Source organism: Vibrio sp. Vb1337, assembly GCF_033338715.1.
GTDB classification, from domain to species: Bacteria; Pseudomonadota; Gammaproteobacteria; order Enterobacterales; family Vibrionaceae; genus Vibrio; species Vibrio alginolyticus.
The window spans coordinates 119128-176798 of the sequence record NZ_JAWOTD010000011.1; the positions used below are offsets into that span (position 1 = coordinate 119128).

The 57671-nt window shown below is 45.5% G+C and carries 56 protein-coding genes (1 of these 56 running past the window's edge); 11 read left to right on the forward strand and 45 right to left on the reverse strand.

Annotated elements, in window-relative coordinates:
• The 4 genes from R7E42_RS14275 to fabB form a co-directional block, all read right to left on the reverse strand.
• Positions 1–2873: FimV/HubP family polar landmark protein (locus tag R7E42_RS14275; RefSeq protein ID WP_318072772.1), on the reverse strand; the 2873-nt coding region annotated here is incomplete at its 3' end.
• 197 nt (positions 2874–3070) lie between these two features.
• The gene (locus tag R7E42_RS14280) at positions 3071–4084 is read right to left on the reverse strand and encodes an aspartate-semialdehyde dehydrogenase (RefSeq protein WP_005380562.1); all 1014 of its coding nucleotides are present in this window, start codon (positions 4082–4084) and stop codon (positions 3071–3073) included.
• On the reverse strand, positions 4081–5214 hold the full coding sequence (locus tag R7E42_RS14285) for a 4-phosphoerythronate dehydrogenase (protein WP_005380560.1): 1134 nt from the start codon (positions 5212–5214) through the stop codon (positions 4081–4083). The genes R7E42_RS14280 and R7E42_RS14285 overlap by 4 nt, the downstream gene beginning before the upstream one ends.
• Before the next feature lie 340 nt (positions 5215–5554).
• Complete coding sequence (fabB, locus tag R7E42_RS14290) at positions 5555–6766, reverse strand: beta-ketoacyl-ACP synthase I (protein ID WP_005389435.1); 1212 nt, start codon at positions 6764–6766, stop codon at positions 5555–5557.
• 128 nt (positions 6767–6894) lie between these two features.
• Between fabB and mnmC the strand changes: the two genes are divergently transcribed.
• Positions 6895–8913 carry a bifunctional tRNA (5-methylaminomethyl-2-thiouridine)(34)-methyltransferase MnmD/FAD-dependent 5-carboxymethylaminomethyl-2-thiouridine(34) oxidoreductase MnmC gene (mnmC, locus tag R7E42_RS14295; RefSeq protein ID WP_274342318.1) on the forward strand — a complete coding sequence of 673 codons (2019 nt, stop codon included), beginning with the start codon at positions 6895–6897 and terminating at the stop codon, positions 8911–8913.
• 76 nt (positions 8914–8989) lie between these two features.
• On the opposite strand, the gene R7E42_RS14300 is transcribed toward mnmC, so the two are convergent.
• From R7E42_RS14300 to R7E42_RS14310, 3 genes are all read right to left on the reverse strand, one after another.
• Entirely contained in the window at positions 8990–9514 is a 525-nt protein-coding gene (locus R7E42_RS14300) for an NADPH-dependent FMN reductase (RefSeq protein ID WP_274342319.1), read from the reverse strand.
• A 146-nt stretch (positions 9515–9660) separates the two neighbouring features.
• Positions 9661–9924: a YfcL family protein gene (locus R7E42_RS14305; RefSeq protein WP_017635933.1), complete on the reverse strand. Its 264-nt coding sequence runs from the start codon at positions 9922–9924 to the stop codon at positions 9661–9663.
• Between the two features lie 25 nt (positions 9925–9949).
• The gene (locus R7E42_RS14310; RefSeq protein WP_053349556.1) at positions 9950–10480 is read right to left on the reverse strand and encodes an elongation factor P hydroxylase; all 531 of its coding nucleotides are present in this window, start codon (positions 10478–10480) and stop codon (positions 9950–9952) included.
• Between the two features lie 332 nt (positions 10481–10812).
• On the opposite strand from R7E42_RS14310, the gene R7E42_RS14315 reads away from it, so the two are divergent.
• Positions 10813–11436, forward strand: coding sequence for a trimeric intracellular cation channel family protein (locus R7E42_RS14315; protein ID WP_005380544.1), 624 nt, complete (start codon positions 10813–10815; stop codon positions 11434–11436).
• A 223-nt stretch (positions 11437–11659) separates the two neighbouring features.
• On the opposite strand, the gene aroC is transcribed toward R7E42_RS14315, so the two are convergent.
• Both aroC and prmB read right to left on the reverse strand, forming a co-directional pair.
• Positions 11660–12745, reverse strand: coding sequence for a chorismate synthase (gene aroC / locus R7E42_RS14320; protein ID WP_031780893.1), 1086 nt, complete (start codon positions 12743–12745; stop codon positions 11660–11662).
• Positions 12746–12925: 180 nt separating this feature from the next.
• Complete coding sequence (gene prmB, locus R7E42_RS14325; RefSeq protein ID WP_005380541.1) at positions 12926–13858, reverse strand: 50S ribosomal protein L3 N(5)-glutamine methyltransferase; 933 nt, start codon at positions 13856–13858, stop codon at positions 12926–12928.
• A gap of 62 nt (positions 13859–13920) precedes the next feature.
• Here prmB and smrB point away from each other — a divergent pair, with 62 nt between their 5' ends.
• Complete coding sequence (smrB, locus tag R7E42_RS14330) at positions 13921–14451, forward strand: endonuclease SmrB (protein ID WP_005380539.1); 531 nt, start codon at positions 13921–13923, stop codon at positions 14449–14451.
• Positions 14452–14547: 96 nt separating this feature from the next.
• Here smrB and sixA read toward each other — a convergent pair whose 3' ends face one another.
• A complete protein-coding gene (gene sixA / locus R7E42_RS14335; protein WP_005380537.1) occupies positions 14548–15012 on the reverse strand; it encodes a phosphohistidine phosphatase SixA in 465 nt (154 codons plus the stop codon).
• A 376-nt stretch (positions 15013–15388) separates the two neighbouring features.
• Here sixA and R7E42_RS14340 point away from each other — a divergent pair, with 376 nt between their 5' ends.
• Together R7E42_RS14340 and R7E42_RS14345 are read left to right on the forward strand one after the other, a co-directional pair.
• Positions 15389–18166, forward strand: a complete 2778-nt coding sequence (locus R7E42_RS14340; RefSeq protein WP_274342320.1) for an insulinase family protein — start codon at positions 15389–15391, stop codon at positions 18164–18166.
• Positions 18167–18333: 167 nt separating this feature from the next.
• Entirely contained in the window at positions 18334–18588 is a 255-nt protein-coding gene (locus R7E42_RS14345; RefSeq protein ID WP_005384444.1) for a hypothetical protein, read from the forward strand.
• A 62-nt stretch (positions 18589–18650) separates the two neighbouring features.
• Here R7E42_RS14345 and fadJ read toward each other — a convergent pair whose 3' ends face one another.
• Positions 18651–20762: a fatty acid oxidation complex subunit alpha FadJ gene (gene fadJ, locus R7E42_RS14350; RefSeq protein WP_005380532.1), complete on the reverse strand. Its 2112-nt coding sequence runs from the start codon at positions 20760–20762 to the stop codon at positions 18651–18653.
• Positions 20762–22069 carry an acetyl-CoA C-acyltransferase FadI gene (gene fadI / locus R7E42_RS14355; RefSeq protein WP_005384447.1) on the reverse strand — a complete coding sequence of 436 codons (1308 nt, stop codon included), beginning with the start codon at positions 22067–22069 and terminating at the stop codon, positions 20762–20764. The genes fadJ and fadI overlap by 1 nt, the downstream gene beginning before the upstream one ends.
• Before the next feature lie 720 nt (positions 22070–22789).
• On the opposite strand from fadI, the gene R7E42_RS14360 reads away from it, so the two are divergent.
• The 4 genes from R7E42_RS14360 (at position 22790) to R7E42_RS14375 (ending at position 27290) form a co-directional block, all read left to right on the forward strand.
• Positions 22790–23365 carry a sigma-70 family RNA polymerase sigma factor gene (locus R7E42_RS14360; RefSeq protein ID WP_005380528.1) on the forward strand — a complete coding sequence of 192 codons (576 nt, stop codon included), beginning with the start codon at positions 22790–22792 and terminating at the stop codon, positions 23363–23365.
• Entirely contained in the window at positions 23358–24089 is a 732-nt protein-coding gene (locus R7E42_RS14365) for a DUF3379 domain-containing protein (RefSeq protein WP_025767180.1), read from the forward strand. Before R7E42_RS14360 ends, R7E42_RS14365 begins: the two co-directional genes overlap by 8 nt.
• Positions 24090–24386: 297 nt before the next feature.
• Positions 24387–25664, forward strand: coding sequence for an outer membrane protein transport protein (locus R7E42_RS14370; protein ID WP_213963847.1), 1278 nt, complete (start codon positions 24387–24389; stop codon positions 25662–25664).
• A gap of 309 nt (positions 25665–25973) precedes the next feature.
• The gene (locus R7E42_RS14375) at positions 25974–27290 is read left to right on the forward strand and encodes an outer membrane protein transport protein (RefSeq protein ID WP_054576273.1); all 1317 of its coding nucleotides are present in this window, start codon (positions 25974–25976) and stop codon (positions 27288–27290) included.
• Positions 27291–27364: 74 nt separating this feature from the next.
• On the opposite strand, the gene R7E42_RS14380 is transcribed toward R7E42_RS14375, so the two are convergent.
• The 31 genes from R7E42_RS14380 to R7E42_RS14530 form a co-directional block, all read right to left on the reverse strand.
• Positions 27365–28138 (reverse strand): VacJ family lipoprotein, encoded by a 774-nt coding sequence (locus R7E42_RS14380; protein ID WP_005380523.1) that lies wholly within the window; start codon positions 28136–28138, stop codon positions 27365–27367.
• Positions 28139–28354: 216 nt separating this feature from the next.
• Positions 28355–29569, reverse strand: a complete 1215-nt coding sequence (gene ccmI, locus R7E42_RS14385; protein ID WP_258483206.1) for a c-type cytochrome biogenesis protein CcmI — start codon at positions 29567–29569, stop codon at positions 28355–28357.
• Positions 29569–30054: a cytochrome c-type biogenesis protein gene (locus R7E42_RS14390; RefSeq protein WP_005380519.1), complete on the reverse strand. Its 486-nt coding sequence runs from the start codon at positions 30052–30054 to the stop codon at positions 29569–29571. The genes ccmI and R7E42_RS14390 overlap by 1 nt, the downstream gene beginning before the upstream one ends.
• Positions 30051–30605, reverse strand: coding sequence for a DsbE family thiol:disulfide interchange protein (locus R7E42_RS14395; RefSeq protein WP_005380518.1), 555 nt, complete (start codon positions 30603–30605; stop codon positions 30051–30053). Before R7E42_RS14395 ends, R7E42_RS14390 begins: the two co-directional genes overlap by 4 nt.
• Before the next feature lies 1 nt (position 30606).
• Positions 30607–32583, reverse strand: coding sequence for a heme lyase CcmF/NrfE family subunit (locus R7E42_RS14400; protein WP_017635943.1), 1977 nt, complete (start codon positions 32581–32583; stop codon positions 30607–30609).
• Positions 32580–33065, reverse strand: coding sequence for a cytochrome c maturation protein CcmE (gene ccmE / locus R7E42_RS14405; RefSeq protein ID WP_005380516.1), 486 nt, complete (start codon positions 33063–33065; stop codon positions 32580–32582). Before ccmE ends, R7E42_RS14400 begins: the two co-directional genes overlap by 4 nt.
• Positions 33062–33268 carry a heme exporter protein CcmD gene (ccmD, locus tag R7E42_RS14410; RefSeq protein ID WP_005380515.1) on the reverse strand — a complete coding sequence of 69 codons (207 nt, stop codon included), beginning with the start codon at positions 33266–33268 and terminating at the stop codon, positions 33062–33064. Before ccmD ends, ccmE begins: the two co-directional genes overlap by 4 nt.
• Before the next feature lie 11 nt (positions 33269–33279).
• Positions 33280–34023 carry a heme ABC transporter permease gene (locus R7E42_RS14415; RefSeq protein WP_005380513.1) on the reverse strand — a complete coding sequence of 248 codons (744 nt, stop codon included), beginning with the start codon at positions 34021–34023 and terminating at the stop codon, positions 33280–33282.
• 109 nt (positions 34024–34132) lie between these two features.
• On the reverse strand, positions 34133–34801 hold the full coding sequence (gene ccmB / locus R7E42_RS14420; RefSeq protein WP_005380512.1) for a heme exporter protein CcmB: 669 nt from the start codon (positions 34799–34801) through the stop codon (positions 34133–34135).
• A 1-nt stretch (position 34802) separates the two neighbouring features.
• Positions 34803–35420, reverse strand: coding sequence for a cytochrome c biogenesis heme-transporting ATPase CcmA (ccmA, locus tag R7E42_RS14425; RefSeq protein WP_005380511.1), 618 nt, complete (start codon positions 35418–35420; stop codon positions 34803–34805).
• A gap of 289 nt (positions 35421–35709) precedes the next feature.
• On the reverse strand, positions 35710–36204 hold the full coding sequence (locus R7E42_RS14430; RefSeq protein WP_031777229.1) for a DUF2802 domain-containing protein: 495 nt from the start codon (positions 36202–36204) through the stop codon (positions 35710–35712).
• Positions 36205–36217: 13 nt separating this feature from the next.
• Positions 36218–36712, reverse strand: coding sequence for a chemotaxis protein CheW (locus R7E42_RS14435; RefSeq protein ID WP_005380507.1), 495 nt, complete (start codon positions 36710–36712; stop codon positions 36218–36220).
• A gap of 35 nt (positions 36713–36747) precedes the next feature.
• Positions 36748–37824, reverse strand: coding sequence for a chemotaxis protein CheW (locus R7E42_RS14440; protein WP_318072773.1), 1077 nt, complete (start codon positions 37822–37824; stop codon positions 36748–36750).
• Complete coding sequence (locus R7E42_RS14445) at positions 37814–38593, reverse strand: ParA family protein (protein ID WP_005380505.1); 780 nt, start codon at positions 38591–38593, stop codon at positions 37814–37816. The genes R7E42_RS14440 and R7E42_RS14445 overlap by 11 nt, the downstream gene beginning before the upstream one ends.
• Before the next feature lie 8 nt (positions 38594–38601).
• A complete protein-coding gene (locus R7E42_RS14450) occupies positions 38602–39714 on the reverse strand; it encodes a protein-glutamate methylesterase/protein-glutamine glutaminase (protein WP_025767174.1) in 1113 nt (370 codons plus the stop codon).
• A 29-nt stretch (positions 39715–39743) separates the two neighbouring features.
• A complete protein-coding gene (locus tag R7E42_RS14455) occupies positions 39744–41984 on the reverse strand; it encodes a chemotaxis protein CheA (RefSeq protein WP_017635948.1) in 2241 nt (746 codons plus the stop codon).
• A gap of 9 nt (positions 41985–41993) precedes the next feature.
• Positions 41994–42734, reverse strand: coding sequence for a protein phosphatase CheZ (locus tag R7E42_RS14460; protein ID WP_005380502.1), 741 nt, complete (start codon positions 42732–42734; stop codon positions 41994–41996).
• A gap of 118 nt (positions 42735–42852) precedes the next feature.
• Positions 42853–43221 (reverse strand): chemotaxis response regulator CheY, encoded by a 369-nt coding sequence (gene cheY, locus R7E42_RS14465; protein WP_017635949.1) that lies wholly within the window; start codon positions 43219–43221, stop codon positions 42853–42855.
• Positions 43222–43266: 45 nt separating this feature from the next.
• Positions 43267–44001, reverse strand: a complete 735-nt coding sequence (locus R7E42_RS14470; RefSeq protein WP_005380499.1) for an RNA polymerase sigma factor FliA — start codon at positions 43999–44001, stop codon at positions 43267–43269.
• Positions 43994–44881 carry a MinD/ParA family protein gene (locus R7E42_RS14475; RefSeq protein ID WP_005380498.1) on the reverse strand — a complete coding sequence of 296 codons (888 nt, stop codon included), beginning with the start codon at positions 44879–44881 and terminating at the stop codon, positions 43994–43996. Before R7E42_RS14475 ends, R7E42_RS14470 begins: the two co-directional genes overlap by 8 nt.
• 14 nt (positions 44882–44895) lie before the next feature.
• Positions 44896–46413: a flagellar biosynthesis protein FlhF gene (flhF, locus tag R7E42_RS14480; protein ID WP_033907111.1), complete on the reverse strand. Its 1518-nt coding sequence runs from the start codon at positions 46411–46413 to the stop codon at positions 44896–44898.
• 28 nt (positions 46414–46441) lie between these two features.
• Entirely contained in the window at positions 46442–48541 is a 2100-nt protein-coding gene (gene flhA / locus R7E42_RS14485; protein ID WP_025998722.1) for a flagellar biosynthesis protein FlhA, read from the reverse strand.
• A gap of 210 nt (positions 48542–48751) precedes the next feature.
• Positions 48752–49882, reverse strand: a complete 1131-nt coding sequence (gene flhB / locus R7E42_RS14490) for a flagellar biosynthesis protein FlhB (RefSeq protein ID WP_258457593.1) — start codon at positions 49880–49882, stop codon at positions 48752–48754.
• 3 nt (positions 49883–49885) lie between these two features.
• Positions 49886–50668 (reverse strand): flagellar biosynthetic protein FliR, encoded by a 783-nt coding sequence (gene fliR, locus R7E42_RS14495; RefSeq protein ID WP_005384463.1) that lies wholly within the window; start codon positions 50666–50668, stop codon positions 49886–49888.
• Between the two features lie 8 nt (positions 50669–50676).
• Complete coding sequence (fliQ, locus tag R7E42_RS14500; RefSeq protein WP_005380488.1) at positions 50677–50946, reverse strand: flagellar biosynthesis protein FliQ; 270 nt, start codon at positions 50944–50946, stop codon at positions 50677–50679.
• A 24-nt stretch (positions 50947–50970) separates the two neighbouring features.
• Complete coding sequence (gene fliP / locus R7E42_RS14505; RefSeq protein WP_136977001.1) at positions 50971–51840, reverse strand: flagellar type III secretion system pore protein FliP; 870 nt, start codon at positions 51838–51840, stop codon at positions 50971–50973.
• The gene (fliO, locus tag R7E42_RS14510; RefSeq protein ID WP_005380480.1) at positions 51827–52240 is read right to left on the reverse strand and encodes a flagellar biosynthetic protein FliO; all 414 of its coding nucleotides are present in this window, start codon (positions 52238–52240) and stop codon (positions 51827–51829) included. Before fliO ends, fliP begins: the two co-directional genes overlap by 14 nt.
• A gap of 1 nt (position 52241) precedes the next feature.
• Positions 52242–52652, reverse strand: coding sequence for a flagellar motor switch protein FliN (gene fliN, locus R7E42_RS14515; RefSeq protein ID WP_005380479.1), 411 nt, complete (start codon positions 52650–52652; stop codon positions 52242–52244).
• Between the two features lie 58 nt (positions 52653–52710).
• Entirely contained in the window at positions 52711–53757 is a 1047-nt protein-coding gene (fliM, locus tag R7E42_RS14520; protein ID WP_005380478.1) for a flagellar motor switch protein FliM, read from the reverse strand.
• Positions 53758–53764: 7 nt separating this feature from the next.
• On the reverse strand, positions 53765–54268 hold the full coding sequence (fliL, locus tag R7E42_RS14525) for a flagellar basal body-associated protein FliL (protein WP_005380477.1): 504 nt from the start codon (positions 54266–54268) through the stop codon (positions 53765–53767).
• A gap of 85 nt (positions 54269–54353) precedes the next feature.
• The gene (locus R7E42_RS14530; RefSeq protein WP_213904022.1) at positions 54354–56207 is read right to left on the reverse strand and encodes a flagellar hook-length control protein FliK; all 1854 of its coding nucleotides are present in this window, start codon (positions 56205–56207) and stop codon (positions 54354–54356) included.
• A gap of 97 nt (positions 56208–56304) precedes the next feature.
• Between R7E42_RS14530 and R7E42_RS14535 the strand changes: the two genes are divergently transcribed.
• Entirely contained in the window at positions 56305–56448 is a 144-nt protein-coding gene (locus R7E42_RS14535) for a hypothetical protein (protein WP_170897464.1), read from the forward strand.
• A 39-nt stretch (positions 56449–56487) separates the two neighbouring features.
• Positions 56488–56802, forward strand: coding sequence for an NIPSNAP family protein (locus tag R7E42_RS14540; RefSeq protein ID WP_005380475.1), 315 nt, complete (start codon positions 56488–56490; stop codon positions 56800–56802).
• Between the two features lie 40 nt (positions 56803–56842).
• Here the strand turns inward: R7E42_RS14540 and fliJ are convergent, their stop codons facing one another.
• Together fliJ and fliI are read right to left on the reverse strand one after the other, a co-directional pair.
• Positions 56843–57286, reverse strand: a complete 444-nt coding sequence (fliJ, locus tag R7E42_RS14545; protein ID WP_005380474.1) for a flagellar export protein FliJ — start codon at positions 57284–57286, stop codon at positions 56843–56845.
• A gap of 6 nt (positions 57287–57292) precedes the next feature.
• A protein-coding gene (fliI, locus tag R7E42_RS14550) for a flagellar protein export ATPase FliI (RefSeq protein ID WP_213904024.1) crosses the window boundary here: on the reverse strand, positions 57293–57671 show its 3' portion. It continues 941 nt past the right edge of the window; the window shows 379 of its 1320 coding nt (coding positions 942–1320); the start codon falls outside the window, past its right edge — the gene reads right to left on this strand; its stop codon occupies positions 57293–57295.

Below are 57671 nucleotides of genomic sequence, written 5' to 3' on the forward strand. Positions count from 1 at the left end.
ACTTGTTCTGACTCAACGGACTCGGACGTTTCTAACGCAGGTTCGCCAGCCATAGATGCTAGAGCATCTTCTTCACTAAACTCAGGAAGATCCAGCTCGTCAAAATTGAATTCATCTTCTGATTCAGTTGGTAAGCCTGCTTCAACTTGTTCTGACTCAACGGACTCGGACGTTTCTAACGCAGGTTCGCCAGCCATAGATGCTAGAGCATCTTCTTCACTGAATTCTGGCAAATCTAGCTCATCAAAATTGAATTCTTCTTCTGAATCGTTGGTCGACTCAGTTTCCGGCTCCAATTCAGGCTCATCCAGTAGCCAATCTTCTTCTTGTGGAACACCGAATTCATTCTCTATTGTATTTGGTGTCGGCGTGAAGGCTGGAATGTCTTCCTCTTGCTCAACGTGAGGCTGTACCTCAGCACCGGACTCCACGGATGGTTCTTGTGTTGAATCAGTATCGGTAGCCTCTTGTTGTAGTGATGAAGCTTCCTCTATCTCCGTTTGTGTTTTTTCAACTTGCTGCGGTAAATCGTCTTCACTATCAAATAGAGCGTCAAGTTCAGCAGAAAAATCCGCTTTTTCTTGTTCTGTTGGCAGAAGTTCTTCACTGTCTGACTCAAATAGGTCGTCTAGCTCGCTCATTAAAGGATCATTCTCTGGTGAGAGGTCCTCTAAATCACCAAGAAATTCATCGCTGCTAAATGGCTCTGAAGCAGCCTCTGGCTCGGTTAATGGTTGCTCTTTTGCAGCTTGTTGCGTGTCTGGTTGGCTTTCACTTAATAAAGCGTCGATGTCCAACCCAGACTCAATGTCCTGATCTTCATGAGTTTGTTCTGACTCAACTACGGAAGATGGCTTTTCGTCGGCGTCTGGCTCACCAAAACCAAGTGATTTCAGTAACTCTTCCTCTTCCGATTTATTCAGCTCTGGGCTCTCGTCCTCTCGAATCAGATCATCAAACGGATCTAAATCAGCTTCAGTCTCTTCATCAAGTTCAGAGGTAACATCATCAATGAGTTCATCCAGTAAGTCTGTGCTATCTGCGTCTAACTCTTCGATCGAGTCATCACCTTCAAAACCAGAGATTGCTTCTAGCTCGTTTAGTGGATCAAACTCGTCTGTGTCATCTTCATCAAAATCAATGAGTTCATCGAGTAGCTCTGTACTGTTTTCATCTAGAACAGGACCTTCATTGGCGTCAGCTTCTCGAACTTCCGATTCGCTAGCCGGTTGTTCATACTGGGCCAATAGCTTATCGATATCGTCGTCAGATGCCTCTCCTACACTAAAGTCATCATCCGACACAGGCTGTTTTAACTCAGGCTCATCAGTATCTAAATCGAAGTCATCGTTACCAAGTTCAGCAAACAAGTCATCAAGCATATCCTGGTCGACAGTGTCACTTGGTAACTCTTCTGACGGCTCATCGGCTGCAAGTAACTCGGCAAATGCGTCGTCTGAAAGCGAGTCTGATTTCTCATTCGTATCATCCGAAAGATCGAAGCCAGACTCATCGTCATCGAGCACTTCTAGTTCTGGAGCAACCTCATCTAAGGCTCGCTCCATTTCTTCTAAACCAAGCGCTTTTTCTTCGCCGTTGACTTGGATACCATTGTTCGATGATTCAAACTCATCCAGACCAACATCTAGGTCGCCGTCATCGCCAATATCTGCAAATGGGTCATCGTCCCCTTCCAGATTGAAATCAAGTTCTTCATCGTCGAGGTTAGCAAAGACGTCTTCTTCTAAATCTGACTTCTCTTCTTGTAAAGACTGTGTGTTGATATCTTCATCTGCAAACAATTCATCATCAAGCGTGAGCTCTTCATCAAGCTCATCCGCCGCCGCTAAACCGATTGGCGCCGCAAGAGGATCAACGTTTTGCTGTTCCTGTGCAGCCGCATCTTCCTCTTTCGCTTTAGAGCGTCGACCAAGAAGCATAACAACTAGCAACGCAATCAAAGCACCAGGAATTAATGCCGCAAGACCAACAAGCCAACCATTCGACAAAATTTTGTCCATGGTGCTTGGTTGCATGCGTTGTTGTTCAGCAAGGCGCTGGCGTTCTTCAGCAAGCAGCTTCTCGACTTCTGAGCGAATGCGTTCTTCGTCATTCAGCTCGCTTTTCAAAGTTTCGACTTCGCTTTGCACTTCTGACAGCATCAATCGAAGACGATGGTTCTTCTCTTCTAATGAGTCTAATTCACTTTGTGAGCCTTGAAGTTTGTCCTTTAGCGCACTGACCTGCTTTTCACCCTGCGGAGAGGTAGTTACTGGTGGCGCAGGGATGACGGGTATTGTTTTCGGAGTTGGTTTTGGCTCCGTTGCTGCCACTGTCTCTGGCTTAGCCGCAGGCTTGGGTTCTACTTTAATTTGTGGCTTTGGTTGCTCGGTGACTCGTTGTGCTGGCGTCGCTCTATTTGTCGGCTTCGGCTGTTTTAACTTAGCTTCATGCGCCTTCATAATCGCAACAGCTTGCGCTGTGGTCGCGCTTTGCACTTGCTCTAGAGAAGGTACTCGTAGCCGACTCCCTGGGATCAATTCATGAATGTTTTGGTTCTCAAACGCTTGAGGGTTAATTCGGTAAATGGCAAGAAGCGTTTGTTGAACGGTAACACCGCGTGAAGGTCGTAATTCTGAAGCGATCGACCATAGTGTTTGATTTTCACCAGTCGGACCAAAGAAACGTGACGGTTGAGTATTCGCAGGAGGAGCAGGTAATGCTCGCTCAATATCTTCAGCATAGCTCGGAGATGATTGCACTTCACCAGACGGTCCAACAAGACGAATTCCTTCGGCTTGAACCACTGATGATGTCTGAGTCGCGCTCATCAACACAAGGGCTGCTAACAAACGCTTATAATTTTGACGCATAGAAGGCTCAGTTTTGTGCTAGATACAATTTGAAATGGTGATCGGTTAAATATATCGGATATCGCATGCAAAACTATAGCGTTGAGAATAAAAAATGTGTGGCTCTCGCCATATTCGTACTAATCTCACACTATTTTGTTTCGTTCGTACAAAAAAGCCTCGCACTGTGCGAGGCTTTGAAATGAACTGTAAGCGACTTAGTAGTAATCGCGGATCAGAACTTCTGCGATTTGCACCGCGTTAGTTGCCGCGCCTTTACGCACGTTATCAGCAACAACCCACAGGTTTACGCCGCTATGATGGCTGATATCGTTACGGATACGGCCAACCATTACATGGTCTTTACCGCCCGCATCGCGAACTTGTGTAGGGAAGTCTTCACCGTGGAACACTTCGATACCGTCAGTTTGTTCAAGCAAGTTAACGACTTCTTGTGCATCGATAGGTGAACGAGTCTCAATGTGAAGTGCTTCTGCGTGACCGTAGAATACAGGAACACGTACACACGTTGGATTGACTGTGATTGATGGATCGTTAAAGATCTTCTGTGTTTCCCACACCATTTTCATTTCTTCTTTGGTGTAGCCGTTTTCCATCATTTGATCGATTTGTGGAATACAGTTAAACGCGATCTGTTGAGAGAATTGCTTCTTGTCTGCAGGCAGACCGTTTAGCAGCTTCGCCGTTTGACCTGCTAGCTCATCGATACCCGCTTTGCCTGCACCAGACACCGATTGGTAAGTTGATACGTTAATACGCTCAATACCCACCGCATCGTGAATTGGTTTTAGTGCCACCAGCATTTGGATGGTTGAACAGTTCGGGTTCGCAATGATGTTACGGTTACGAAACTCTGCAATCGCTTCTGGGTTTACTTCTGGCACAACAAGAGGAATGTCGTACTCGTAACGGAAGTGTGATGTATTGTCGATAACAATCACGCCTTCATCAGCGGCAATTGGAGCCCACTTGGCTGATAGCTCACCACCAGCAGAAAACAGTGCGATATGCGCTTGAGACCAATCGAACTCTTCTACGTTTTGAACGCGTACCGTTTTACCGTTGAAGCGGTAAGTCTTGCCTTCGCTGCGCTCACTCGCGAGTAGGAAGATTTCGCCTACTGGGAATTTGCGCTCTTGAAGCACATCCAAAATTGTTTCACCGACCGCACCGGTCGCACCTAAAATGGCAACATTATATTGCTGGCTCATTGACTTACCTCAATCTGAAAACCTAGTTCTGCTAATGGAGCAAGGTTACATGTTTTGTTACCCACTAGCGTGACAGCGCTGTATTCACGGCGATCCCAGTAGTTTTTACGCATCAGGTCAAAAGCGCCTGGCTTACTGATTTCACGGCGGAAAAGAGCGTCATCTCTACGCACATCATAGATTAACTGCGTGATGTTATGCAGTGTTGCTTCGTCCCAAGCTCTGTCCAATACCATAGTAGGAACAGGCGCGGTTGGCAGTAAATCGCTGGCATGCGCACGTAATTCGTTATTTAAGAACTCACAGTAGCTGTTGAAAATCATCGTTGTACCGCGAGCTTTCCCTTCCAAGCCGTAGCCTGCAACGTGAGGGGTTGCGAATGCTAGCAGAGGCAGAAGCTCCATATCAACCTCTGGTTCAAATTCAAATACGTCGAGTGCCGCTGTAAAGCCATCATTTTTCAAAAGACGTTGCTTCAAAGCAGCGTTGTCAACGATGGGACCTCGAGCCGCGTTAATCAAAATTTGATCGCTGCGGAGACCATTTAATACCTTCTCATCAATCAAATGATGCGTTGGGTATGGGCCATCTTTGGTGATTGGCGTATGTAGTGTAATGATGTCTGAGCTTTCAATCAGTTCTGTCAACGGAGTAAAGCTACGAGGATCACCAGCCTCTTGTTTGAATGGGTCATTGATGAGAACTTTAATACCCATGCCTTTCAAACATTTCTCTAGGTAGCTACCTACTTGGCCTGCACCAATAATACCTACCGTCTTGTCAAATACCGAGAAACCTTGTTGCTGAGCGAGCACCATCATCACGCTGAACGCGTATTCCGCTACACCCACTTTGTTACACCCTGGCGCAGCAGTGAAGAAAATGCCTTTCTCTTTTAAGAGTGCTTGGTCAACATGATCCATGCCTGCCGTGGCCGTACCAACAAACTTCAGCTTGTTTGCTTTGCTGATCAGGTCAGCATTCACTTTGGTGACTGAGCGAATCATTAGGGCATCAACATCCACTAAATCATCGGCGGTCAGTGTACGACCTGGTTTTAGAATTACGTTACCGAGTTGGCTGAATAGCTCTTCAGCATACGGCATATTTTCATCAACAATAATTTTCATAGCGCCAGCGTTCTAACATCCATTTGTAAGAGTTCGTTTATTCGCAAGATGCGAAACTAAAGCGATTGTGCCCTTTTCCCGAAAAATCTCAAGATATAACACCAATAAACCTCAAGGAGGTAACTTCTATAGAATCAATTGACGGGAAGCCTAGAGAAAAGCAGAAACAGAGAAAAGAAAAAGCCCGGCTAAATAGCCGGGCAAAGTTCCAGAACAAAAGGATCCTATCCCGCTCTCCATGGGATAGAGTCTGCGTCTGTTCGATCAGTGTGACTGATCAAGCTCTGGAAACTGGATTGTTGGCGTTTACAGTACTCTCGCAAGGCGCCAACAAATTCAGTTAACCTTGGTACTTTTTAATAACCAAAGTTGCGTTTGTGCCGCCAAAGCCAAAGCTGTTTGACATTACGGTCGTTAGCTCTGCATCACGTGCTTCTGTCACGATGTCCAGACCTTGTGCTGCTTCGTCCAAGTTTGAAATATTGATGCTTGGAGCAATGAAGTTTTTGTCTAGCATAAGTGTTGAGTAAATCGCTTCGTGCACGCCCGCTGCGCCGAGTGCGTGACCAGTCATTGCTTTTGTTGCAGAGATTGCAGGGCTGTTCTCACCAAACAATTGTTGGATAGCACCAAGCTCTTTCACGTCACCAACTGGTGTCGATGTACCGTGCGTGTTGATGTAATCCACACCATCAACGTTTTGCATCGCCATCTTCATACAACGAATTGCGCCTTCACCTGATGGCGCTACCATGTCGTAGCCATCTGATGTCGCACCGTAACCTACGATTTCACCGTAGATTTTCGCACCACGTGCCAGTGCGTGCTCTAGTTCTTCAATAACCAGCATGCCGCCGCCGCCCGAGATAACAAAACCGTCACGGTCTGCATCGTATGTACGAGATGCTTTGTCTGGCGTGTCATTGTATTTGGTTGACAGTGCGCCCATCGCATCAAACATCATAGTTTGAGACCAATCTAGCTCTTCGCCGCCACCAGCAAAAACAATATCTTGTTTGCCTAGTTGAATAAGCTCCATAGCATGGCCGATACAGTGTGCAGATGTTGCACATGCAGAGCTCATTGAGTAGTTCACGCCACGAATCTTAAATGGCGTAGCAAGACAAGCAGAAACAGTAGAAGACATTGTACGAGGAACCATGTAAGGACCAACTCGCTTTACGCCTTTGGCGCGCATCGTGTCTGTCGCTACCGTTTGATTGTATGCAGAAGCACCGCCAGAACCTGCAACGATACCGGTACGATCGTTTGAAACCTGCTCTTCTGTAAGACCAGCGTCTGCGATTGCCTGCTCCATTGATAGGTATGCATAAGCAGCCGCATCACCCATAAAGCGCATCTGCTTACGGTCGATGTGTTCCGCCGGGTTGATTTTTAGATCACCCCATACTTGCGAACGAAGACCGTGTTCTTTGAACTGCTCAGATGCAGTGATGCCAGATTTGCCCGCTTTAAGAGACGCTAGAACTTCTTCGACGTTGTTACCGATACTTGAAACAATACCCATACCGGTGATTACGACTCGTTTCATTATGACATTCCTATAATTCAAAAATCCGCTAGATGATAACTAAGATAGTCAACAAAAGTGGTCAGCTTTCCCATAAATTCGTACAATCGCCCCATTCTTACCGCGCCAAATCACAAATTTGCACCATTATGACTTCAATAAAAAACGCAGAACTTGGTTGGAACGAAGCTGGTACTCCGGTTTCAGACCAATTTGATGATGTTTACTTCTCTAACGTAAACGGTCTTGAAGAGACACGCTACGTTTTCTTAAAACAAAATCATCTCCCAGAAAGATGGCAGGAATTTGACCAAAGACGTTTTGTCATTGGTGAAACAGGATTTGGCACGGGATTAAACTTCTTAGCAGTATTCCAGTGGTTTAGTGAGTTTCGTCGTCAGCATCCGGACGCAACATTGAAAGAGCTGCATTTTATTAGCTTTGAAAAATACCCATTAAGCAAAGCCGATTTAAAGAAGGCGCATGAAGCTTGGCCTGAGCTAGCTGAATACGCGGAAAAGTTACAAAAGCACTACCCTGCCGCTGTGCCGGAGTGTCATCGCATTGTTTTAGAAGACGGCGCAATCACACTCGACCTTTGGTTTGGTGACATTAAAGACTGCATGCCGCAAGTCCCATACAACGAACAAGGTTTGATTGATGCTTGGTTCTTAGATGGATTCGCGCCAAGCAAAAACCCAGAAATGTGGAACCAAGGCCTGTTCAACAACATGGCAAAGCTAGCCAAGCAAGATTGTACAGTTGCCACGTTTACCGCAGCAGGCTTTGTACGTCGTGGTTTGAACGAAGCTGGCTTTACAATGAAAAAGGTGAAAGGTTTCGGCACTAAGCGAGAAATGATCGCCGGCTCTATGGAGCAACGTGAAAAGCAATCGAACCATCTCCCTTGGTTCAATCGCTCAGCATCTAGCAATCTTGATTCGATTGCCATCATTGGTGGTGGTATAGCTAGCGCGGCGTTAGCGAAAACGTTAGTTCGTCGTGGCCAAAACGTCACCCTTTACTGTAAAGACAAACAACCAGCCAAAGGAGCTTCAGGCAATCGACAAGGAGCCGTTTATCCACTGCTTAATGGCCCGCACACGGGCGTTTCGCGTGTGTTTGCTCCTGCATTTTTGTTCGCACGTCAGTTTGTTGAACAAGCAGCACAAGAGATCGATTTTGATCATGACTGGTGTGGCGTAACTCAGTTGATGTGGGATGACAAATCCACAGACAAACTGGAGAAAATGCTTGCGGGTAACTTCACTCCAGAGCTCATTCAAAAGCTGTCCGCCGAGGAAACTGCGAACACTATCGGGTTACCTATTGATATGGCGTCTGTGCACTACCCAATGGGAGGGTGGCTGTGCCCTGCCGAGTTAACTCGCGGGTTAATTAAACAATTGGAGAAGACGTCGTTACTCTCAACGAAGTTTGAACATCTTGTTGAGGCATTAGATTGGGATGAAAAGCGTCAGCTCTGGCTACTAACGGCGAGTGGTCAAACATTTGAGCACTCAACGGTTGTAATTGCGAACGGCCATGAGTTCCAGACATTGAGTCAAACCGCTTCCCTACCAATGGGACAAGTGAAAGGACAAGTCAGTCATGCGCCAGCAACCGAAACGCTGAGTCAGCTGAAAACGGTGTTGTGTTACGACGGTTACATGACACCTGTTAACCCAAGTAATCAACACTTGTGTATCGGTGCAAGCTACGACCGCAGTCACCTTGACTACGAATTTGATGAAAACGCCCAAAAAGATAATGCGGAAAAGCTAGTGAAATGTGTACCGAATCAAACATGGGCAAAAGAGGTAGATATCACTGGTAATCAATCTCGCCAAGGTATTCGTTGTGTTAGCCGAGATCACTTACCATTTGTCGGAAATGTGGGTGACTTTGAGACGATCAAAACGCAATACGCCAACTTACAAAATCAAAAAGAAGAAGAGGTAGAAACCATTCATCAGTACCCTAACCTATTCTGCTTCTTAGGTTTAGGATCTCGTGGACTGAGCTCTGCACCATTATTAGCTGAAGTGTTGGCCTCCCAGATCTGTGGGGACCCGCTGCCATTACCTGTTGATGTATTGACCGAACTTCACCCAAGTCGAATGTGGGTTCGTAAACTAAGAAAAGGCAAAGCCATTACCGAGCTGTAAGAGTATTCTCTCGTTTTAATTCCCGACACAGATACGTGTCGGGAATCGCTAACTCACTAAGTTGCTCGTACTGAGATTACTTCAGCAGTGCAACTGCCTGTTTCACTTGCTCTGACACTTCTGGGTTTACAACCTTACCCGATTCCACGTCAAAATTTTCGTAGAAGCTCGGCACAGATAACGATGCCTTTACATCCGCGCCAAAAAATTGAGCAGAACCTGTCGCCGCCGCAAGAACACTTTGTGCACCACCGGGACCTGGGGAAGTTGCTAAATAAACGACAGGTTTGTTTTGAAATACATTACGCTCAATGCGCGTCGCCCAATCGAACAAGTTTTTATAGGCCGCTGGGTACGAACCGTTATGCTCTGCGAAGGAAACAACGAGAGCGTCAGCCTCCGCCAAGTCACGTAAAAACGCGACAGCCCCTTCAGCTTGACCAATTTCTTTCTCTTTGTCCTCGCTAAACATTGGCGCTTGATAATCGTTTAAGTCTAGAACATTCACTTGAGCGCCTTCGACTTGGTTTGCTGCGTATGTAGCAAGTAGTTTGTTGATTGAGGTAGAGCTGGTAGATGCACCAAATGCGACAATTTTCATGGTTGTAATCCTTTGTTCACGTTTTATGCTGATCAGAATAAAAGTTGAACAGTTTCGCTACAACCACAAAAATTTTATGAAGAGGTTCGAATTTTTCGAAGTAGTAAATGACTAGGATTAAATAAAGGGAGAACGCTGCTTAGGGACTAAGCCTGAGCCTGGAGCTCTTGCCACAAATCACTGACAATCACGCGATCGGCCGGGCTTAACTCGGTACGCGCATTTTCTAAGCTGCTCTCAATGCGTGACTTCAGCTCAGTAATATCGCTAATCCCTTCTTCTTCACAAGACGCCGCGGATAAAGAGATGTGACCACGTAAATAACCACCAGCAAACAATTCATCGTCAGATGCTGTTTCAATTCGAGCATCAATCAGTTCCAGTAGTTTTTCTTCAAATTCAATAATCATGGTGTATCTCTGAGGTTATTAATGGTTATTTAACGCAAAAGTCCGACGCTTCCAGTGGCTTAGTTTGATAAAATGCGCGCAGGGCATCAGAAAGCATTTTCACTCGCAAAGGCAAGCCTACGTCCAAAATACCCAGCACTTCTTTATGTACTTTTTGCATAAAGCCGAGCCTATCTGGTTCAAAATCGCCGTGTAGATTGTCACAACTCACCGTAAAAGGGAAGCCAGCGCTTTGTGCCAGAATCCATTCATAAGCTTGAGGTCGCACTTCAACTTTCTCAAACTCCGCTTGAACTTCTGCTGTTCGCCCATCGGGTTCATACCAATAGCCAAAATCTTCCAGCAAACGACGCTCTGGACCAGCCACACACCAATGCGAAATCTCGTGTAAAGCAGAGGCGTAAAAACCCCGAGCAAAAATAATCCGATGATGAGGGTGTTCATCATCAGCAGGAAGATAAATAGGCTCATCACCACCTAACTCTAATTTCGTATTAAATTGTTCTAAAAAGGTGTCATTAAAAATGGTGATTAAGTCTTGGTATTCGTGGGTCATCGTCGAGTTTGTACTTCAGTTTGACATGCGCTGCATATTGTCGCTGTTTTTAGCTATGAGGTAAAGGCAACCCCACATTTTTGGTTATTAGTTGAATTTATCTGAACATCGCTTTCTCCATACAATTTCTCATTCGTCAGCGTACTTATTTACCACTACACTCTCGCCTTATTTTGATGCCGTTCAAACCGCTATTTTGAAGCCGTTTGATTACAAGCATGTTGCTGGTTTTAATCACTTTTTAAGAGAGATAGAACCGTTTGTAAGTGTTGTTACTTCGCCTACGCTGATTCTCGTAGAACGTAGTGACTTTTTACGTTGAGTGTTTCCCTATGTTGCTAAGTGTGTTGTATATCATTGGTATCACGGCTGAAGCCATGACAGGTGCGTTAAGTGCTGGTAGAAGAAAGATGGACTGGTTTGGTGTTATGTTGGTGGCCAGCGCAACGGCCATTGGTGGTGGCACCGTACGTGACATTCTATTAGGCCACTACCCTCTTGGTTGGGTAAAAAACCCAGAGTTCCTTGCAATTACGTGTGTTGCAGGTGTGCTAACAACAGGTTTAGCGAAATGGGTGATTAAGCTAAAAGGCCTGTTCATTCGCCTTGATGCGTTAGGTCTAATCGTATTCAGCATCATCGGAACAAAAATTGCGATGGGCATGGGCTTGCACCCTGGTATTTGTATGGTTTCAGCGTTAGTAACTGGTGTATTCGGTGGGCTACTTCGCGACTTAATCTGTCGCCAAACACCATTGGTACTGCATGAAGAGCTTTACGCTTCTGTCGCTCTTATCGCATCAGGAATGTACTTAGCGCTATTAGAATTCAATGTTCCCGATGTCACTGCCACTATTATTACACTGGTTACTGGTTACATGTTGCGTATGGCTGCGGTACGCTTTAAGTGGCGTCTGCCTTCTTTCCATTTGGAAACCGAAGGCTCGATTCATTAAGCAAAAACTACTTAAACAAAAAAGGTTGCCTGATAAAATTGTGCCACCCGCGATTCAGTGAGTGGCATAATTTTATATTCAGTCATCCTGAACAGCGACGAAGGAGCATGATTCAGGATCTATTATCCGAGCACTCTGTTGTCAGAGATGTTTCTTTCTCTTTTCATCGTGCTGAAATTAGATTCCTAGTCTCGCTATAGCTCGCTGGAATGACACAAAGCTCTTAAATCTTCGGTGTTTCAGTTGTTACGCCATGGTTTTGACCACGGTGGCGTAGTAAATGATCCATCACCACAATTGCCAGCATCGCTTCTGCGATAGGCACAGCACGAATACCCACACATGGGTCATGACGACCTTTGGTGATCAACTGAGTTGGTTCACCTTCTTTTGTGATGGTCTCACCCGGCACAGTGATACTTGATGTTGGCTTAAGCGCAATGTTTGCGACAATGTCTTGACCAGTCGAGATACCACCAAGAATGCCACCCGCATGATTACTACCAAAACCTTCAGGAGCAAGCGTATCACGGTGCTGACTGCCTTTTTGGTTTACCACCTCGAAACCGTCTCCGATTTCCACGCCTTTCACCGCGTTGATGCTCATTAGTGCGTGCGCGATGTCTGCATCCAAACGGTCAAATACGGGTTCCCCAAGACCAACAGGCACGTTAGTTGCCACAACCTGGATTTTTGCGCCAATAGAGTCGCCTTCTTTTTTCAGGTCACGGATAAGTTGGTCAAATGCTTCTACTTTGTCAGCATCAGGGCAGAAGAATGCATTGTTCTCGATTTCGTTCCAATCTACCTTGTCGATAGATACATCACCCATTTGTGACAAGTAAGCACGAATCTCAACACCAAACTCATCTTTTAAGTATTTCTTCGCGATTGCACCAGCCGCCACACGCATTGCGGTTTCACGAGCTGAAGAACGGCCGCCACCGCGATAGTCGCGGATGCCATATTTTTGGTGGTAAGTGTAATCAGCATGACCCGGTCTGAACTTATCTTTGATGTCAGAGTAGTCTTTTGAGCGTTGATCGGTGTTTTCAATTAGCAAACCGATCGATGTGCCCGTGGTTTTGCCTTCAAAAACGCCAGAAAGAATTTTAACTTCATCCGGTTCACGACGTTGTGTAGTGTAACGTGATGTGCCTGGACGACGGCGGTCGAGATCGATTTGTAGATCTGCTTCTGTAATTTCCAACCCCGGAGGACACCCGTCTACGATACATCCCAGTGCGATACCGTGACTTTCCCCGAATGTCGTCACTCGGAAATGTTGTCCGATACTGTTTCCTGCCATTACTTCCTCAAGTTTTTATCGCCACGCTCTCTCAAAACAGAGCATAGCTGCTTTCCAATTCTTCGTGGATTCATAGTGGCTTTATTACGTTTTGATGTAAAGAGTTAATATCGGCGAGGTATGCATAAAAAAAACACCGAGCATAAAGCTCGGTGTTTTGATGTTTAGTGCAAGACTCTATTAGTCTTTGTACAGTTTAAACTCTTCTGCACACTCAACCAGCTGGTCACGCGTTAGCATAAATACGCCATGACCGCCGTTCTCGAACTCAATCCAAGTAAATGGAATCTCTGGGTACTGTTCCATCATATGAATCATTGAGTTGCCGACTTCACAAATAAGAATGCCGTTATCTGTTAGATAATCTGGCGCGTTAGCAAGAATACGACGCACTAGTTTTAGACCATCCGTACCCGCAGCTAGCCCAAGCTCAGGCTCATGCGTGAACTCATCTGGCAGGCTGTTCATGTCTTCTTCATCCACATATGGTGGGTTAGACACGATTAGATTGTATTTCTCTTTTGGAAGATCACGGAACAAATCAGAGCGAATTGGGAACACTTGCTGCTCCATGCCATGATCTTGTACGTTTTGCTCAGCCACTTGTAGAGCATCTGTAGAGATGTCGATCGCATCCACTTCTGCTTCAGGGAAAGCGTGCGCACAAGCAATCGCGATACAACCAGAACCCGTACATAGGTCCATGATGCGCGTAGGCTCTTCCACCAACCAAGGTTGGAATTCCGCTTGAATCAACTCACCGATTGGAGAGCGTGGCACAAGTACACGCTCATCAACGAAGAACTCAAGACCGCAGAACCATGCTTTGTTGGTTAGGTATGCTGTTGGCGTACGCTCGTTGATGCGTTTTACTACGCGCTCAACAATACGCAGACGCTCGCTTGTCGTTAGGCGAGAGTTCAATACGTGCGGAGGCACATCAATCGGCAAGTATAAGGTTGGCAGGATAAGCTGAACAGCTTCATCCCACGCATTATCAGTACCATGACCGTAAAACAGGTTCGCTGCATTAAAGCGGCTTACCGTCCAACGAATCATATCTTGAAGGGTATGCAGTTCCGATACCGCTTCTTCTACAAAAATCTTATCCAAAATTGCCTCCGAAAAGCGCTACAATACTGCCAATAAAGTTTATTAATGAAATTGTTTACCTAATGAGCAAAAAAGACACCGAGAACGATGACGATTTCGCCTTGTTTCAGGAAGCAGTACAGGGCGTAAAAAAGTTGCGACAGGATACCATAATCCAGCAACCAAAAAAAAATACTAAGCAAAAAGAAATCAAGCGCTCCAACCGTGAAGCGAGTGACTCTGAATTTTACTTTTCAGACGAGTTTGTCCCTCTATTAAACGATGAAGGTCCAACTCGTTATGCACGTGACGACGTCTCCACTTATGAAGTCAAACGTCTACGTCGTGGCGTGTATGTACCGGACGTGTTCCTCGATATGCACGGCATGACACAGCAAGAAGCAAAACGCGAGCTTGGTGCGATGATAGCCTATTGCATCAAAAACGAGATTCATTGTGCGTGTGTGCAACATGGTATTGGGAAACACATCCTGAAACAGAAAGCCCCACTTTGGTTAGCACAGCATCCTGACGTTATGGCTTTTCACCAAGCGCCACTAGAATTTGGTGGTGATGGTGCGTTGTTAGTGTTGCTTTCTATTCCTGAAAAGTAACAGGCTTGCTGTAGACACGACGAAACGAAAAGGCAGGGATCTCCTGCCTTTCTTATTCTGTCTCTAATTTGCAAACGCTTATTTTGGTTTAGACACTTATGGCGTAATATGCCAAAGCACTTCACCATTTTGTGTTTGTAAATCATATTCAATGCACACTAGGCCTGATGTAGGAAACATCGGTGGTGTCATGTCTTTTACAAACTCTGAAGTCAGATAACCGACCAAAGGCAAATGCGATACGAACAAAAGCGAGTCCAATTGTTCGACTTCGATTAACGCACTTGCGAAATCGAAGACATGCTCGGACTGGCCATAAGGTGTAATATCTTCACAAGTTTCAATGCTTTTTGCAGAGAAATACGCACTGATCTCTTGCCAAGTTTGTTGAGCTCTAATGTACGGACTCACCAACACTTTATCGAATTGCGCAAAACCCTGTTCTTTACAGGCTCTCGCAACCGCTTCTGATTCGACTCTGCCTCTTGGGGTCAATTGTCGTGCTGCGTCTGAATCTGCAAAATGCTCGGCTTCACCGTGACGCATGATGAATATTTTCATGTTATTTCCTAGGGATAGCTAACGCTACCAAAAGGTTGACTGCTATCTTTATTAGATAGACGGGGCTAACTTTAACAATGACGAAACAAAAATACTGATATAATTATCTGTTCATTATACCAATTCGCTTGTTAAAGATAGCGACTTTCTTAACAATCTATTAAAAGAATGTACTCAGTTCATCACACTATTTAACTGTGCAATGAGTTCAGAGCATTCACTCAAACAGTTCTTACCCATACGCAAACGCGATGGGCCTGTGCAGAAGTCTACGAATAACAAAAATACGGCAAGCAGTATTTGTCGAAACGCAAACTTTGCGCCCCCCCCGCGAGGGGAGCCTAAATTACTGTAATGCGAAATCTGGAGACGCATCGTGCATCTAAGTCCTAACGATTCAAATCAATACCGCTACATTACCTTGAGCAATGATCTGCGTGTACTGCTGATTCATTCCGATACAGCTCAACAGTCGGCAGCTGCTCTGGCAGTGAACGTTGGACACTTCGACGACCCAAACGATCGCCAAGGTCTGGCACACTATTTAGAACACATGCTTTTTTTGGGTACGGAAAAATACCCTAAAGTGGGCGAGTTTCAAAGCTATATTAGCCAACACGGTGGAACAAACAACGCTTGGACTGGTACAGAGCACACTTGTTTCTTTTTCAATATAGCTCCAAATGCCTTTGAAAGTGCCTTAGATCGATTTAGCCAATTCTTTACCGCACCTTTGTTTAACGAAGAAGCATTAGAAAAAGAGCGACAGGCTGTCGACTCCGAATACAAGCTCAAACTTAATGATGATTCTCGTCGCCTGTATCAAGTTAACAAAGAAGTCATCAATCCAGAGCACCCGTTTTCAAAATTCTCTGTCGGAAACTTAGATACTCTTGGCGACCGAGATGGTAAATCCATCCGCGACGAAATTGTGGAGTTTCACCACTCACAGTATTCCGCCGATTTGATGACACTGACTCTATTTGGGCCACAGTCGCTCGATGAACAGCAAGCTTGGGTAGAAGCCATGTTTGCCGACATCCCAAATCACCACCTCCGTGGAAAATCGATTGATGTACCGATCGGCACTGAGGAAAGCACGGGCATTTTGGTTCAAGTCGAGCCGCTCAAAGAGTTCCGTAAACTGATTCTCACATTTCCCATGCCGGGAATGGATGCGCATTATAGCGTGAAGCCACTCTCCTACTTTGCTCACCTGTTGGGTTACGAAGGAGAAGGCAGTTTGATGCTTCAACTCAAAGAAAAAGGCTGGATTACTTCTCTCTCAGCGGGCGGCGGCGCGAGTGGCAGTAACTACCGAGACTTTACCGTAAGCTGCACCCTGACGCCAAACGGCTTAGATCATGTTGATGATATCGTTCAAGCAGTTTTTCAATACCTCTCGATGATCAAACAAGACGGGTTAGATGAATGGCGCTATCTCGAAAAACAAGCGGTATTAGAATCGGCTTTTCGCTTCCAAGAGCCATCGCGCCCAATGGATCTCGTCAGCCATCTGGTGATCAACATGCAGCACTATCAACCGGAAGACACGGTTTATGGTGACTACAAAATGGCGGGCTACGATGAGGAGTTACAGCGTTCATTGCTGCGATACTTAACCATCGATAATGTACGCGTCACTTTGATTGCTAAAGGCCTGGAATACAACCGTACTGCCGAATGGTACTTTACCCCGTACTCCGTCACACCTTTTAGTGAAGACCAACGTCGTTTCTATCAACAAATCGACCCAAGCTGGCAATTCGTCTTACCGGAAAAGAACCCTTATATTTGCTACGACCTCGACCCCATGCCACTCGAAAATGGTGATTCACTGCCAGAGTTGATTGAGGATCTCGAAGGGTTTCGGCTGTGGCATTTACAAGATGACGAATTTCGCGTGCCAAAAGGTGTCGTTTATGTCGCTATCGACAGCTCTCATGCCGTTGCATCACCAAAGAACATCGTCAAAACGCGCTTATGTGTAGAGATGTTCCTCGATTCGCTAGCAAAAGAAACCTATCAAGCAGAAATCGCAGGGATGGGTTACAATATGTACGCTCACCAAGGTGGCGTGACCTTAACCCTCTCAGGGTTCAGTCAAAAGCTGCCTCAGTTGCTAGAAATGATTCTGCACCGTTTTGCTTCTCGAGATTTCAGCCCTGCTCGCTTTGAAACCATCAAACAACAACTGTTACGAAACTGGAGAAATGCTTCACAAGATCGCCCTATTTCGCAGCTGTTTAACGCACTTACTGGGTTACTTCAACCCAATAACCCGCCTTTCGCAACCTTAGTCGAAGCGCTAGAAGAAATCGAAGTCGATGAACTCTCGGTATTCGTAGAATCCATTCTTGCAGAACTGCACGTTGAAATGTTTGTTTACGGAGACTGGCAACGCCAGCAAGCCCATGACATGGCAACGACCTTAAAGGATGCTCTAAGAGTTAACGAGCAACGTTATGAAGAGGCACTTCGTCCTCTCATTATGCTAGGTAAAAATGGCAGTTTTCAACGTGAGGTGCATTGTAATCAGCAAGATTCCGCGGTCGTTATTTACCACCAGTGCGAGGATATTGAGCCTCGTAGTATCGCGCTATACTCATTGGCCAATCACCTTATGTCGGCAACATTTTTCCACGAAATCCGTACCAAGCAGCAATTAGGTTACATGGTAGGCACTGGCAATATGCCGCTAAATCGTCACCCTGGTATTGTACTGTATGTGCAGTCACCTAATGCAGCACCTGCCGAGCTGGTTACCTCAATCGATGAGTTTTTAAATGCCTTTTATATGGTGCTGTTAGAGTTAAACGATTACCAATGGCACAGCAGTAAGCGCGGCTTGTGGAACCAAATAGCAACGCCGGACACCACACTTCGAGGACGGGCTCAACGTCTTTGGGTTGCGATAGGAAATAAGGACACTGAGTTTAACCAACGTGACAAGGTACTGGCGGAGTTGAAGAAGCTGACGCGCGCAGACATGATTCGCTTCGTTGTGAACGAATTGAAACCTCGTACTGCAAATCGTTTGATCATGCACTCTCAAGGTCAAGCGCATTCGGAGGCTCCGCGCATCCATCTAGGACAAGAAATAGGATCGATTGAAGAGTTCCAACTTCGGCCAAAAGATTGCGGCTTGGGGTGATCTAGTTGCGCAGAAATAAAATTGTCGATTACTAGAATGAACCTACAAACCCATGAGGTTGTCGGTCTCATAGATTGAATCGGCACCATAATTGGCAGAAAATTGAAATTACGCCATTGCGGCTTATGCTCTAATTACCGCACTAAAAATAACTTAATGAGGTAATCATGAAAAAAGCACTTTTACTTGTGGCTCTTATACTGCCATTGGCATCTGCTCACGCTGAAATCTCAGTCAAAGGCGATGGCTTCGAATTAAGTGACGACTGTGTGCGCCTTAGCGGAGACAATGTATCCATCAAATCAGATGATTGCTCTTCAAAGCAGTGGAATGATAAAGACAAAAAAGGTAACAGCAGCGTTCACGGGGACGACAACCCAGGTAAAGGCCACAATAAAGATAAGAAAGACAAGAAGAAGTAACCATTTCTTCTTTATGAAAAAGGCTTGCCACTGGCAAGCCTTTTTCTCTACCGCAGCAACGTTTAATAGAACGTTGTCCCTTCACCAGCTCGAGTAAGCAAACCATCACATGGCGCGTAACGATCGCCATACTTCGATGCAAACTCATTCATTTTCTCTACGAGCTCTTTAATGCCAAATTGGTCCATGTAACGGAACGGACCACCCAAGAACGGTGGGAAACCAATACCAAATATCGCGCCAATATCGCCGTCACGTGGCGAGCGAATGATACCATCATCCAAACAACGTACCGCTTCATTCAGCATTGGCAGCACACAGCGCAACGCAATATCGTTATCGCTTAGCTTAGATTCAGGGTCGAGCTTAAGCAGTTTGTAAACCGATTTGTCGACATCTTTCTTCTTGCCCTTGTAAGTGTAAAACCCCTTACCACTCTTGCGTCCTTTACGTCCATCATTTAACAAGATATCAAACACATCCGGCCCTTTGAATCGGTCACCTAACTCATTAACCAGGATCGGCATAATTTTCGCGCCAATGTCGACACCAACTTCATCCAACAAGGTAATCGGGCCAACAGGGAAACCAAAATCAAGCAACGCCGTATCAATCTTTTCGATCGGTTCGTTAGCCAACAAAATATGCGCCGCTTCGTTCATGTATGGAGCAAGAATGCGGTTCACGTAAAAGCCCGCTTTGTCTTTCACTACGATCGGGGTTTTACCTTGCTTCTTAGCAAGTGCAACAACTGTTGAAACGGTTTCATCTGACGTCGTTTCATGCGGAATCACTTCCACCAACGGCATTTTTTCTACCGGGCTGAAGTAATGCAAACCCACTACGTTTTCTGGACGCTCCGCTTTTTCTGCAATTTTGTGGATAGGCAACGAAGAAGTATTGGTCGCAAAGATAGTTTCTGTCTTAGCGTTCGCTTCAATGTCCGCCACCATTTTTTGCTTAAGATCTAAGTCTTCAAAAACGGCTTCAATTACGACATCAATATGATTAAAACTGGTAAAATCGACACCACCAGACAGTTGCAGCATTTTCGCTTGCAGATCGGCCTTGGATAGAATGCGACGTTTGCGCTGTTTCTCAAATAACTTGTAGTTGTAGTTGAGCGCGTTTAAAACGCCATCGTTGCTAACGTCTTTGATGCGAACAGGTACTTTTGCTTTTGCAACAGACACATGGCTGATTCCGGCGCCCATCAGACCACCACCAAGCACACCAACTTTATGAACTGGTGCTGGTTTCGCATCCGTGCCATTTTCTTTCTTCATTTCTGTTGTGGCAAAGAAGATCGAACGGAGCGCTTTTGACTCTGAGCTCATCACAAGCTCACCGAAGCGCTTCGCTTCAAGCTCTTGACCTTTAGCGAAGCCTTTCTCTAAGCCATGTTGAATAACTTCTAGAATTGCAACCGTTGCTGGATAGTTACCGCGAGTTTTTTGATTCGTTTTCTTCGCAGCTTGCTCAAATACAAACTTGCGCCCTAGCCCGCTACCAGACATCACCTTTTCTTTCGTCGATAGCTTTTTCGTGCCCTTGTTTTTACCTTTGTCGATAAACTGTTTTGCTACGTCGAGCAAAATGGTGTCAGGCACACAGGCGTCCACAACGCCCAATTTTTTAGCTTTCTTCGCACGAAGTTGTTTACCCGTCAGGATCAAGTCCAACGACGGTAACAGGCCAATCAAACGTGGCAGACGCTGAGTACCACCAGAACCTGGCAATAAACCAAGTTGTACTTCTGGCAGACCTAAACGCGTTTTGTCAGAATCCGTACAAACACGATAATCACATGCAAGAGCCAGTTCTAAACCACCGCCCAAACATGGGCCATGAATAGCCGCAACGACAGGATACGGTAAGTCCGATAGCTGCTGGAATAAATCCTGACCTTGCCTTGCTAAGTCTTCCGCTTCACTTGCTGTGGTGCATGCTTCTAGCATTCGAACATCTGCGCCCGCAACAAAATTGTCCGGTTTTAGGGAGTGGATGATCATCCCTTTAATACCACTGGAGTCTTTTAGCTGAGCAAAAATTTCTTTCATTTCGTCAGCAAAAGCCGCCTGCAGCGTATTCATTTTTTCATTAGGAACATCAATTGCTAACCAAGCAATATTTTGCTCATCAACCTTTAGACTAAATGCTTTTTGCTCGCTCATTACTCAACCTCCAGAATCATTGCCGCACCAAGACCACCAGCAGCACATGCGGTATTCAATGCAATACCACCGCCACGGCGTTTTAGTTCTCGTAGGGTTTGCGTCATCATACGCGCACCAGTCGCAGCAAATGGGTGACCATAAGCAATTGATCCGCCAAGCACGTTGAACTTATCCATGTCAATTTCACCAATCGCTTTTGAGCGACCAAGGTTTTCTTGAGCAAACTTATCGGAAGCAAACATCTTCACATTCGCCAATGCTTGAGCAGCAAAGGCCTCGTGCATGTCGATCAACGTCAGGTCTGACAGTTCCAAGCCTGTATTTTCAAGCACTTTCGCTGTGGCATAAGTCGGCCCCATCAGCATGTCCTTTTCCACGCCGATAGCAGAGAATGCATAACCTCGGATGTAACCAAGAATCTCCATTCCGAGCTCTTTCGCTTTACCTTCTCGCATCAACATCACTGCCGCACCACCATCAGTCAATGGCGTACTGTTCGCAGCCGTAACACTGCCATACTGACGATCAAACGCAGGTCGCAATTTCGCGTATCCCTCAACCGTTGAGTCATGACGAATATTGTTATCTTCCGAAATCCACTTTTTGTATGGTTCAGGGAAAGCCGTCATCACTTCATCTTGGATTTTTCCTTCTTTCCAAGCTTGAGAAGCCAGCGTATGAGAACGATGTGCAAGCGCATCCTGTTCTGCGCGAGAAATACCATGTGTTTTAGCCATTTGCTCTGCAGTTTGTCCCATGGATAAACCCGTAGAGTACTCTGCTACTGCTGGTGGCACTGGCATCAGGTCTTTAAAGCTCAAGTTTTTGAGGATACTAAGCTTCTGACCCATTGTTTTTGTCTTACTAAGAGCAAGCAGATTAGCGGCCAGTTTCTTTGATACGCCAATAGGCAGGACGGAAGAAGAGTCTGCACCACCAGCAATACCAATATCGATGGTTCCCGCCATGATGCTTTCTGCGACATTAACCGCCGCTTGAAAACTCGTCGCACACGCTCGAGTCACACTGTATGCATCAGTATGGATGTTCATACCAGTGCCTAATACGATTTCTCGTGCGATGTTTGGCGCTTCAGGCATTTGTACTACTTGTCCAAATACCACTTGTTCGATTAGCTTCGGATCAATATCTGTTCGAGCAAGCATTTCGCTTACTACCATTTTCCCTAAATCGACCGCTGGCACTTGGCTAAATTCCGTGCTTTGACGAGCAAAGGGAGTTCGAAGCCCCGCGACAATAGCGACACGCTCACCATTGCGTGTTTTTACTTCCTGCTTGCCCATTGTTTCTCCTTAAATACAAGAGGTCTGACCTGATGCATTGTAATGAATTTGTTAAATTTATCAAACGTGCGTTTAAATAAACGTGAAGCAAGTAGTTCAATTACTCTACTTCTTTGATTCTTATGCGATTACTAATGGTTAACTATAGAGAGTTAAAACGGTAAGAGGTATACGGAAAGTAAAATCGAAGCAAAAAAAAACCACACATAACTGTGTGGTCGGAATATCTATAAAACAATTAACTTACGCCAATTGAAAAGTAATCAGTTTCCTGATTAGGAGAAAGTAAAGTCAGCCTTCAAAAGGAAGTGTCATCTTGCTCAACATGTTAGTCGCAATGACTAACGAGATGACAAGGTGTACTATAACCCCTTCACTGCTTGATATTTTGAAATAGATCAATTTTATAGTGATTTTACGAGTTTTAAGCTCACCTAAAGCGATTATTGATTCAAAACAATTCAAGAATCCACCATCAGAAGTCCCTTTTAATGCTCCATCGAGTGAACTTATCCAAGCCATTGATTACTAATGATGATATTGTTAACAATATATATCAATTCGTGTTCGATGATATCTGACATTTGCGTATACACTTTTAGGTAACCACATGGCTTATTGTGTCAAAGGGGTTGCATGACAAATCCTGCAACCAAAACCGCTAATCGATGAAGCAAGTAAAGTCATGCTCAGAACAAATAAGAAACTCACAGAGCGAGGATGGAGGCTCCTGTGGCCATATTAAAAATGTTTGGAAAGAAAAATTCCAACAGTCCGGTCAACTCTGATATGGACAAGCAAAGAAAATACGAAGCGCTCGTCCGAGGGTATCATCGTGACTTGTACCGCTACGCATATTGGTTGTGCAAAGATAAAGCGGTCGCGGAAGATCTAGTTCAGGAAACCTGTCTTAGAGCTTGGAAGTCACTCGATAGCCTCCAGGACGAAAAAGCTGCCAAGTCTTGGCTCATCACAATATTGAGACGAGAAAATGCGCGCCGCTTCGAACGTAAACAATTTGATTTAGTTGATATCGATGACTACGGCAATGATGCTAAAGTTAGCGATGACTCACATCATCAGCAAGAATGGCTGCAGGCACAGATCATGAAGCTCGATGTTGAATACCGTGAGCCTTTATTTCTCCAAGTTGTTGGTGGTTTCAGTGGAGAAGAAATTGGCGACATTCTTGATTTAAATAAAAACACAGTGATGACTCGACTATTTCGCGCTCGTAATCAACTTAAAGAGATGTTGGATTCTCAAGATACCAAGAGAGGACAAAAGAATGGATGATTTAGAATTTCGTCGTCGTATTTTGTCGGATCCAAAACAAAAGGATGAAGAGATTCTGCAAGCTTTAGCTGGTAGCGACGCCAACAATAAGTTTGTTGATGACGTTTTGGATCTCGATGTAAAAATTAAACAAGCCATGAATGTGGATGTACCCGAAGATCTCGCAGATAAGATTTTATTTAGCCAGACGTCGAGTGCACTTGATGAAGAGAAGGTCGTCAGACCAAACTTTGTCCGCAAAGCAATGGCACTTGCCGCTTCTATTGCGTTCACCGCAGGGTTATTAGTTGGTCAAGTAAACTGGGGAAATGTTTTGGTGTCTCCAGCACAAGCCAGTTTAGCGGATACCGCGATGAAACACGTAATTCATGAAGAACCGTTTGTTCGTCATCTTGATGAGGATGTACCGAGCTCGCAAATTAATGCGAAAATGTCGCCATTTCATTACCAGTTTAGTGAAAACTTTCCATATCACGTTTACTACCTAAACCACTGCGGTTTTGGTGAATCCAATGCGGTGCATATGGTGTTCCAAGGTCCAAAAGGTAAAGTAACGTTATTTATTACTGGTATTCCAAGCGAACAAAGTACCGACTTTAATAAGGATGGCATGACCGGAATCGTTCAGCCCGTCGGGAGTTCAAGCCTGATTTTAGTCGGGGAAGAAGGTGAAAATATTGATGCGCTCGCTACGACTCTTGCATCAATGATTAAGCCGATGTAACAACTTCGACGATTTCCAGCCTTCAAAAGGTTAAATGCCGCTAAATGATCTTATTTAGCGGCATTTTTGTATAAATAGAACGCAAAACATTCACCATCGATATACCATTTAGAGCTTAAACTCTAAATTATGCATTTTAAGTGCAATTTCCCGTCTTTTAGACATCATTTCTGCAATTTTTATTCAATTTTATCCAATGGTCGGATTTGTCCAAGCAATTATTGATACTACTATCTGCGCCACTGAGCAAAAGCTCAATTTATCGTCCAAAGAGACGAATCTAATAAGGAAAAACAAATGACTCAGAACACGCGTCTGTTTAAAAAGACTCTCCTAGCAGTAACGGTAGCTTTTGCCTCAGGTCAATCGATGGCAGCGGGTTTCCAAATCAACGCTCAATCAGCAACTGGCATCGGCCGTGCATTTGCTGGTGATGCAGTAATCGCAGATAATGCAGCAGTAATGGCTCGTAACCCAGCAGCAATGGCTCTGTTTGATAAAATGGAACTTTCGCTAGGTTTCGAAAGCATTACTTCAATGATTGAAGTGAAAGATGCGAAATATTGTGGTTCAACGTGCCAAGTAGCACCAACACTGTTCAAGCCTGTCGACTCAAACTATGACGACGCTGGCGATACTTCTATTGCACCGAACATTCATCTAATCGTTCCTGTAAATGACAAGTTTGCATGGGGCGTAAACGCATACTCTAATTTCGGTACTAAAACAGAATTCGACAATAGCTTTGCGGCAAAAGAATATGGCGGCTTAACTGATGTTAAGAGCGTAAACTTTGGCCTTGCAGGTTCTTACCGTCTCAATGAACATTGGAGCTTTGGTGCTGGTTTAGATTTAATCTACGGCCAAGGTACAATGAAGCGTGAACATGCTGCAATAGGCACACTCGTCGATGTAGACGAAGCTGATGGTTGGGCTGTAGGTTTCAATGTTGGTACTGTGTACGAGCTAGATGAAAACAATCGATTTGGTCTTGCATACCGTCATAGTCCAGAAATGGAAGCAAAAGACGATAAAGGTCAAAAAATCACACTACCTTTACCAGATATGGCCGAGTTCTCTGGCTTCCACAAAATTCAAGACACTAAGTTTGCTGTACACTACAGCATCCAATACATTGGCTGGGAAACTTTCGATCAAATTGAATTCTCTAACTTAAAAGGCTCTCCTCTTGGCTCATCGTACGATAAACAGTACCAGTGGCAAGATGGTTGGCACTACTCGATTGGTGGTACATATTACCTAAGTAATAACTGGACACTTCGTGCTGGTTACATGTACGACACGAGCGCCCAAGCTGACTTAACGTCTGTTTCCGTTCCTGACTCAGATCGCCAATGGTTCTCTACCGGCTTTACTTATCACATTGATAGTAAATCAAATGTCGACTTTGGCTTTACGTACCTAATGGGTAAAGATGTTGAGGTAAATGAATCAACACCTAACCCAATGTACAACCCAAGTGACGCTCAAAGCCCTCAAAATATCTCGAGCTTGTCAGCAACAACACGCGCTGATGCTATTCTATTCGGCTTACAATACAGCCGTAGCTTCTAAACGCTTCGCTGTTAGTTAGTAGAAAAATACTTTATATAAAAGGCTGGATTTCCAGCCTTTTTTCATATCTGCGATTTATTGCCCACTCAATTTGAGTGAACACGTGTATCTAAATCTCACAATTAGGACGCACAACTGTTCGCTGAGTTCCGTTTACAAGCCCTTCACAGTTAGATTATTAAACCACACAAATAGCATTTAAAAGCATAATATTCCAAATGACCACTTGCGCTGGATTTTCATTTCTAAAGTAAAAACTCTACCTTTAAACTTTTGTCCCACGTTATAAACAAATCAGCGAACATTCGAATGAAAACCAACAAGACTCTTCTATCAACAGCAGTGGCATTAAGCCTACTTGGCGCAACGGGCATGGCTAACGCAGCAGGTTTCCAACTTGCTGAATATTCTGCAACAGGCCTAGGTCGAGCATATGCTGGTGAAGCTGCAATGGCTGACAACGCAAGTGCACAATGGCGTAACCCAGCAATGCTAACTTATTTGGAAGGCACTCAAGTGTCCGTTGGTGCAATCTATGTGAACCCAAATATTGATATTGAAGGTGATGTAAACTTCCACGGTAGCACTTCTTCTGCATCTTCAGATGACTTCGCACATGATGCAATCATTCCAAACTTCTACCTATCACACCAATATAATGAGAAATTCGCGATTGGTTTGGCATTTGGCACCAACTACGGCATGGAAACCGATTTAGGTAAAGGCTTTGGTGCATCGCACTTTGGTAACGAAGCAAGCGTAACGACAATGGAAGCGAACTTAAACGCAGCTTACAAAGTCAATGAATCGATCAGCGTTGGTGGTGGTATCCGTTACATCATCGGCGAAGGCAGCTTTGGCGCAGCAGCTCCTAAGAATAACGTTGTAGGGTTAAACCCTGAAACTAATCAACCAATCAGTGTTCCTCAAGGTACCGCTCTAAAATACATGGAAGGTGACGATACCGCTTGGGGCTGGCAAGTTGGTACAGCATGGCAGATCAATGAAAATAACCGTATCGGATTCGCGTACAAATCTGAAGTTGAACTGAAGCTTGAAGGCCATGCTGAAGGTCTTGGTTTTGGCTTCGGTACTTCTGAACGCGACAACGGCTACATGTATCTAAACCTGCCTGCAACGGCTGAGTTGGCAAGCTTCCACCAAGTAACAGACCAACTTGCATTACACGCAAGCGTTAACTGGACGGATTGGAGCTCTTTCGAGAAATTGGAAGCACGTCTAAATACTGCTGGCACGCATATGGTTAAAGTAGAAAACTGGGAAGACAACTATCGCTTTGCTGTTGGTGCCACTTACCAGCTTGATCCTAAGCTAGCGCTACGCACTGGTATTGCATACGATACTTCAGCGGTAAGCGACAAAAACCGTACGATCACTATTCCAGAAACTGACCGCACTTGGCTAAGTATTGGCGCAACGTACGATTGGACGAAAGACTTCAGCCTAGACGCTGGCTTCACCTATATTTTTGCGAAAGACGCACCAATCGTTGAGTCTCGTGGTTACAAGTCAGACGACACTGCAGAACAAGTCGGTGGCCAATTCGTAGGCGAAACTACGGGTAATGTTTGGCTAATCGGTGTTCAAGCAAACTACCGTTTCTAACCAAGCTGCAAAATACAAAAAAGGCTTAGCATCAGCTAAGCCTTTTTTCATTTCTCTATTGTGAAGAACAACGCTTAAAAGTCTTCTAGGTATTCGTCTAAATACTCTTCTTCTTCGATGTTAACTTCTTCTACCGTTTCAACTTCTGCTTTAAAGTTTTGACGCTGGATATAAACATCGCGAGTAAGAATATATGGATCCGGCGACGAGTCTAGCTGCGCTTCTTGCGGTACTAATAAAGCACGCTTCTCCATTCCTTCAAACGCCCACTTACCCAAACTCGCCCAGAAGTTGAGATAAGAGAGGGGTAAATACGTACTATCTACGGTATCTGTCACTTCACGTAAGGTATACGGACCATAACCTGGAACCATGAAGTAAGGACCATTTCCAACACCATAGTGGCCTACCGCATCACTGAACGCTTTCTCGTCGTACTTCGTAATACCCGCGGCACTTGCAATATCGAATAAACCGAAAATACCGAACGTCGAGTTAATCCAAAAACGGTTAAAGTGGTCCACAGCTTTCGTACCATTACCCATGATTAAGTTATTAACCATGCTTGCTGGCTCATCTAAGTTCGATAAGAAGTTAGCGATACCAGAACGAATAGGAACTGGCGTGTATTCTACATACGCAAGTGATACAGGACGAACCAAATACGGATCTAAATATTCGTAGTTGAGTTCCCACATGGTTCGGTTAAAGCCTTCCAACGGGTCATACACATCAGAAGTCGTTTGATTTGTTTCTTGTCCTGTTACTGCTTCATCAGGCGCACTTGAACAGCCAACCAGTCCAACGGCTAACAGCAACAAGAAGGTAGATTTACCCTTGTTATACATTTTATTTTCCATAACGACTATTAATGTACCTAAGTCACCCCGATTAACCATTGTACGTATGTTGAGCAGGATACATAGTAAAGATGACTCAGATATGGGAATAAATAAAGGCCAGCAATCGCTGGCCTTCGGTATTCTACTCGATCGTTTAGAGTCATACCACTAAAGGCAACTGACTCTACCTCGTTGTCATGTTTCAGAGACAGATGTTAACAATTAATACTGCTGATCAATGGTCACTTCTACTGGTGCGCCAAATTCAACGACGTCACTTTCTCCGTGCCAATCTTGATCACGCGTTGCTACGTTACCGTCAGAATCTACACGCACACGGACGATTAGCTTATCGAGTGAAGATAACTTTTGCCCTTGCATCATGGCATTGCCATCATCTAATACGACTGTGCGAGGGAAAGTACCTAGCGGATAACGAGCAGCAGCCACAGGCATTGGGGAGCCATCTGAACGATGTACTGACACAATCAGAACTGCGTTTGGATCCAACTGAGCATTTGGTGCCACATCAATTGTCACAGCTACACTCTTATCTGGTGAAACCGCTTCGCCCATTTGCTTACGAGCACTCTCAATACTGCGTGACAACATCTCGTAGCGGCTATCTTCTGGACCAATCATTTGCTGCATGATTCCCCAGTACTTGATGGCAGCCGGGAAGTCTTGACGCTCAAACGCATCGAACGCCAACAAAGAAAACACACGCAGATCGACATAGTCTTGCTGCATCAGCTTGCCGAGTAATGAGCGAGCCGTCGCTTGATCCATTTCCTCTTGAGACAGCATCAGAGCTTGTGCATAACCCAACATCACATCTGGGTCTTTTGGCTCTAGGTGGTACGATTTTTCCATCGCATCGATAGCTGTGGTGACATCACGATTTGCTAACGCAATACGACCTAGCAGTAACCAACCTGTCGAGTCTTCCGGCTGGTAATGTAAGCGAGTTCGAAGGGCAAGGGTCAAATCCGCCATTTCATCGTCACTCAGCGGCTCAGAAGAAGCCGACATCAGCTTTTTCGATAACTCAGGTAGATTTGCAGACACTTCTTGCCATTGAACAATATCGTCTGACGCGCCAAATTTATAATACAAACCATAGCTCAGCACCACCGTCAGAATTACCGATGGAACTAAAACCGCGATTGGAGAAACCTTAGTTTCTTTTTGCGCTTTATCACCAGGGATATCGTCAAGCAGTGATTGCTTTAGATCAGAAATCAGTTCGTCTTCACTTTCAACTAGACCTTCGTCAGTTTCTTCTGCAAGCTCAGATAGTCGGTCTTTATAAAATGCCTTGTTAAGCTCATCGCGTAACACATCATCATTGTTCGCTTTTTGTTTAAGCAGCGGCAAAGCCACCAGCGCACAAGCAATAAGCGTGAGAACAACGGTGGAAATCCAAAATAGTGTCATTACTTCTTATCTCCGTTGTTCTCTTCTTCAAGCAATGCTTTTAAACGAGCTTCTTTTTGCTCATCCCATTGCTCGTCACTGCTCGCTTTTGCCTTAACTTTAGATTTACGGCTACGCAGCACAATCAAACCAAAACCACCCAGTACTACAGCGAGTGGCCCTAGCCACAAAATCGCAGTCGCGACCGTAAATGGTGGGTTGTAAGTCACGAAGTTACCGTAACGGGCGATCATGTAATCAACAATCTCATCTTTGGACTTACCTTCTTTGGTCATTTCGTACACCTTATGGCGTAAGTCCTGAGCAAGTTCAGCGTTAGAATCCGAGATCGTGTTGTTCTGACATTTAGGGCAACGGAGCGTATGGCTTAACTCTTTGAACTGCTGTTCTTGTTCCAAATTATCAAACTCGTACACTTCAATGGCCGCATGAGCAGCAAGAGATAATGTCATCGCAGCAAAAACGGCAAGAATTAGCTTTCTCATTGCTTCGCCTCCTCAACCAATTTGTTGTAAAGCGGCTCCAGTGTTTCTGACCAATTACGTGGGTTTACATCCCCTACATGGCGATAGCGAATCACACCATTTGCATCAATAATGAATGTTTCTGGAGCACCATAAACACCAAGGTCAAGGCCAAGCATACCACTGCCATCAAATAGGCTGATCAAGTACGGGTTGCCGAGATCATTCAGCCAACCTATTGCTTTATTACGATCATCTTTGTAATTCATACCGATGATCTTAACGCCCTTACCCGCCAATTCGTTTAGGTATTTATGCTCTGCATAACACGTTGGGCACCACGTTGCCCAAACGTTCAAGAGCAACGGTTCACCTTTAAAAATTGATTGGTCGTACTGTTTTCCAGGCTCAGCCAGATCTTCTAAATGAAATTCAGGAACTGGCTTGCCAACCAAAACCGACTCCAATTTAGTTGGATCATCGCCCTCTTGATTACGCATTAATTGGGTTGCGAAAATGCCCGCTAGAATCATGAAAGCGACAAGCGGAATAAATAAGATTTTCTTATTCATGTTATGCCTCCTGCTCTTTTGACTTCGCGTTTTTCTTCGGCGATTTACGGAAGCGGTAGCGTTTATCAGAAATCGCTAGTGCGCCGCCTAATGCCATAATCAAAGAGCCAGCCCAAATCCAACGAACGAACGGTTTATAGTAAATACGAACAGCCCAAGATCGGTTGTCGTCTAAACGTTCACCCATTGCAATGTATAAGTCGCGGCTAATACCACGGTCAATGGCTGCTTCAGTCATCATAGACTTAGCCGTACGGTAGAAGCGCTTCTCTGCGTGAAGCGTATTCACGTATTTGCCATCGTGTGTGATCTCAAAGTCTGCGATGTAGCCATCGTAGTTTGGACCATCTTTATCACGCAAGCCTGAGAAGTAGAAATCATAGCCTTGAATTTGGAAGTGTTCGCCAGGTGCTAAACGTACATCACGCTCGATGCTGTAGTTCTGTACCATCGCAATACCGATAACAGATACCGCCAGACCAACATGACCCAACATCATTGCCCAGTGGCTACGTTGCAGCTTGCGAACACCTTCACTAAAGCTATGACGGTGCGTTGCGCGCTCGTACAGTTCAAAGCCATGCATCGCAATAATCCAAATCGCCATCACCCAACCAATGTAAGCCATGGTTGAGAAGAAATCGGCAAACAGGTACACGCATAGCGCGGCCAAGGCGAAAGCAAGCACACCTGAAACGAGCATTGGTTTCACAAGTTTAGATAAATTGTCTCGCTTCCAACGAATAAGAGGACCAATACCAAGCAGAAAAGCAAATGGCATCATTAACCACGCAAATAGCATGTCAAAGAATGGCGCACCGATAGAGACCGACCCCAAACCAAGCTGCTTGTGTACGAGCGGCAACAGTGTCCCCACTAACACCACAACAAGAGCGGCGATAAGTAATACATTGTTGGCTAAGAGCGCATTTTCACGTGAGACTAAGTCGAAGTTACCTCGTACACGCACTGCTGCCCCTTTTACGGCAAACAGCAATAAAGAGCCGCCGATAACGAAAACGAGGAAGCCTAGAATAAACATACCGCGCGACGGGTCAGACGCGAACGCGTGCACCGATACTAAAATACCGGAACGGACTAAGAAGGTGCCCAACAAACTCAACGAAAATGCAGAGATTGCCAATAGTACCGTCCACGCTTTAAATGTGCCGCGTTTTTCTGTCACGGCAAGAGAGTGCATTAATGCGGTACCCGCTAACCAAGGCATGAATGATGCGTTTTCTACTGGGTCCCAGAACCACCAGCCACCCCAGCCAAGTTCGTAGTAAGCCCACCAAGAACCCAGTGCGATACCAAGTGTTAAAAATACCCATGCAGCGGTTGTCCAAGGACGAGACCAACGAGCCCAAGCCGTATCAAGGCGTCCGGTCATTAGGGATGCGATCGCAAAAGAGAACGCAACCGAGAAACCAACATAGCCCATGTAAAGCATTGGCGGGTGAACAATCAAACCAGGGTCTTGAAGCAGAGGGTTCAAGTCACGTCCGTCAACCGGGAAGAACGGTAACGTACGTAGGAATGGATTTGACGTTAAGATGATAAACAGTAGGAAACCCACTGAGATCATGCCCATAACAGCAAGTACACGTGCAACCGACTCTTGCGGCATACCACGACTGAACGTCGCTACAGCGACAGTCCAAGCAGCTTGGATTAAAACCCATAGCAACAGTGAACCTTCGTGTGCACCCCATACTGCGGTTAAACGGTAGTACCAAGGGAGCTGACTATTCGAGTTGCTCGCTACATACTGTAACGTGAAGTCGTTGGTATAAAATCCCCAACATAAAATGGCGAAAGAGAACAACAGCATCAGGAACATAGACCAAGATAGCGGTCGCGCTGTGTTCATGAGCATGGTGTTATTATTCGATGCTCCCCACAATGGCAATACGCTCAACAGCACTGCCATTGCAAGCGAAAGAATGAGAGCAAAGTGACCGATTTCAGCAATCATTGGCCGCTTCCTTGTTTCTGTTCGGTGCTGTATTGAAGCGGTTCATGCGTTTTCTTCATCGCTTCTGCAATTTCTGGTGGCATGTATTCTTCATCGTGCTTCGCTAGGACCTCAAATGCCTCAACTGTCGTGGCATCTTTCAGTACACCTTGAGCAACAATACCCTGCCCTTCACGGAACAAGTCAGGAAGAATACCGTCATAGGTAATCGTCACTTTCGGACCGACATCGTGCAGGTCAAAACTCACTTTCAAAGAATTAGGATCTCGACGAACTGAGCCCACAACCACCATTCCACCGATACGCAGACGCTGGCCTACTTCTGGCTTGGTGCCATCTGGCTTACCATTAACCAATTCCGTTGGAGTGTAGAAAAGGTCCATATTTTGGTTAAGCGCATAAAGTATCAAACCAATGGTGGCACTAATACCGATAAAGATCGCTAGTACAATACCTAGCCTCTTTTTACGTCTCGGGTTCATAAGGTGTTCTCCATGTTCTTCGCTGCGTCGATACGAGCTTGACGGTCAATTTTTGCTTTCACTTCTTTCAATAATGCATCACCGCGGCGAAGGCTAGTGATCAGAAGAATCAGCATGGATAAGAAAGTAATACCAAACGCACTCCATACGTATGATGCGTAGCCACCCATGGCAAAAAAGTCGCTCAGAGATTCAAAATGCATAATCAGTTACCTCACTGAGTTTGTTCTGTTGCGAGTTTGCGCACCCAAGGGCGGTGACTTTCTTTACTGATGATTTCGTTACGAAAACGGACCATCGTCACGGCACCAAAGAAGAACGCAAAGCCAAAGATGTTCAGCAATAACGGCCAAAGCATGTCGGATGAAATAGAAGGTTGTTCAAATTTCGTGATCGTCGCACCTTGATGAAGCGTGTTCCACCATTCCACGGAAAAGTGAATGATAGGTAGGTTTACTACGCCTACGATCGCTAAAATACCAGCAGCTTTTGCGGCGGTTTTTTGATCGTCAAACGCATGGTAAAGCGCAATCACACCAAGGTAGAGAAATAGAAGAATCAATTCAGATGTAAGACGGGCATCCCATACCCACCAAGTGCCCCACATAGGCTTGCCCCAAACAGCACCTGTAAGTAGAGCAATAAAAGTAAATACTGCACCAATCGGAGCCATCGCAAGTGCCGCCATATCAGATAGGCGAACTTGCCATACTAGGCCAATAAATGCAGCGATCGCCATCGACATATAAACGCCCATAGACCAAATAGCTGATGGGACATGAATGTAGATGATTCGGAAACTGTCACCTTGTTGGTAATCTGAAGGCGCAAATGCAAGCCCCCAAACCGTACCAACCGATAAGCATACGAGGGCCAATACAGAAAACCAAGGCAGAAACTTACCACTCAAACGATAAGCTGCTTCTGGCTTGGCATAAGGATGTAGCCATTTCCACATGTTTTGTTCTCACTCTTACTTCAGGGACACTGTCTAAAGGGTTGAGACCGTAGCAGTGCTTTAATAATAATTCTTTGATCAAGCGCCGCTTCATTGGCACTTTATTGAGTTAGTTAACACTAACTCGTAATGCGGCACTGATGGCAAAAGGCGTTAATGTCATCGCCCCCATTAGCATCGCACCTAAAATCGCTAGTTGACCGTTATACGCCATACCGAGTGCGGCAGCATCAATTGCCGATGTTGCGAAAATCAAAATTGGGATGTAGAGCGGAAGAATAAGCAAACTCAAAAGAACGCCACCCTTTTGCAACCCAACAGTCAACGCCACACCAATGGCGCCAATAAAACTTAATGTTGGTGTACCGATCATCAAGGTTAATACAACCGATAGCCAAGTATTGAAGTCGAGCGAAAGTAAAACCGCCAATAATGGGCTAATTAAAATCAGAGGTAACCCTGTTAACAACCAATGTGCTATGACCTTTGAAACCACTACAAGTTGCAATGGAATCGGCATTAGCATCATTTGTTCTAGTGCACCGTCTTGAAAATCATCACGAAATAGACGCTCTAATGATAATAAGGCGGACAGCAATGCGGCAACCCAAACGATGCCCGCTGCAATACGTGCTAACAAATTAGGTTCTGGTCCAATACTCAGAGGAAAGAGAGTAATGACAATAATAAAGAACCACAACGGGTTCAGAATGTCTGCCTGACGGCGAAATGCGATTAGGAGCTCACGACGAATGATGGTGGTCATCGAGGAAATCATATCAGTCACCCAGCTTTATTTTTCTAAGTTTCGGGCTGTCCGCAAACATATCTTGATGCGTCGTCAACACAACAATACCGCCATTATCAGCATGACTTGCGAACAAAGATTCAAGCACCTTGACGCCTTGCTTATCAATGGCAGTCAACGGCTCATCTAAAATCCATAAAATTTGCTTACTGAGCCATAACCTTGCCAATGCGACTCGTCGTTGCTGACCTGCGGAAAGTTGTGCTACAGGCACATCTTCTCGACCAGCTAATCCTACTTGAGTCAAAGCGATAAAGATTTCTTCGTCTGAAGAGCGATTATTTTGAATAGATTGATAAAAACGTAAGTTTTCTAATGCGGTAAGCTCTCGTTTCACTCCTGTTTGATGTCCTAAGAAAAGCAGATCTTGATGGAAAACATCACGAGATTTTTCAACCTCTTCGCCTTTCCATTTAATGACACCTTCTTCTCTATCACCTAACCCTGTCACAATCCGTAGCAATGTAGTTTTACCAGTACCATTACGCCCTTCGATCTGGACCAATTCACCAGGCTTAATTTCAAACTGCAGGTTTTCAAACAGAACCCTTTCATCACGGATTGCTGTCAGGTTAGACACTTCTAACATAGAGCTTCAACTAAAAAATGAACGAGCCGCTATATTAGCACAGCTTAGTTATGACAAAACAGGATAAGAGGGCTAGGTTACATGTAAGTTCATGTATTTTTGTTAATTAATCATCACACTTTAATAAAATTAACTATAAGTAGTTATAAGCGCTCATTTTGAATTTGAGAGGCCAGAACTAAGAGCAAGATCGACTGAAGGTTATCTAGGGTTGTATTTAAGAAGAGCATTAGCGGCTAAAAACAAAAAAGAGGCGTAATAACGCCTCTTTTTTATCGCTTGATAACCTTTAGCGTCGACGACGTCCACGCGTTGGATATTCTGCGTCATCTGATGGCTGACCACTTAATGGTGGAATCTTCTCTTTCCCCGCCAGTTTCTTCTGCAGTGAAAGCATCAACTCAGCTTCGGCTTTTGGTAGTTCGCACTCTTCGATCAGCTCGTTGATATCAGCGCCAAGCTGTACCATTTTAGAAGCACGACTATACAAGCGACCATCAGTATCAGCGTGTTCGAGTTCGCGAATTCTCTCGTTTAAGTGCTGAATAATGTCTTGTTGCTCCGTCACTTTTTGTCCAAGACCAACGACAACCGAGCGCACTTCGAGTAACTGCTTACTCAACTTTTGCACTTCTTTATCTGCGTGTCGAGATTGAGCTCGTTGTTGGTCTAACTGCTTTTGTAACCCCGAGCGAATCCGCAGTTGCAAAACAACCAATACTAACACGATAAAAGCGACGCCACCCGCAAGGAATGGAGCAGATAAAAGAGTCTCTTCAGCCATCATCATTCAGCCATTAAAGGTGAGCCATCTCGTCCCACTCGTCATCTGTTAGCAGCTTGTTCAAATCCACAAGGATAAGAAGCTTGCCGTCACGGTTGCTCACACCCTGGATGAACTTCGCACTCTCGTCGGTACCAACTGAAGGCGTCGTATCAATTTCAGAAGAACGCAGATAAACGACTTCTGCCACGCTATCTACTAAGATACCAATCACTTGACGCTCAGACTCGATCACAATAATACGAGTGTTGTCGGTGACTTCGCCTTCCATCAGGCCAAAACGTGAACGTGTATCGATAACAGTAACTACATTACCGCGTAGGTTGATGATACCAAGTACATAATCTGGTGCACCTGGAACAGGGGCAATTTCAGTATAACGAAGTACTTCACGAACTTGCATTACGTTGATGCCGTACGTTTCTTCTTCTAGCTGGAACGTCACCCACTGAAGAACTTCGTCATTCGATGCATCTTTCTTCACTTCTACTTCAAAAGCTTGAGACATAGTTAATCCTCGTTAATGTCGTTCCCGACTTAAATCTAATTCAGTGATTTGACATCTAAACCGGCGTTTAGCATGTCAATGAGCGCCTGGACATGAATTAAGGCACACATTTTTTCTTTTACCATGCCCGCTAGCCAAGGGCGTTTACCCGCCTGCTCACGCCAGCGAACCTTGTCGATATTAAGCGTTTCAGTCCCCATTAATTGGTTACTGGCCAACCCCCACATGCTCTCACCAAGCATGACGACATATTGGTAGTTATCTTTATAGCTATCATCACGAAGCTTATCTGCCATCACCCATTTCGCGGTATCGACGACATCAAACTGTTGCTCGCGATTTGTTTGTAGCCCCAAATACCAGGCGGGTTTTCCTATCAAATGGTTAAGCTCGCTAATGCGATGAATACCACCTAACTCATCAAGAGGTACAGCAAACGTGACACCATTCACATCAAAGTAAAGAACTTGGAAGTCCTCACTTCGCTTCGTACTCTCCCAGGCCGTTGGTATATCGGAATCTGCTTGTGTTTCGAGTTCAGTATCGACGTTCGATTCTATATTGATACTTTGTTCGATCACTGCGTGAGGTTCATCCACCTCTGGTTGAGCTTCCTCAAAAACTGGCTCATCAATCACCCAGTCCTGTATTTCCTCAACACCCTGAAGCTCAGGCACCTCACTAAAGGTTTGTACCTCAGGCTCAGCCGCTTTTATCTCTGCTGCAATATCAATCGTATTTTGTTCAAGAATACTATCAATATCCAACTCAGCCACTGGGTTGCTTGCTTCAAGCTGACTTAATAGCCTTTGAACATCTTCCAGGTTTGGAGCTTCCAACTCTGGCGGATATGTTTCTTGAAACTGGTACGTTTCTGGCTCCGAGTATTGTAGCTGCAATTCTGGCTCTGGCTCTGGCTCTGGCTCTGGCTCTGGCTCTGGCTCTGGCTCTGGCTCTGGCTCTGGCTCTGGCTCTGGCTCTGCAGATGATACCTCTTGAGCCAACAGGTCAAGGTCTTCCTCAAGAGTCGTTATTTCAGTTTCATCATCCAGTAATGCATTAAAGTAGTCATCAAGTGCTTGTTCACTGGACAGCACATCATTACTGCTCATCGAACGCCAACCTCTCCAGGTAAATCAGTAGCTGTTTATAGGCAAACACACCACGGCTACCAGATGCAAAATGCGAAGCTGGCAAGTGCTTTAAACTGGCATCGCGGAACTTGGTATCAATAGGCACCGCTGAGGTCCACACTTGATTTGGGTAATCTTTTTTCAGTTGCATCAATGTCTGCAATGACGCTTTCGTGCGCTTATCGTACATGGTTGGGACGATAGTCACTTTGAAACCGCCGGGGCGAGATTTTTGCATAATGGTTAGCGTACGCATCATGCGCTCTAGACCTTTCATCGCCAAAAACTCTGTTTGAACAGGAATCAAAATTCGGTCACTGGCTGCCAACGCGTTCACCATCATCACGCCAAGGATTGGCGGACAGTCAATCAACACATAGTCATAGTCTTGTGAGACAGTTTGCAGCGCCCGTTTTAAGATTAATCCCATACCACTGCGATTACCCATTACGCGATCAAGCGTGGCAAGGGACATATGCGCGGGAATGATATCCATTCCTTCCAGCTCTGTTTCTAAAATCAACGGCTTAACCGTCTCACGAGAAAACGTCTTCAACTGGAATAAATCAAATAGGCTCGAAGTTACTGCATCAGGATCATAACCGAGATAAGTAGTCAGTGAGGCGTGAGGATCAGTATCAACCATCAATACTCGATGGCCTTTCTGGCTCAATAAGCCCGCCAATGTCACTGTTGAGGTGGTTTTACCCACGCCTCCTTTCTGGTTAGCTACACTCCAAACAATCATGATGAATCCTAAGCTAGGCCAACTTCCACCAACATGCGTTCAGCAATGCGGTCAAGCGGTAAATCTTCTGAAGAAATGCCTGCTTTAGCAACCGCTTGGGGCATGCCATAAACAACACAACTTTCTTCATCTTGTGCCCAAATTGTTGAGCCTGCAGACTTCAACATGCGAGCGCCCTCACGACCGTCTGCACCCATGCCTGTCAACACTAAAGAGAGCACTTTGTCGCCATATACTTTTGCGGCAGAACCAAAAGTCACATCCACACATGGTTTGTAGTTCATGCGGTCGCCGCCATCAATAATGCGAAGACGAGCAGCGCCCGCTCGTCCATCCACCATCATTTGTTTCCCACCTGGTGCAAGGTATGCCACACCGGGCTGTAACACATCGCCATCTTGTGCTTCTTTCACTTGAATCTTACACAAGGTGTTCAAACGACTGGCAAACGCAGCAGTAAACGTTGCTGGCATGTGTTGAATCAATACAATCGGATGCGGATAGTTCATCGGCAAACGCGTCAGAATTTTTTGTAGAGCAACGGGGCCACCTGTTGATGTGCCAATTGCCGTCAGTTGATACTTCTTACCAGAAGCACGGTACTTTGTCGCAGCAGGTCGAGTTGGTGTTGGAGTCACAGGTGAAGCCGTTCTTGAACCTAATGATCGAGTAGTCGTGCTGGTACTCGCTGTTGGGCGAGCGATAGGTCGACGCATGAAAGCGCGCTTCGAGGCAATCTGAATCACACGCTGTTGAAGTAATGACACCGCTTCTTCACGGTTACGCGCAATGTCCTCAAACTTTTTCGGTAAGAAGTCCAATGCGCCCGCATCTAGCGCATCAAGCGTAGCTTTCGCCCCGTCGTGGGTCAGGGACGAAAACATTAGAATTGGCGTTGGAGCAGCGGCCATTATTTCACGTACAGCTGTAATGCCATCCATCACTGGCATTTCAATATCCATCGTGATGACGTCAGGTTTGAGAGATTTGGCTTTCTCAACCGCCTCTCTACCATTTACCGCAACGTCAATCACTTCTAGGCGCGATTCTGAGTTGATGATTTCGCTCACGCGACGTCGGAAAAAACTCGAATCATCAACGACTAGTACTTTAATCGCCATCTTATTCCTTTTAATAACGTCAGCTTTGCTTAAAGGCGTGAAGCCGCAGCGTATCGCTTAAGTAAATCAGGCACATCTAGAATTAATGCAATGTGGCCATCGCTAGTAATTGTCGCACCAGCCATACCTGGAGTGCCCTGTAATAGATTATCGAGTGGCTTAATAACCACTTCTTCTTGACCAATAAGCGTATCCACAACAAAACCAACGCGTTGGTTACCAATCTGTACAATCACCACGTGACCGTGACCAGTACGCTCTTGGACGTTTTGCGATTTGGATGCCAACCAGTTTTGTAAGTAAAATAGCGGGATAGATTTCTCACGTACAATGATCGTCAGCTGACCATCTACCACGTTTGTACGGCTAAGATCTAAGTGGAAAATTTCACTCACCGAAGCCAGTGGTAGAGCAAACGGATGACCGCCAACACCAACCATCAGAGTCGGTAAAATCGCTAACGTTAGTGGTACTTTGATCGTAATCTTAGTGCCCTTGCCTAGCTCAGAATCGATATCGATTGAACCGTTTAAGGTATTGATCGCCGTCTTAACCACGTCCATACCCACACCACGACCAGAGATGTCAGAAATTTTATCTTTACTTGAGAAACCAGGTGCGAAGATAAGGTTGAAGCACTCTTTATCTGTTAAACGTGCCGCCGCATCTTCATCCATCATGCCACGCTTCACCGCGATGCCACGCAGTTTGTTCGGGTCCATACCGCCACCATCATCTACGATGGATAGTTCAATATGGTCCCCTTCTTGCGATGCTGACAAAATCACTTTACCTGTGCGTGATTTGCCGGCCTTCGCGCGTGCGTCTGGCATTTCAATACCGTGATCAACCGAGTTACGTACCAAGTGAATCAACGGATCGGCCAATGCTTCTACAAGGTTCTTATCGAGATCGGTTTCTTCACCGCGCATTTCTAGCACGATGTCTTTATTTAGGTTACGAGCCAAGTCACGGACAACGCGCGGGAAACGGCCAAACACTTTCTTAATTGGCTGCATACGCGTTTTCATTACCGCGCCTTGTAGATCCGCAGTTACCACATCAAGGTTAGCGACCGCTTTGGACATCTCTTCGTTGTCGCTATTCAAACCAAGGCTTAATAGGCGGTTTCGAACCAATACGAGCTCACCCACCATGTTCATGATGGTATCAAGCGTCGAGGTATCAACACGAACGGTTGCTTCAGCCTGAGGTTTTTTAACCGCTGGTGCTTTAGCTTCTTCTTTTACGGCGACTGGTTTAGATTCTGGCTTTGGTGCTGGCGCTGTTTGAACGGGTGCTGGCTTAGCAACAGGCTCAGGTTTCGCAGGGCTTTGCTCTACGTTTGCTGAAGCAGGCTTCGTTGCCATATCCAATTCTTCTAGCGTTGGACCTTTACCTGAACCATGTAGCTCATCGAGTAACTTTTCGAACTCTTCGTCCGTCATTAAGTCACTGTCTTGATTTGATGAAGATGACACTGGAGCGGAAGGCTCTGCCGCTTTAGGTGGCTCTACTGGTACGGATGCAGATGCAGCAGCCTCTGCCGTAGAAGGGCTTTTTCCTACACCGTGCAGTTCATCGAGTAAACGTTCAAACTCATCATCAGTGATATCACCACTTTCAACTGATGGCGCACTCGATTGAGGCGGTTCAGATGGCGTTGTAGATGTCGCAGACATTGAGGCGCCTGGCGCTGAACCTTTACCATGAAGCTCATCAAGTAGCTTTTCGAATTCGTCTTGGGTAATTTCATCAACAGAGCCGACACTTGATGGTGCTGACGGCGCAGCAGGTTCTTCGATGATAGGCTCGGGAATAATAGGCTCTGGAGTAGCCACTGGTTCTTCAACTACGGTTGCCGCTACTTCATCTTCTGACTCAGGTTTGCATAGACGATGAAGTTCTTCAAGAAGCTCAGGGTCCGCAGCTTCTAACGGCTCACGATCTTGAACAGCCTGGAACTGGGTATTAACCGTATCCAAGGCTTTTAGCATCGTATCCATTAAGTTTTGCGTTACCGTGCGTTGACCGTTTCGTAAAACGTCGAACACGTTCTCCGCACCATGACAAGTATCGACTAGCTCTGCCAATGAAAGGAAGCCGGCACCGCCTTTTACGGTATGAAACCCGCGGAAAATAGCATTAAGTAAGTCTTTGTCTTCTGGGTTATTTTCCAATTCAACCAACTGCTCAGAAAGCAGCTCGAGAATTTCCCCAGCCTCAATGAGAAAGTCCTGAAGAATATCTTCGTCTAAATCGTAGCTCATACGTTACCTTTAAAATCCAAGACTGGACAACAAGTCATCGACTTCGTCCTGCGATGAAACCGCATCTTCTCTCAGTTCTGGATGAAGAATCGGGCCTTCGGCTTCGCTTGTTTGTGTATTCTTTTTATCTGCCGGTTCTGACAAAACTTGAATATGTTCTTCAAGTTTATTTCCAGAGAATACGGTTAGGATTTCCACTAAGCGGCCTTCAACTTCATTAACCAACGTAATTACGCGGCGAATGATTTGGCCAGTTAGGTCTTGGAAGTCTTGCGCCATGAGAATTTCGGTCAATTGGCCGCGCAATTCAGTGCTGTCACCTTCGACTTGCACTAATAGCCCGTCGATTCGGTGACACAGTGCTTTAAATTCGCTTAATTCTATGCGCCCGTGCATGAGTTCATTCCATTGAGGACGAACTTTTAGAAGGCAATCATGCAGGTTATCAGCGATAGGAAGGCAGCAGTCGACCGCATCCATTGTTTTGTTGGCTGCAAGCTCTGTCTTCTCGATCACATAATTGAGACGATCCCTAGCGTTAGGGATTTCGTCTTTCGCAATTTCGGTCATGCGCTGATCGAGACTGAACTGCTTGAGTGATTCGTGAAGGTCTCGAGTTAACGCTCCAATTTCTTGCAGCATTGGGTTATCGGCACCTTCGTAGATCGAGGCAACAAGCATATTGGCTTGGTCTTGTTCCCCGTTTTCTAGCATTTGAACGAGTGACTTCGCCTGCTCTAGTGAGATCATTCTGAATAGACCCTTTTACGTTTAGTTCTTCTTATCACTTTGAAAACGCTAAACGAGTCATTTAATAGGTATTTAATAATTGGTATGAATGACTCGAATAACAAAGAGAAAGAGAGAGTTATAAACGCTCGAAAATTTTATCTAATTTTTCTTTTAATGTTGCAGCAGTAAATGGCTTAACAATGTAGCCGTTTACACCTGCTTGAGCAGCTTCAATGATCTGCTCACGCTTCGCTTCAGCCGTGATCATTAGAACTGGCAGATGCTTAAGTTCTGCATCCGCGCGGATGTGTTTAAGCAAATCGATGCCTTGCATACCTGGCATGTTCCAGTCAGTTACAACAAAATCGAAGTCACCTTTTTTCAGCATTGGTAATGCGGTTAAACCATCGTCCGCTTCTTGAGTGTTATTGAAACCCAAGTCACGAAGCAGGTTTTTAACAATACGGCGCATTGTTGAGAAATCATCAACAATAAGGATCTTCATGTTTTTATTCAAAATTGCCTCCACTGAATCGTAAAATCAGTGTTTTTAGTCATTTTGTGTCCACGCACTGAGCTTGGTACGTAAACGTTGCATCGCTTGACTCAGTATTTGACTTACGCGAGATTCGCTTACGCCTAACACATCGCCAATTTCTTTCAAATTGAGTTCTTCATCATAATAAAGCGAAAGAACCAAAGCTTCACGCTCTGGAAGCTGTTTTATTGATTCAACCAGTGCTTTTCGAAATGATTCATCAACTACCCCTTTGAATGGGTTGCTGTCATCGGTTTCATCCGCCGGTGAAATCACATCATCAGAAACGCCTAAATCTTCAATACCGACTAATTTTGAGCAGTTGATATCGGTAAGAGCACTATGATATTGATCCAGTGTCATACCGAGATGCGTGGCTACTTCAGAATCAGTAGGATCTCGATTTAATTCGCCTTCCAGCTCCGCAATCGCTTGGTTAATCTCTCGATTATTTTTATGAACAGAACGCGGTACCCAATCGCCTTTACGCATGTCATCTAACATTGCGCCACGAATACGGATACCTGCATAAGTTTCAAAGCTCGCACCTTTAGAACCATCATAATTCTGCTGAGCTTCGATAAGACCGATCATGCCGGCCTGAATTAAATCCTCTACCTGAACACTCGGCGGTAAACGGCCTAGTAGGTGGTGAGCAATGCGCTTAACCAACACTGAATAACGTTCAATGAACGCCTGCTGGCTATTAAATTTGCCATGTTGGTCATAGGTTATCGCTTTATTCACCAAAAGGGTCCTCTGCGAATTCGGTACGATTTAGCAACCTTTCCACAAAAAATTCCAAGTGTCCACTTGGTGTTTTCGGTAGTGGCCACGTCAACGCTTTGTTTGCTAGTGAGCTGATAGCTAAAGCGGCAGGCGAGCGTGGGAACGCATCAACGACAATTTTTTGTCTTTTTACAGCCTGTCGTACTTTATCATCTAATGGAATACATGCTACGAGTTCAAGGCTAACATTCAAGAATCGCTCTGTGACTAGTGTCAACTTTGCAAACAATTCTCGCCCTTCACGGTAGCTTCTGACCATATTTGCTACAACTTTAAAGCGTTGAACTTGGTGTTCTTTACTCAACAGCTTGATTAATGCATAGGCATCTGTGATTGACGTCGGTTCATCACACACAACTACAACCACATCTTGAGCTGCTCGCGAAAAACTGATTACCATGTCAGAGATACCAGCAGCGGTATCAATCAGCAGGACATCCATTTCGTCTTCAAGACTACCAAATGCTCGAATGAGTCCAGCATGCTGAGCGTGAGAAAGCTCTGTCATGCTCTGTGTGCCAGAAGTTGCAGGAATTATCTTTATACCATAAGGCCCTTCGACAATCGCATCTTTTAGCTCACATTCACCCGCTAAGACATGTCCTAGATTACGTTTTGCACGAATTCCGAGCATCACGTCCACATTGGCCAGACCTAAATCAGCGTCGAGAACCATCACCTTCTTGCCTTGGCGAGCCATACAAATCGCCAGACCCAGTGTTACGTTTGATTTCCCCACACCACCTTTGCCGCCAGTAACAGCAATCACTTTGGTCAACGATGGTTGTGTTAAGCGACGGAGGCCGCTTGCTTGATCGTGTATCATATTCTCAGTCATAGTAGTCCGCCGCCTTAGAGTCCTTCACTGTCACTGTTCCAAAAGTGAGGTTCGTTCTCTGTCGACTTCTCTAACAGTTCATTTGCTTTCGCAAGCATATATTTTGGTTGCGCTATCACAATGTCTTCTGGTACGCGCTGACCATTAGCGATGTAAGCTACTGGCATTGCGTTTTGAATCACTACACTGATGAATTCGCCTAGGCTTAATGACTCATCAAGCTTCGTCATAATACAACCCGAAAGTGGTATACGTCGGAAGTGATCCAGCGTTTCTTGTAGAACACGACGTTGTGCGGTAGCCGGCAAAACAAGGTAGCTGTGAATCACTTCCCCGCTCTCTTGCATTAGAGTGTCGAGCTGCTCGGAAAGCCTCACATCTCGTTGCCCCATCCCTGCCGTATCGACCAAAATCAGTCTTCTGTTTCTTAGCTGATATATAACATCGGCTAACTCGTTAGAATCTTTAGCAACTCTTACGGGACAACCCATAATTCTTCCGTAAATTGAGAGTTGCTCATGTGCACCTATGCGATATGTATCTGTTGTCACAAGGGCCACATTGTCGGCACCGTATTCCATGGCTGCGCGTGCTGCGAGTTTCGCTACGGTTGTTGTTTTCCCAACCCCCGTCGGACCCAACAATGCGACTACGCCACCACGTTTTAAAATGTCCTGTTTAGGAATATTGATTTGATCCGCCACCAGCGACAATAACGCTTTCCACGCTCGCGCTGGCTTTGTATCTTCCGGGATATAACAGGCCATCTGGTCTGCTAACTCCGGAGAAACGCCCATTCGCTCTAAGCGCTTAATCAGCATTGCTCTTAGTGGCTCACGACGTTCTACTTCTTGCCACATCAGACCAGAAACTTGGTGCTCCAACAGACGACGAATTGACGTCATCTCTTCGCGCATGCTTTCTAGCTCATCGGCCGATTCGTCACGCTCATCACTTGGGCGACGTCGGTCATAGCGCGTCGGGTCCAGCTTGGGCGTCGGACGTTCAAATCGATTGTCCTGTGCGATTAGCTTCGCCAAAGGTGAATCTGGTTGATATGGCGCTGGCTTTTCTTGGTTATAGCCGTCGCGATGCTTATTTTGGCGTTGCAGCAAAGCAGAGAGCGAATCTTCATTTTCCGCTACGTGGTCGTCAGCATCTGCTGCACCACCGCTATATTGCTTAAGCATATTAGCGAATCGCTGCGTCATTGAGCCTGTTTTTTCATTGTTACTGTTATTACTGTTCAGGCTAATTTTATCTTCATCTAAATGACGATCTTGGTAACGATCAGCAGAAGACGATGACATTTGACGATGTTCGTTATAGCGATTCGATTGAGAAGCACCGCGATTTTGCTGTGACGCTGCGCTTGCTTGAGACGGATTAGATTCACTATCTATCGCCGCAACAATCGCTACTCCACCAGCCACTTTCTTGTTTGACATGATCACCGCTTCCGCGCCTAACTCCTCTTTCACTTGGAGCAGCGCCGTTCTCATGTCTTTGGCAAAAAATCGCTTTATTTTCAAACTATGAATCCATTAATGATGCGTGAGATCAGTTACCCACGGCTTGCACAATTCTGATCTGTTTTTCATCCGGGATTTCTTGGTAAGACAGTACCCGGAGATTAGGTATTGTGTTCTTCACAAATTTCGCCAACGTCGAGCGTAATACGCCGGAAGTAAGCAGAACGGCAGGTTCGCCTTTCAGTTCTTGTTCCTGTGTCGCTTGGCTTAGTGAAGACTGCAATCGCTCAGCGAGTCCCGGTTCAATCCCCGCAGATTCGCCTCCTGATGCTTGCATAGTTTGATGCAATATTTGTTCCAGTTCGGGTATCAAAGTAATCACTGGTAACTCAGGCTCTATACCATTGATTTCTTGAACAATTAGACGTTTAAGACTAATTCGAACTGCTGCCGTCAATATGTCAGCTTCTTGACTCTTACTTGAGTACTCAGCCAAAGTTTGAACAATCGTGCGAATATCGCGGATTGGAATGGCCTCGTTTAACAAGTTTTGTAGGACTTTCACCACCACACCTAATGGTAATTGGTCAGGAACAAAGTTCTCGACCAACTTAGGCGCGCTGCGTCCCAACATTTCTAATAAATTCTCTACTTCTTCATGACCAATTAGCTGTGATGCGTTGTTGGTCAATAGCTGGCTTAGGTGCGTCGCTAATACCGTTGATGAATCAACAACCGTATAACCCAGAGCCTGCGCGTGCTCACGCTGATCTTCTCGGATCCATACGGCTTCCAGTCCAAAAGCAGGGTCAATGGTTGGCTCACCATCAATCATGCCATACACCTGACCTGGGTTAATCGCTAGCTCTTGATCCGGACGAATCTCTGCTTCGCCCACCGCAACCCCCATCAATGTAATTCGGTAACTGTTTGGGGTCAGCTCAAGATTGTCACGAATATGAACCGCTGGAATTAGGAACCCAAAATCTTGCGATAACTTTTTACGCACGCCTTTTACGCGCTCTAACAGTTCCCCACCTTGGTCTCTGTCCACCAAAGGGATTAAGCGATAACCGACTTCCAAGCCAATAATATCGACTGGCTGGACGTCATCCCAAGACAGTTCGCGCTGTGAGGAAGGTTCTGTACCTTCGTCTGCTGTTGCTGGTAAAGCGGGCTCTTTCGCTTTCTGCTTCTGCCGTTTGTCGATGAAATATGCCGCTGCACCGGCCGCGACTGCCAGGCTCAAAAACGCAAAGTGTGGCATGCCCGGTACGATGCCCATCACACCAAGAATAGCCGCAGTAATCATCAGCGCTTTTGGGTTGTCGAACATCTGGAAGACCAGTTGTTCCCCCATGTCTTCATCGGTGTTTTGGCGCGTCACCATCATTGCCGCTGCAATCGACAGCAATAGCGATGGGATTTGTGCGACCAAACCATCACCGATTGTCAGTAAGGTATAGATTTCAATCGCTTCACCGAAACCCAATCCATACTGCGCCATACCGATCGACAGACCGCCGACGATGTTGATAAACAGAATCAAAATACCGGCAATCGCGTCACCTTTTACGAACTTCGAGGCACCATCCATCGAGCCATAGAAATCCGCTTCTTTGGTCACTTCAAAACGACGAACTCTTGCCTGCTCTTGGTCTATCAATCCGGCATTCAAGTCGGCATCAATCGCCATTTGCTTACCCGGCAACGCATCAAGCGTAAAGCGAGCACTTACCTCAGAGATACGACCCGCACCTTTGGTCACCACCATAAAGTTGATGATCATTAAGATGAGGAAAACCACTAGGCCGACCGCGTAGTTACCACCAATAACGACGTTACCGAACGCCTCAATTACGTTACCTGCCGCATTACCGCCTTCATGACCATGCAGTAAGACGACACGAGTCGAGGCAACGTTCAAAGCCAAGCGGAGCAACGTGGCGATCAGCAATACCGTTGGAAAAGCAGCGAAGTCCAAAGGGCGACGTGTGTAAACGGTCACTAACAACACCACCATCGACAGCGCGATGTTAAAGGTGAAGAACATATCCAGCAAAAATGCTGGAATCGGCAGTACCACCATCGCTAGGGTGGCCAAAACCATCACCGGAGCACCAATAGCTGGCATTTCACGTTGAGGGATTCGTGGCAATTTATCTGCAAACGGCAGGCTTAACTTCATACTGCGAGAGATCTCAATCGATTGAAGCGTCACGTAAGCTCTTACTATTAATACGCGACCGCTTTAGCCTAAAAGTTTAGGTAGGGTTGATAATTAAAGCGTTTTAAGCAATCTATGTACCATAATTAGCGCCAAAATAATGACTAAACACTCAAATAGAGCTTAGCTTTTGATCAAACGAGCTTTTTTAAGGCTTTACCGCTTTTCGTATCAATGACGGTGCTCGGGCGGGATTGGCAAATCATAATCTTGAATTTTCGGGCGCTGTCCACCTCGTTTTCGGTATTGCTTCAATTGGAATACAAATGCCAAAACCTGAGCGACGGCAGTAAATAACCCATCGGGGATCTCTTGCTCGAGCTCTGTCGTGTGGTACAACGCACGAGCCAAAGGTGGTGCGGGCACAATCGTAATGTCATGTTCGCGGGCGACTTCTCGAATCTTCATCGCCATGTGGTCAGTACCTTTAGCGATCACGACTGGCGCACGGTCTGTCTTCTGTTTATAACGAAGCGCTACCGAGAAGTGCTCTGGGTTAGTAACAATAACATCAGCTTGAGGAACGTCCGCCATCATTCGACGTTGAGCCGCTTCCCTTTGCAACATACGAATACGGCCTTTCACTTCCGGCTTACCTTCAGTCTCTTTGTATTCGTCTTTGACTTCTTGCTTGGTCATTTTTAACTGATCGGCGTGCTGCCAGATTTGAAATGGAATATCGATGGCAACCACAATCAATAGCGAGCAACTGATCAGCAAAATAAAGTTCAGCAAAATATCTAAAGCATGGAAGATGTTTTGCGGATACGCATCCATGCTCAATTGAATCAGATCGGCCTGCGATGCTTGGATCAAATAGATGGCGACACCAGTGACCAGAACCACTTTAAGGATTGATTTGATCAACTCTACCCAGCTTTGCATTCCAACCATTCGCTTTAAGCCGCTAAGCGGATTCATTTTCGACAGCTTGGGCATGGCCGCTTGGGCAGAAAAACTGATTCCTCCCACACCTGCTGCTCCAATCATGGCAGCGGTAAACAATGTCGCTAACACCAAAAATAGTGGGAACAACAAATCACTCATCGCGCCCAAAGCGATATCAAACAGTTTTGCAGTATCGAAAATCTCTTCTCGTTGAAGATCAAATAAACGGCTCATTATGGAAAACAATGAACGTGCTAACGCCTCGCCAAACCACATCAATGAAATGGCGCCAACGATCAGCACAGATGCTGATGCCAGCTCTTTAGATCGAGCGACCTGCCCCTTTTCTCTGGCTTGTTGTAACCGTCGGGGCGTGGCTTCTTCGGTGCGTTCCTGACCGTCTGATTCTGCCAAATCTTAGCACTCCAAGCGAATAAGCCGACAAATCTGCGCCTCACCCACTGTCCAGAACATTTCATAATGACTGTATAGACCAGCCAGTATGTACCAACAAAGTAATAGACCCACCATCAAAGCAAAAGCAAAACCAAGCGAGAAGATATTCAGCTGTGGTGCGGCACGGGTCATTACACCAAACGACAAGTTAATGGTCAGTAGCGCAATAATGCCAGATAGAGACATACTCAGTGCCGTTTGGAACATAATACCAAGCCAGCCTGCCATTTCACGGAAATCAACCGCGTTGAGCGAGCCGGAGCCAATCGGCAAAGTTTTAAAACTGAACACCACCAATTGCAGCATTTTTAAGTGTCCATCGGTGGCAAGGAAAAACATTGTCGTTAAGAACATGAATAACTGGCCAAGCAATGGCGTGTTCTGACCATTTGCGGGATCAACCATAGAAGCAAAGCCCAAACTTGATTGCATACCCAATATTTGACCAAGTAGGACAAAGGTTTGAATCATAAATTGAGTAACCATACCCATCGCTATGCCGATGATCATTTGCTCGGCAATGGTCATGAAGCCACGAAACGAGAGTAGCTCAATGTCTTGAGGTACGGCGGGGATAGCTGGCATGACAGCGAAAGTGATGGCTAAACCGAGGTAAAGGCGGATTCTTGGCGAAACAAATCGGGCCCCGGTTACTGTCATCACCATCAACATGGATGAGATACGAACATAGGGCCAGAAGTAGTTTGCGATCCAATCTAAGACAACGCTAGTGGGGTACTCCATAGGCGCCTCTAATAAAGCACCTGAGGTAAGCGTTCAATCAAGCCATAGAAATATTCCATCAACATTTGCGTCATCCAATGCCCAAACAGCATCAGGGCCAAAAGCGTGACAATCAAACGCGGTAAGAAGCTCAATGTTTGTTCGTTGATGGATGTCGCAGCTTGAAAAATCGCGACTACAAGGCCGATAAGCAAGCTTGGGATGATAATAGCGCAGACCATGATAAGCACCATCCAAAGTGCTTCACGGAAAAGCTCGACAAACATTTCTGGTGTCATGTCTTATCCTCTATCTGCGCTTATCTAAAGGGCAAAGCTGCCCGCGAGTGTCGAGAGTATCAAGTTCCAACCATCGACCAATACGAACAACATCAACTTGAACGGCAACGAAACAATCATTGGTGACAACATCATCATACCCATTGCCATCAGTACCGAAGCGACTACAAGGTCAATAATCAAAAACGGCAAGAAGAGCATAAAGCCAATTTGGAATGCAGTTTTTAGCTCTGAGGTGATAAAAGCCGGAATCAATACCGCCATCGATACATCTTCTGGATTCTCGACTTGCTCTCCCGACATGGTTACAAACGTCTCCAAATCTTTGATTCGCGTCTGTTTAAGCATGAATGCTTTCATTGGCGCTTGTGCAGCATCAAACGCTTCTCGCGCCGTGACTTGCTCGTTCAAATAAGGCTGAACAGCTTTGTCGTTGATTTCGTTCAGGACAGGAGACATAACAAAAAAGGTCAAAAACAGCGCAATACCAATAATAACCTGATTAGAAGGCGTTTGTTGCAAACCCATTGCCTGACGCAATATCGACATTACCACCACAATTCGAGTGAACGAGGTCATCAGAATCACCATGGCAGGCAAGAAGCCAAGCATGGTCATTAACGCTAAAATTTGTAGTGTAACTGAGTAGTCTTCACTGCCATCAGGGTTCGTGGTCATGGTGAATGCTGGAATACCACCGCCACTAGAAACGGACATAGAACGGCTAGCACCAGTATCACTTTGCATAGCCTGAACTGTAACACTACTTCCATCGGCTAAGTTATCTGGCAGCGCTGACTCCTCTGCTTCAGCAAAGGTAAATGAAGAAAACAGCACGCCGACAAAAAGTAACAACGTACTCAGGAGCAAACGAATTGGATTACCCTTTGTCATGTTTTTTGATCAGCTGGCTAAATTGAGTCGCAAAAGCATTGGTCGCCAACTCTTCCTCTTTCAGTGGCTTATCTAACTTGGCTAAAGTTTGGATCGATTGGCTAGTAATCCCAACCAAAAACTGTTCTTCACCCACTTGAACTACTGCGATTCTTTCTTTTGTACCCACTGGCAACTGACTCACTATACGCAAGCCCTTTTGTTGTCCCATCGCTGGCACTTGCATACGTTTCAGCAACCAAGCCAGCAAAAGAATCACGCCGATTACAAGCACAAGCGAGCCAAGTGTCGTCGCAAGATCCAGATTATTTGGTGCGGCAGCAAATGCATAAGGAGCACTTAGCATTAAGCTCAGTGCTCCAGTGATTTGCTTCAATCGCATTTTGATTGAACGACTCATCTTAACGCAGCTTCTTAATTCGTTCAGTTTGGCTGATCACATCCGTCAAACGGATACCAAACTTATCGTTGACGACCACGACTTCGCCGTGAGCAATCAAAGTACCGTTAACCAATACGTCGAGCGACTCACCGGCTAAACGATCCAACTCAACAACCGAACCTTGGTTAAGCTGCAACAGGTTCCGAATGCTAATTTGAGAACGACCGACTTCCATCGAAATCGTCACCGGGATATCCATAATAGTGTCGAGTTTACGACGCTCATCTTCGCTAATTGGGCTTGAAGTGTCTTTTAGCTCTTCCAGTGGTGCAGCCAATACTTCATCTACGTCTACAGAAGGGGCAGACGGGTCTTCGCCAAGAGCGGCTGCCCATTCGTCTGCTAGCTTTTGATCGTCACTTGGTTCCATTTTTCTATCCTGTGTTACGCCTTACTCATGCCATAGCATGTCTATTTAATAAGGTATCTTAATGGTCTATATCGTCTTCACTCTCAAGCTCGGACATGATGTCTTTACCTAAGAAAGCTAAATCTGTTTTGACGACATGTGGGCGCTCAATTTCCTCAGAAATTTGCACCGCTAATTTATCTTCCGAACGACCCATTTTTACGCGATAGGTCGGTAGGTCTTCTACAAACATCGTCGCATGTTCTGGCATTTCAATCGGGATGATATCGCCCGGTTGCAGCTCCATGAGATCACGCAAAGAAATGTCTTTTTCGAGCAAGTTCACACGGAAGTTAACCGGACAATCCATGATCTCTTCACGTAGTGCTGAGCTCCAGCGAACGTCCGTTTCCATCTTGTCGGACTGAACACCTGCATCCAATAGTTCACGGATAGGCTCAACCATGGAGTAAGGCATAACGACATGAAAATCGCCGCCACCGCCGTCAACTTCTATATGGAATGAACTCACGACAATCACTTCTGTCGGGCTGACAATGTTTGCCATGCTTGGGTTTACTTCAGAGTCGAGATATTCGAACTCTACCCCCATCACTGGCGACCACGCTTCTTTATAATCTTCAAATACAATTTTCAGTAACAACTGAATGATGCGGCGTTCCGTTGGGGTAAATTCGCGGCCTTCGATTTTGGCGTGGAATCGACCATCACCGCCAAAGAAGTTTTCTACCAGAATAAAGACTAAACGAGCCTCCATGGTGATCAACGCAGTGCCTTTTAACGGACGAAAACGCACCATGTTCAAACTGGTTGGCACGTACAATGTGTTCTGGTATTCACCAAACTTCATCATCTGCACGCCATTGATCGACACCTCTGCCGTTTTACGCAGCATATTAAACAGACTAATACGCATGTGCCGTGCAAAGCGCTCGTTGATAAGTTCGAGCGTCGGCATTCGACCACGTACGATTCTGTCTTGCGACGAGAAATCAAAATTGACGGCACCCTCAGTGTCGTTTTCTATCGGTTCATCGACGTCATCAACATCGTCAACCCCATGCAATAGCGCATCAATTTCGTCTTGGCTTAATAGATCGGTCACGTTTTACCTATTGAATAACAAAATCTGTAAACAGTACTTTTTCAATCACTGGCTTACCGACCGCAGCATTCAGCGCTGCTTTGATATCTTCGGAAGCACGATCGCGCAATTCCACTCGTCCTGTAGGAGAGCGCAATTGATCAACCGTCGCGGAAGCAAACGTTGATAGCATAGAGCTTTCAATCAGTGGCGAATGATACCGCGCCAACTCTTCATTTTCTGCACCGCGAACCATTAACTGCGCTTTAATTTGAACCAGCCTATCGCGGCTATCCCCAGTAACGTTAAATACAAATGCCTGAGGAAGATTCACATACGCGATGGGCGCAGCATCCGATGCCTTCACTTGAGCCTGTTGAGACGATTCAGCCTGAGCAGGTTCATCAGAGCCCATTAGAAAAAATGCCGCTGCCCCGCCACCAAGTAGTAATACTACAACAGCGATGATGATGATAAGTAACTTGCTTTTTCCTTTCGGCGCATCGGCCCCTTGTAACTGTTCTTCTGCCATTCTTGTCTCTTATTGTTTTTTTGAGTTACCAAGACGTTTTAGTGAGTTGCTTGGTAACCATATTCCATTGCCGTTAAACGGCCTTTTATGCGTAAAAACTAATTCCATCACGCTTTGAAGCGACATTCAAATCCAGATTGACATCAGATTCAAAACCCTCTTCGGACTGTCCAGAGAAACCGCCACTTTGCGCGCTTTGACCATGTTGTTCAGCAGTATATCTACCTTGCTGTTGCCCGCTGTTTTGTTGCTGGACGGAAGAATCAGCCAGCTGCATACCTTGTTGCGCTAACATTTCTCTCAAACGAGGGAGCGTCTGTTCAATAATGTCACGAGCTTGCGGGTTGTTCACTGTAAAATGTACATTGGCAACGTCATTATTCATGGTCATACGAATTTGCATACGACCTAACTCTGGTGGATCAAGACGAATATCGAGATTTTTCAGATTCTTCGACATCATCATTTGCACTTTTTCCGCAACTTGCTCGTTGGCTAGCTCTTTAGTTAGTTGCAACGGAAGCTGAGCTTGTTGTGCAGCATCAATACGCGCTTGTTGCTGTACATTAATTCCTTGCTGACCTGCCATAGCCTGAAGCTGTCCAGCGAAACCGTGTTGGAGATCCGGCTTATCTTGTTTATCCGCAGTCGCCTTTAGCGCACCAGTCGCCAATGCTGCGTTCATCACTTTCTGGCTAATCTCTCCGTCTTTCACACCTTGAAGCGACGTCGGCACTTGCGCGGCTATCAACGTATCGGGCGTTGAAGATAATGCGACTTTATCTCCACTATGAGCAGCTTGTGGCTGGGGTACTTGAGCCGCTGTATGCTGGATTTGCTGAGACACTGCCATAGGTCCAGCCTGGCGAGTTAAGTTATGTTGTACTTGTTGCTCTGCTAGAATCTGTTTAATGTCATTAGGGAGCGCAACAAATTGGGCAAGGTCTTGCTCAGGAATATCCGCCGTGATCGTTCCTTGTTTCAACCCTTCAATGATCTGAGCTTCTTGCTGAGTCAGTGGTTTTCCTTGCGCCAACTTGGTATCTATAATTTCAAGTTCATCCAAGGAGACTCGTGGAAGCGCGTCGATGTTGGAACCATCAACGTCTGTTAACAACGGCGACAGATCATTAGCTACTTCACCACTGACTGCGCTCTTAGTCGTCGGATGGCTGGCTTGTTTCGCTAGCTCTTGCCAAGCAGCAAACTCAGACGAGAGTTTGTCGACATCGATAGGTTGACCACTCTTATCTAAAATTGGCTCTAAGTCTTGTCCTGGGATCATCTGTGCTTGTTCAAGCGAATGAACTAATGGCGTTTCATTCAAAGCCAGCTCATCAAGGTTTGTCGAAACGGTTGCTTGCTCGTGGAACGAATGCACTAAATTTGCTCTCTGAGGCAAAATTTTGCCACTATCGATGGATGCATTACTCGCATTCAGGGTTTGATTCGCTTGTTCAATTCGACCAAGAAGCTGTTGTCCTTCGCCCATCGTGCTTTTTACGTCCATTGTATTTGATGGGTTACTCGTATCAATTGATGTTGATTTCACTTTTTCGATAGCTTCAACATCAGGCTTCAAAGGTGTGCTGTTACTCGCCTTTTGTAAACTTGCCTTGTCACTTAGGGTTGCATTCGGTTTGTTTGCTGATGTTTCATCAAAATCATGGGGCCCGTCACTGACGGATTCTTGGCTTTCTTGCGCCAACAATTCGTCCGAGACGTTAGCAGAAGAAGTACTGCCTACATCCGCTCTTTCTTTTTCTTCAACCACTGTCGATTCTGTTGCTACTTTTTCGGGCTTTTGTTTACCAGCAAACGCATCGGTTAACGTTTCTAAAAATCCCTTGCTTTCAGTGCTCTCTGCAGACGCTTTAGCGGACACATCAGAAACTGGCGTCTTGGTAGTCGCAGATACATGGGACAAATTCACACTCATTTAGAAACTCTCGTTCTCGTGGCTCTGAGCGTATCGCTGACAGGCAGCAATACTGGCGGCAAACAAAGGTCAAAAAGACCCGATACTGACAGCTAAAATGCAAAAATCACACCACAATATTGAGCCAATTCTCGGCAAGCTAATAGATGGCATGTTTATGGAACAAACATCAACAGTACTATCCGATAACCTGGTTCCTAACATGATGTACAGCTACTTGATTGACTTTGAAAAACGATAAGCGTAAACAGACACTTGGCTTAACAATTAAGGAATCACTTTGAAGATCACAGAATTACGCCAATATAGAATCAGAGCAGGCAAAACAGAACAGTGGCTAAGTTGGATGAAGGAAGAACTGTTGCCCTATCAACGCTCACAAGGCATGCGTGTACTGAATACTTACGTCCACACTGGTGATGATGGACATGACTATTTTGTTTGGCTTAGAGAGTTCGACAATGAACAAGCACGCCAGGCTCTCTACGAAAAAACATACAACGAGTGGTGGGTTCGCGAGATTCGACCGAAGGTATTTGAGCTAATTGAACAAGACTCAATCAAAGTTACCTTACTTGAATCGGTAGAGATGTAGTCAACTGCAACACCGTAATGCAATATCGAACCGATAACCTTTAGAAACGATGTGGTTTTCGACTGTAAAGTAAGGTGGAAAACTCGTCCATTTGCTTTTGTTCGCGCTTAGCTTCAGCAAGTTGTTTCTCTTTTTCGCGTTTGTCTATCATCCACTCATAGGATTTGCGTTCTTTACGCACGGTTAACCAATATTCTTTACAGTTTTCAACCTGCTCTTTGAAATGACTTTCTGCTTGCTTTTGCTTAGATAAAGTTTCATCTAGCTGGGTAAGGAATCGATTTAGGTGTCCATATTGACTTGCCGTTAGGCCCGCCTGACCACGGTCGACGAGTTGCTGGCAATAATCAAGCCGATACTTTTCAATTTGTTCAACCTGACGGTAATAATCTTCGAGTTCAGAACGCGCTTTGTTCAGTGCAAGCACAGCTTGGTCTTCACGATCCTTAGTTTGCTCAAGTAGAAACTCCATCGCATTATTCACGCGCTATCACCCACCCAAAATGTTTCTAAGCATATTGACGCACATATCGTATGGCACCGATTCTTTCATGCTCTGCTGCAAGTATTCGTCTAACTTCGGTTTCAAAGTAAATGCGCCATCAATAGCAGGATCGGTACCCGGTTTGTACGCTCCAATCGAGACCAAATCTTGATTCTTGCGACAAATAGACAAGACCTGTCGCACCGCTTTTGACATCAGAACGTGCTCTTCGGTCGTGATTTGCGGCATAACACGGCTCACCGACTTCTCGACATCAATCGCCGGATAATGGCCTGCATCCGCCATTTCACGAGAAAGTACAATATGGCCATCAAGAATGGCTCGCGATGCGTCCGCTATCGGATCTTGCAAATCATCCCCTTCG

Bases quoted from the DNA above. Each gene is read 5' to 3' on its own strand.
- R7E42_RS14280 (WP_005380562.1), bottom strand. From the start codon at position 4,084: ATGAGCCAGCAATATAATGTTGCCATTTTAGGTGCGACCGGTGCGGTC.
- R7E42_RS14285 (WP_005380560.1), bottom strand. From the start codon at position 5,214: ATGAAAATTATTGTTGATGAAAATATGCCGTATGCTGAAGAGCTATTC.
- fabB (WP_005389435.1), bottom strand. From the start codon at position 6,766: ATGAAACGAGTCGTAATCACCGGTATGGGTATTGTTTCAAGTATCGGT.
- mnmC (WP_274342318.1), top strand. From the start codon at position 6,895: ATGACTTCAATAAAAAACGCAGAACTTGGTTGGAACGAAGCTGGTACT.
- R7E42_RS14300 (WP_274342319.1), bottom strand. From the start codon at position 9,514: ATGAAAATTGTCGCATTTGGTGCATCTACCAGCTCTACCTCAATCAAC.
- R7E42_RS14305 (WP_017635933.1), bottom strand. From the start codon at position 9,924: ATGATTATTGAATTTGAAGAAAAACTACTGGAACTGATTGATGCTCGA.
- R7E42_RS14310 (WP_053349556.1), bottom strand. From the start codon at position 10,480: ATGACCCACGAATACCAAGACTTAATCACCATTTTTAATGACACCTTT.
- R7E42_RS14315 (WP_005380544.1), top strand. From the start codon at position 10,813: ATGTTGCTAAGTGTGTTGTATATCATTGGTATCACGGCTGAAGCCATG.
- aroC (WP_031780893.1), bottom strand. From the start codon at position 12,745: ATGGCAGGAAACAGTATCGGACAACATTTCCGAGTGACGACATTCGGG.
- smrB (WP_005380539.1), top strand. From the start codon at position 13,921: ATGAGCAAAAAAGACACCGAGAACGATGACGATTTCGCCTTGTTTCAG.
- sixA (WP_005380537.1), bottom strand. From the start codon at position 15,012: ATGAAAATATTCATCATGCGTCACGGTGAAGCCGAGCATTTTGCAGAT.
- R7E42_RS14345 (WP_005384444.1), top strand. From the start codon at position 18,334: ATGAAAAAAGCACTTTTACTTGTGGCTCTTATACTGCCATTGGCATCT.
- fadJ (WP_005380532.1), bottom strand. From the start codon at position 20,762: ATGAGCGAGCAAAAAGCATTTAGTCTAAAGGTTGATGAGCAAAATATT.
- fadI (WP_005384447.1), bottom strand. From the start codon at position 22,069: ATGGGCAAGCAGGAAGTAAAAACACGCAATGGTGAGCGTGTCGCTATT.
- R7E42_RS14360 (WP_005380528.1), top strand. From the start codon at position 22,790: ATGGAGGCTCCTGTGGCCATATTAAAAATGTTTGGAAAGAAAAATTCC.
- R7E42_RS14365 (WP_025767180.1), top strand. From the start codon at position 23,358: ATGGATGATTTAGAATTTCGTCGTCGTATTTTGTCGGATCCAAAACAA.
- R7E42_RS14370 (WP_213963847.1), top strand. From the start codon at position 24,387: ATGACTCAGAACACGCGTCTGTTTAAAAAGACTCTCCTAGCAGTAACG.
- R7E42_RS14375 (WP_054576273.1), top strand. From the start codon at position 25,974: ATGAAAACCAACAAGACTCTTCTATCAACAGCAGTGGCATTAAGCCTA.
- R7E42_RS14380 (WP_005380523.1), bottom strand. From the start codon at position 28,138: ATGTATAACAAGGGTAAATCTACCTTCTTGTTGCTGTTAGCCGTTGGA.
- ccmI (WP_258483206.1), bottom strand. From the start codon at position 29,569: ATGACACTATTTTGGATTTCCACCGTTGTTCTCACGCTTATTGCTTGT.
- R7E42_RS14390 (WP_005380519.1), bottom strand. From the start codon at position 30,054: ATGAGAAAGCTAATTCTTGCCGTTTTTGCTGCGATGACATTATCTCTT.
- R7E42_RS14395 (WP_005380518.1), bottom strand. From the start codon at position 30,605: ATGAATAAGAAAATCTTATTTATTCCGCTTGTCGCTTTCATGATTCTA.
- R7E42_RS14400 (WP_017635943.1), bottom strand. From the start codon at position 32,583: ATGATTGCTGAAATCGGTCACTTTGCTCTCATTCTTTCGCTTGCAATG.
- ccmE (WP_005380516.1), bottom strand. From the start codon at position 33,065: ATGAACCCGAGACGTAAAAAGAGGCTAGGTATTGTACTAGCGATCTTT.
- ccmD (WP_005380515.1), bottom strand. From the start codon at position 33,268: ATGCATTTTGAATCTCTGAGCGACTTTTTTGCCATGGGTGGCTACGCA.
- R7E42_RS14415 (WP_005380513.1), bottom strand. From the start codon at position 34,023: ATGTGGAAATGGCTACATCCTTATGCCAAGCCAGAAGCAGCTTATCGT.
- ccmB (WP_005380512.1), bottom strand. From the start codon at position 34,801: ATGATTTCCTCGATGACCACCATCATTCGTCGTGAGCTCCTAATCGCA.
- ccmA (WP_005380511.1), bottom strand. From the start codon at position 35,420: ATGTTAGAAGTGTCTAACCTGACAGCAATCCGTGATGAAAGGGTTCTG.
- R7E42_RS14430 (WP_031777229.1), bottom strand. From the start codon at position 36,204: ATGGCTGAAGAGACTCTTTTATCTGCTCCATTCCTTGCGGGTGGCGTC.
- R7E42_RS14435 (WP_005380507.1), bottom strand. From the start codon at position 36,712: ATGTCTCAAGCTTTTGAAGTAGAAGTGAAGAAAGATGCATCGAATGAC.
- R7E42_RS14440 (WP_318072773.1), bottom strand. From the start codon at position 37,824: ATGAGCAGTAATGATGTGCTGTCCAGTGAACAAGCACTTGATGACTAC.
- R7E42_RS14445 (WP_005380505.1), bottom strand. From the start codon at position 38,593: ATGATTGTTTGGAGTGTAGCTAACCAGAAAGGAGGCGTGGGTAAAACC.
- R7E42_RS14450 (WP_025767174.1), bottom strand. From the start codon at position 39,714: ATGGCGATTAAAGTACTAGTCGTTGATGATTCGAGTTTTTTCCGACGT.
- R7E42_RS14455 (WP_017635948.1), bottom strand. From the start codon at position 41,984: ATGAGCTACGATTTAGACGAAGATATTCTTCAGGACTTTCTCATTGAG.
- R7E42_RS14460 (WP_005380502.1), bottom strand. From the start codon at position 42,734: ATGATCTCACTAGAGCAGGCGAAGTCACTCGTTCAAATGCTAGAAAAC.
- cheY (WP_017635949.1), bottom strand. From the start codon at position 43,221: ATGAAGATCCTTATTGTTGATGATTTCTCAACAATGCGCCGTATTGTT.
- R7E42_RS14475 (WP_005380498.1), bottom strand. From the start codon at position 44,881: ATGACTGAGAATATGATACACGATCAAGCAAGCGGCCTCCGTCGCTTA.
- flhA (WP_025998722.1), bottom strand. From the start codon at position 48,541: ATGAAGTTAAGCCTGCCGTTTGCAGATAAATTGCCACGAATCCCTCAA.
- fliR (WP_005384463.1), bottom strand. From the start codon at position 50,668: ATGGAGTACCCCACTAGCGTTGTCTTAGATTGGATCGCAAACTACTTC.
- fliQ (WP_005380488.1), bottom strand. From the start codon at position 50,946: ATGACACCAGAAATGTTTGTCGAGCTTTTCCGTGAAGCACTTTGGATG.
- fliP (WP_136977001.1), bottom strand. From the start codon at position 51,840: ATGACAAAGGGTAATCCAATTCGTTTGCTCCTGAGTACGTTGTTACTT.
- fliO (WP_005380480.1), bottom strand. From the start codon at position 52,240: ATGAGTCGTTCAATCAAAATGCGATTGAAGCAAATCACTGGAGCACTG.
- fliN (WP_005380479.1), bottom strand. From the start codon at position 52,652: ATGGAACCAAGTGACGATCAAAAGCTAGCAGACGAATGGGCAGCCGCT.
- fliL (WP_005380477.1), bottom strand. From the start codon at position 54,268: ATGGCAGAAGAACAGTTACAAGGGGCCGATGCGCCGAAAGGAAAAAGC.
- R7E42_RS14530 (WP_213904022.1), bottom strand. From the start codon at position 56,207: ATGAGTGTGAATTTGTCCCATGTATCTGCGACTACCAAGACGCCAGTT.
- R7E42_RS14535 (WP_170897464.1), top strand. From the start codon at position 56,305: ATGCAAAAATCACACCACAATATTGAGCCAATTCTCGGCAAGCTAATA.